The following is a 57,671-nucleotide window of genomic DNA, read 5'->3' as shown; positions in this document are numbered from 1 at the left end:
ATTTAATAATTTATAAAACTCATTACCTATTTCATCGTTTCTTGAAATATAAGTTTTTTCTATTATTCCGGGTTTATAATAATGTTCTTCACCAGTTTTTTTTCCAAAGCCAACACCTTTACCAATAGCCATCACTTCTTTATTAGTAGCCATTTCAAGGGCTAATATGACATTATTATTAACAACTTTTATTACTTTAAAAAATCCATGATTCATTTAAAGCCCCCCCTTATAATAGAAAAAAACCTATATAAAGGAACTCTCTTATGATTCCCTTATATAGGTTTATGCCTGCCAAACAGTTACACGCCCTATAGTATTATGTTAATAATAACAAAGATATAAAATTAAGTCAAAATCGATTATAATTAATTACAAGTAATTTAAAACTATTAAGTTTTGTTAAATACAATTTTCTTGAATATATTGTACTTATCTTAAAAAAACAATCTCATACAAATGTATGAGATTGTTTTATGAGAATAATTTTTTTGAATAATTTAAAATATATGAAAATATAAACATCGTAAAAAGAGTTACAACTATTGAAGGCCCAGATGGTATATTTAAATAATAAGATATTATTATTCCCAATGAAGAACTGAAAAATCCTATAAATGAGGATATAATGAACATTTGATTTAATGTTTTAGCCCACATTTTTGATATTACACCAGGCGTTATCAATAATGATGTTACAAGTATTATTCCAACTATTTTAACAGATGTCACAACTACTATGGACACTGTCAATAAAAATATAAAATTTATAATACTGACTGGAACTCCATATATTTTAGCCATTCTTTGATTAAATGTAAAATATTTTATTTCTTTATTAAAAAGTATGATTGAAAAAATAATTATCATAAGTATTGTACTGAGTAATATAACATCTTGTTTATTCACCATGAGTATATCCCCAAATAAATAACTTGAAATTTCTGGTGTATAACCAGGTTTGATGTACAAAAATATTACTCCTAAAGCCATAGATAATGATAAAAGCATTCCTATAATAGAATTTTCATGTATTTTTTGTTTTTTGCTTATTAAATAAATAATAGAGGCAAATATAGAAGCGGTAATTATACCAACAATATTTAAATTCCATCCCATCAAAATTGCAAAAGCAATTCCACCAAATGAAGCGTGAGCAGCTCCATCTCCAATGAATTCCATCTTTTTCAAAACTATAAGATTTGATAATAATGCACAACTTATTCCAGAAAGTATACCAGTTAAAAGAGAATAGATTATAAAATCATATTGAAATATCTCAATCATTTCTATCTACCACCTTAACTGATTCATCAACATGTACAAGTAATTCAAGATCTTCTGAATATATTTTTTTCAATTCCTCAGCTGTCATTTCTTTTGTATCTTTATGACAATGTAAATTTTTGTTTAAGCACATTATTTTAGTTGTTTCTTTAAAAACCATAGACAAATCATGACTTACCATTATTATGGTTATATTTTTTTCATTATTTAATTTTTTTAATAATGAATAAAACAAATTTTGTCCTTGTTTATCCACACCTGCTTCAGGTTCATCTAATATGAGGATACTTGGTTCGGAAGCTAAAGCACGTGCAAGTGCAAGTCTTTGATATTCTCCTCCAGATAATTTGCCAACTTTTCTATCATATAAATAGTCTATTTCAAGTATTTTCATAAGTTTTTTTACTTTTTCATAATCTTCTTTTTTATACCTTTTAAAAATACCTCTTTTTTTATACATTCCCAACAATACAATTTCGTATGCCTTTATTGGAAAATCCCTTTCAAATTCATCATGTTGGGCAACATAACCTATTTTTCCAGATATTTTTATATCTCCCTCATAATCTTCTATTTCATTCAATAATATTTTTATAAGAGTTGATTTACCAGCTCCATTTGGTCCTATAATCCCTACAAAATCACCTTTATATATATTAAAATTAATGTCTTTTAATATTTCTGTGTTTTCAACTTTATAGTTAAGATTATTCACATTTATCATAATATCTTTCATGTATAATTCTCCTATCAATTTCTACAATCTTGACATATTCCTTCAAAATAAAGCGTATGATTTAATATCTCAAATTTTAAATTTTCTTTAATATATTGAGAAATCTTATCTTCATAACATAAATCAAATTTTTCAAATTTTTTACATTTTACACAATATATAAAATGAAAATGTCCTTCTCCAGAATAAAAATACTTTACTTTATCAGAAAAAACTATAGATTTCAATGCACTATTTTTTTCAAAAAAATTTAAATTTCTGTATATCGTTGATAAATCATATTCTTTTTTCAATAGTTCAAATAATTGTTCAGCACTCAATGGATAATTTGAATTTTTAAATATTTCTAAAATATCTCTTCTCGCTTTTGTTAGCTTCATAGAATCACCTTCTTTTTTAAATGAGAAAAAGGGGGCTTAAAAAAAAGGCCCCAAAATCCATTCCAAATTACTAAAATATCCTATTATTTATTTAAGAATTTATATATGGCATCAAAATTATATTCATATAAATCCATTATACTATTATAAGAAGTATTTCCTAATGGATCTAAAATACCAATATCAATTCCAAGCATGGCAGCTATTTTTTTTGCTGCAACATCACTTAGTTGAGGCTCTATGAATATCACTTTTACATTATTTTCTTTTGCTTGTTTTATCGTATCTTTCATTTGAGATAATGATGGATCTATACCTGGTGATGTTTGTATGACTCCGCCTGTTTTTATGTTATATCTTTTTGTAAAATATGGATAAGCATTATGAAAAACCATTATCGAACTTTCAGTATTTTTCATTTTATAAATAAACTCTTTATCCATTTTATCAAATTTCTCTACAAAATTTCTAGCATTTTCTTCATATATTTCTTCATTATCTGGATTAATTTCTGATAATGTTTCAACTATTTGTGGTAAAACATAATCTCTTATTATCAAAGTATCAAGCCAAACATGAGGGTTAACTCCGTGATGATGGTGTTCATGTTCATCTTCTTCATCATGATCATGTGATGCTTTGGATGAATTTATTAAAAGATAATGTGGTATTTTTTTCCCAAATTCAATAGTTTCTATACCTTTATTTTTTAAATTGTCCAAAAGTTTGTCTATAAAAACTTCAGCACCAAGGCCATTATAAAATACAACATCTGAATCATATATATTTTTTAAATCATTTGGACTTAAAGAATATGTATGCGGACTTTTTCCAACAGGAATTATAAGATTTACAGTATCCTCTTCAGCAACTATATCTTTTAACAACAGATAATAAGGATTCATAGATACTGATATTTTTACCGCATATCCAGAACTAAATATAAATACAAATAATAAAATTGATAATATAAATTTTTTCATTTTAACCTCCTAAAATTTAAATGCAAATAATTTGCATTTAAGAATCATTTGCATATATAATAACATCTATTTTTTAATTTAATGTTAAATTTTATATACTTTTTTGTTGTATACTATATAGAGGTCTAATTTTTATAAATAAACCTATTTAATAACTTCTATTAAGATATATTAAGGACTATTCAGAGATATTCAGATTTGACATGTTGTATCAAATGATAATATAATTGAACTCGAATAGTTCACTGAGGGTGATAATGTGAACGAATATAAAATAAAAAAAGTATTCAACAATAATGTTGTACTTGTTGAAAAAAATGATGAAGATTTTATTTTGATAGGTAAAGGTATAGGTTTTGCAAGACAAAAAGGTTCTTATGTAAAAAACGTCGATACTGTTGAGCATATATTTATATCTACTGAGAAATCTGATTTGATTAAAAACAAAGATATTTTATCTGATATAGATCCAAAAATTGCTTTAATAACAGAAAAAATACTTAACTTGGCGTCAAAAAAACTCGATATGAAATTTAAAGTTGACACTCATCTCGGAATGATAGATCATATAAACTTTGCAATTAGAAGACTTAAAGAAGGCATATCATTAAGAAATCCTTTTTTAGAAGAAACAAAATTTTTATTTCCAATTGAGTTTGAGATAGCAAAAGAATGTTTGAATATTTTGAAAAGAGAAACAGGTATAAATATTCCAGATGATGAAGCAGGTTTTATAGCTTTGCATTTGAATTCTGCCAAAGAATCTAAATCAAAAAAAGATTTGATAAAACTAAATCAAATAGTTAATAAGATTGAAAAACTCTTATCCAATAAAAATATAGATGTTTTGAACCATCCTTTTGATTTCAAAAGATTTATAGACCATATAAAAGATTGCATAAAAAGAAATAATGATAAAAAAAATATTTCTAATCCTCTGCTCAAAGATATTTTAAATAAAATGAGTGAAGAGTATGAAATATCAAAAGAAATAAACAATATAATATTTGAAGAGTTAAACATAAGTTTATCCGATGATGAATTAGGTTTTATAGCTGTTCATGTATATAAACTAAAAAATTTATAATATAAATATTTTGCGTGTTACTGATGAGATCAGGCACCAGCTAAATAAAAGCACTTATTAGTGTTTTATTTGGTTGATGCCTGATTTTTTATTTAGGGGGAGTGATTATGTTATTTTCAGAAAATATACAAAAAATAATATCTTCTTTAGGTGGAAAATCTAATATTCTTGATTTAGATTCATGTTATACAAGACTTAGAGTCAAACTATTGAATAATGATATTGTAAATAGAGAAACTCTTTTAAAAAATGGTGCAAAAGAAGTATTTTTTAAAAATGATGGTGTTCAAATAGTTTTTGGTATAAATTCAAAGATAATAAAAGATGAAATATTAATAACAAATGAAAATAAAAGTATCATAAAAGATAACTTGAATGAAATTCTTTCATTAAAATCACCTTGCAGAGGTAGATTGATTAATATTTGCGATGTAGATGATGATGTTTTTTCAAGGAAACTTGCCGGTGATGGATTTGCAATATTTCCAGATTCAAATAATGTATATTCTCCTGTAAATGGAAGAGTTAAGAGTATATTTGATTCAAAGCATGCTATTGTAATAGAAACTGATTTCGGAAAAGACATTTTGGTTCATATTGGCATAAATACAGTACATTTAAAAGGAGAAGGCTTAGATCTTTATATTTCAGAAAATGATGTTATAAAAGAAGGAGATCTAATGGCTAAACTCGATTTAAATTTTTTTAAATCTAAGGGTATTTCTCCAGTAACTATGGTTTTAATAACAGATACTGAGTGTATTGAGGATATGGATTATACTGAAAAATTGATTGTTAATAAAAATGATTTAGTCATAAAAATTAAATTTAAGGAGGAGTTTTTAAATGGAAAAAACTTTAAAAATTAAAAACAAGACAGGATTACATGCAAGACCAGCAGCATTATTCTCACAAAAGGCAGCTTCTTTTAATTGTGATATCAAATTAGAGGCTAATGGAAAATCTATAAATGCAAAATCAATTCTTTCAGTTTTATCTTTAGGTGTAACTCAAGGAACTGAAATAAAATTAATCGCTAATGGAGCAGATGAAAATGAAGCTATTTCAGCTTTAACTGATTTAATTAATTCTTTTGAAGATTGAGGTGTTTTTTATGTTAAATTTAAAAGGACTTGGTGTTTCTGAAGGAATAGCTATTTCAAAGTCTTTTATATATAAAAAAACAGAAATTATTATAGAAAAAAAGAATATATCGAATACTGATGAAGAAATTAAAAGATTTGAAAAGTCTGTAGATATTTCTAAAAAACAATTGGATGAATTATACGAAAAAACAAAAAAAGATATTGGTGAAGATGAAGCTGAAATATTTTCAGCTCATAAGATGTTCTTAAATGATCCAGAATTCATTTCAAATATAAAAGAACAAATTAATACTGGTATTAATTCAGAATTTGCAATAAAAACAGTTAGAGATATTTTAATACAAAATTTTAGTCTTATAGATGATGAATATATTAAAGAAAGAATAGTAGATATTCAAGATGTATCAGATAGAATGTTAAGAAATCTTCTTGGTATAAAAGATCCTAATCTTTCTAATATTTCAGAAGATTGTATAATAATTGCTTATGATTTAACTCCTTCTGATACTGCATCTATGAATAAAGACAAGGTAAAAGGTTTTGTCACTCAAGTAGGCGGTAAAACTTCACATACATCAATAATTGCAAAAACAATGGGTATTCCGGCAGTTGTTGGAATAGATTCTATATTTGAAAAAATAGATGATAATGTAGAAATAATTGTTGACGGAGATTCTGGAGATGTTTTTGTTAATCCTGATGACAGAACAATTTCAGAATATAGTTTGATTTTAAAAGATTTTTTAAGAGAAAAAGAAGAATTAAAAAAATATATAAATAAAAAAACAATTACTAAAGATGGTGAATCTTTTAAAGTATTTGCAAATATAGCAAATCATAAAGATGTTGAATTTGTACTCGAAAATGATGCCGAAGGTGTAGGATTATTCAGAACAGAGTTTATTTATATGGATAGAAACTCTTTACCTGAAGAAGATGAACAATTCAAAATATATAAAAAAGTACTCGAAAGTATGCAAAATAAACCTGTAATTATAAGAACTTTAGATATAGGTGGAGATAAAGAAGTTAATTATCTTAATCTTCCAAAAGAAATGAATCCTTTCATGGGATACAGAGCAATAAGGATTTGTCTTGATAGAAAAGATATTTTTAAAACTCAATTGAGAGCTTTATTAAGAGCAAGTATATATGGAAAACTTGAAATAATGTTCCCTATGATCTCAAGTGTTGAAGAATTATTCGAGGCTAAAAAAATACTTGAAGAAGTTAAAAACGAATTAAAAGATGAACAAATAAAGTTTTCTGAAGATATTAAAGTTGGTATGATGATCGAAGTTCCATCAGCTGCAATTTTAAGCGATATCTTTGCAAAGCATGTTGATTTCTTTAGTATAGGTACTAATGACTTGATTCAATACTTTACAGCGGTTGATAGAACTAATGACAAAGTTCAATCACTTTATGATCCTTACAATCCAGCAATAATAAGAATTTTAAATACAATAATAAGTAATGCTCATAAAAATAATATCTCTGTAGGAATGTGTGGGGAATTAGCATCAGATCCAAGTTTCACAAGATTATTATGTGGATTTGGACTTAATGAATTTTCCGTTAATCCTGCAAGTGTATTAAAAACAAGAAAGAATATTTGTGAAAGTAATAATTCAGAAAATATAAAACTTGCAAAAGATATACTAAATTATGAAAGTTCCGATCCAATTCAAAGACTTCTTAGTTAATCAATAAAACCATCTTAGATTTTTCTAAGATGGTTTTATACGAGTATGGAATTTTTTAAAGTATTATAAAATTATGGCTTCTTAATTATACTTCTCTTAAAATCTCCCAAAATATATAATCATCAAATATACTCTTTAAACTTTAAAGGAGTTAAAAAAATGATAAGAAAAGCAATCAAAGATGATATCTCTAAAATAGTTAATATAATGAAAGATGTTGTCAATAAAATGATCTCTGAAGGAAATCCACAATGGGATAGTTCTTATCCCACCAAAGATATTTATTTAAAAGATATAGAAAATGAAGATTTATATGTATTTATAAAGGGAGATCAGATTGTTGCTGCTGCATGTATAAATCAAATACAAGCTGAAGAATATAAAAATATTAAATGGAAAATATCCTCTGATAATTCTTTTGTAATTCATAGAATAATTATAGATCCAAATTTTCAAAATCAAGGAATAGCTGTTGATTTCATGAAATTTGCCGAAAAATTAGCTATAAAATCAAATGTATTTTCTATAAGGATTGATACATTTTCAATGAATAAAAAAGCACAGAATTTATTTAAAAAACTTGGATACTTTGAAGTTGGAAAAGTTTATTTTAGAAATAAAAAAGAACCTTTTATTTGTTTTGAAAAGAATATCATTTAGTTTCAGTATTTATAAAATATATCAATAATTAATATTATTAATATTTTCCTTAAACAGATTAATTGGTATACTTTAATTGTATAGTTTAAGGAGGTTATTTATATGAAAAGTGCTATTCTTATCGGTGCCGGACAAAGGGGTATACATGCTTATGGTGCTTATGCTATTGAAAAAAAAGAAAAATTAAAATTTATTGCAGTTGCTGAACCTGATGAATTTAAAAGAGAATATTTTAAAAAATTACATAATATAGATGAAAATTATAGTGTAAAAGATTGGAAAAATTTGATTAAATTTGGTAAAATAGCCGATTTTGTAGTAATTTCTACTATGGATAAACTTCACAAAGAACCTGCTTTAGAATTTTTAAAACTTGGTTATGATATTCTAATAGAAAAGCCCGTTTCTACAAATATAGAAGATTCTGTAGAAATTATAAAAAAAGCTAAAGAATTAAAACGTTTTATAATGCCATGTTATGTTTTAAGATTCTCAGAGTTTTATTCTGAAATAAAAAATCTTATAAAAAATAATAAAATAGGAAAAATAATCTCAATTGAACAAAATGAAAATATTGGATATTTTCATATGGCTCATAGTTATGTTAGAGGAAGATGGAATAATTCTATTGAAACGGCATCTATAATTTTAACAAAAAGTTGTCATGATTTAGATATAATTCAATGGTTAATTGATAAACCATGTAAGTCTATATTTTCTTATGGAAATTTAAGTCTTTTTAATTCTATTAATAAACCTAACAACTCTTCTGATAAATGCTTAGAATGTTCAGTAGAAGAAGAATGTCCTTATTCGGCAAAGAAATTATATCTAAATATGGAATTAAAAGGATGGCCTGTTGATACAATAACTAATGATTTATCTTATGAAGGAAGGTTAAATGCATTAAAGAACACACAATATGGAACATGTGTTTATACATGTGATAACAATGTTTTAGATAATCAAACAGTTTTTATGGAATTTGAAGATGGTATAAATGTTGTATTTAAATTAAATGCATTTACTCATGATAAGACAAGAATAATAAAAATAAGTGGTTCACATGGAGAAATAATTGGAAATTTTGAAAAGAATATAATAGAAATATTTGATTTCATAAATGATACTAAAGAGATTATAAACATAAAACCAGAATATGTTTCTGCTCATAATGGTTCTGATTTTAAATTGATGGATTTTTTTATAAACTTCATTGATTCAAATAAAAATATAGATTATTTTAATTTGATTGAAAGTCATTTTATGGCTGAAGCAGCTGAAATTTCAAGAATTAATAAAAGTAATATAGACTATTTAAAATTTAAAAATTCTTTTATAAAATAGCTCCTTAAAGGAGCTATTTTTTATTTTTTTATATTTAAAAAATTATTTTTTTCTGAACTTTTATACGCCCAAACAGCTACTCTTAAAGCTTCAAGGCCATCTTTACCAGAAGTTAAAGGATTTTTATTGTTTGTTTTAACATTATTTATAAAATCTTTTATCAAAAGATAATCAAAATTATCTGCATAATTTTCATATTTTGTTCCAGAATTAAGATACTTTGTCACCTTGGGATCAAACACATCTAAATTTATTGTTCCTTTTGTTCCTACAATTCTTATTCTTACATCTCCCCAATAAGGATGATTATTTGGATATGACCAACTTGAATCTAATGTCATGAATGCTCCATTTTCAAGTTCCATCATCAAAAGGCCTGAATCTTCAACGTTTATATCATGATTTAATGTATTTTTTTTGCATGAAACACCTTTTATTTCTGTATTTAATACCCATCTTATAACATCAACGACATGAACTGTATGATCTATTACAGAACCTCCACCACTCAATTCTTTTTGTATAAACCATCCACCAGGCATTCTTCCATGATTAGTTGAACTTATTGATACTATTTCTCCAATTTCATCATTTTCAATTATTTTTTTTAGTTCAAATACTGATGGAGCATATCTTACAGGAAAAGCTATTTGTAATATTACATCATTTTCTTCACATACTTTTATCATCTCTTCAGCATCTTCTATATTTGTAGCTATTGGCTTTTCACATAATATATTTTTTTTCTGTTTTGCTGAAGCTATTGTATATTCTTTATGATATGAATTTTCTGAAGCTATTATAATAGAGTCTGATTCTTCTATTAATTTATTATAATCATCATATTTTTTTATATTTAATGTCTCTGATGCCTTCATAGCTTTTTCTTCATCTCTGTCAAAGACTCCAACAATTTCTACATCATTTAATTGTTTTAACTGATTTACATAAGAATATCCATGCATATGTGCTATTCCGAGTATACCTACTTTAATCATATTAATTCATCTCCTCAAAACAAATGGTTCTTTTTTCTTTGGCAGATTTATTTGCTGCTAAGGCTATTTTTAATGATTTTAATGCTTCTTCTCCACTTACTGGCGGTTCTTCATTGTTAATAACACTCAATAAAAATGCTTTTATTTCTTCCATATATGGATTTATATTTGAAGGGTTCATTCTTGTATATTGTTTGTTTTTTTGTATTCTAAATGTTAAACTCTTTTCAGAATCATAGTTTAACATTCCATCATCACCAAATATTTCATAATCAGTTTTGAAATTAATAGGCATATTTTCTGGTTCTGCCCAACTTCCTTCTACATGAGCTATTTTTCCATTTTTGAATTTTAATATTGCAGTTCCATGATCAAAATTTTTTATATTTCCATAAGATATTTTTGCACTTCTTGCTTCTATTGATTCTATTTCTCCAAATATTGTTCTTAGAAAATCAAAATCATGTATTGAAAGATCTACAAATACTCCTCCACTTTTTTCTAAATCATTAAACCAATTATCTATTCCATGAGATGGATATACACCACCTCTATAAAATCTCGCTATAGTAGCTTTTCCTATTTCATTGTTTTCTATTAACATTTTTGCTTTTTTATATTCAGGAAAAAATCTAACTACATGTCCTATCATGAGTTTTACATTATTTTCTTTACAAACATCTATTATTTCTTGTGCATCTTTTTCATTTAATGCTATTGGTTTTTCACAAAATATATTTTTACCTTTTTTTGCAGCTTTTATAGCTAAATCTTTATGTGTATAAGTAGGTGTACATAGATCTATAACATCTATTTCTTCATCATTTATTATTTCTTCAAATGTTGCTGTTGAAGTATTTAATTCTTTTTCACAAAAATCAGATTTTTCTTTTATAAAATCTGAAACATATTTTACATTAAAATCTACATCTTTTAGATTTTTATATGCGTTGGTATGAACTTTTCCCATCATACCACAACCTATTAATCCTATATTTAACATTTTTATTTCCTCCTAACTGCCTCTATGTCTAAAAAGTTTTCATCATTTAATTCTAATTCATTGAGAACTTTTTTAAAATAATCTCTTTTAGCCAATTGATAATTTGCATGAGAATCTGTTCCGTATGTTAGTTTTACACCATTTTCAATCATCAAATTTATGACTTCTAATCGTGGTGATTCTGACATTTCATGTATTTCAAGTGCAATTTCATTTTTGTTCATTTCTTTTGCCAAATCTTTATACCATTCTAATGAAAAATATTTTTTTGCAATTATTTTTTCATATTTTCTTCTATCTTCAAAATTACTTCCAGATTTCATAAATTTATTGACTGGAAGATATCCTTCAGCATGACCAAGTATTTGGAAATCATATTTTGTAACTGCATTTTCTAAATATTTTCTATATAAATTCCAATATTCTTTTTCTTCGAGTTCTTGAGGCATTTGATGTACACTACCTATTATATAATCAATCTCTGGAAGATTTTTTGGTTTAAGAAGTTCTAAATCATTGAATCCTATTTCGGCTCCTATTAAAGCTGTTATTCCAAATTTTTCTGCTTCTTCTTTTATTTTTAAAAAATGTGCATAATACTTTTCAGGATTTTCTTTTACTGTATAATTATGTCCTACTTCATAATGGTCGGTAACTCCAAAACATTTAAGACCTATTTCTTTTACTTTTTTCAATATGTCTTCAAAGCTTTGTGAACCATCTGAATAGAATGTGTGCATGTGTAAGTCGTATTTAGGGTTCATTTTATAAAATCATCTCCTCAATTAATACTCAATTCAAGATGTTCAAGTGTTTTATTAAGTATTATAGTTAAATCATAACCCTTAAGATTTTCTTTTTTTATTCCATTTTCATAAAAACTTATTATTGCATTGTTTTCTTCGAATGTTCCATGATATCCAAACTTTCTTATCTTTAACAAAATATTACTTATATTATTAGTGTAGCCTCTTTTTAAAGTGTAAGCAATATCACATAAGTGTTCATTTTTTAATTCTTTTAATTTTATTTGATCATATACTTCTGCAATATCTTCTATTTCATTTAAATCTTTTATTATATTCTTTTTTAATATTTTAGCTTTCTTACTTATTAAATATATCTGTACAGTAGGTTGTCTAATAATTATATAATCTAAGTTTTCAGGTATTTCATTTCCTGGTTCATAGAAATCTCCTTTAAATCCAAATTTTTCCATAAATTCTATTATAGAAAAATCGCTATGATTTTCAAATGAACTCATAGAATGGTCTGAATTTATTACTAATAAAAAATCTCCCCATTTTTTATTGAGATATTCATATAATCTTTCAAGTTCTGAATCTACTTTTTCTAATTCATTTATTCTTTTTTTACTCATGGCACCATATTTATGTCCAATAGAATCAACACTTTGATATATAGTGAATATTGCATCATAATTTTTTTGATCTAATTCTTTTATTATTGAATTTGTATTATTTTCTGGTTTTGATCCATCTATTTGTATGTATTTATCACATCTATTTTCAAGCATAAAATGTTGTACAGATAATGTTTTATATCCTTTTTCCATCAATATTTCTGATATTGTTGGAACTTTTATATCTCTCAATTTTCCTATAACTTTATTTTTTTCAAAATCATATACAGAATTTGAATATATGCCATGTTCAAATGGATACTTTCCAGTCAATATGGTTGTCATCATAGGTGTTGTTAGAGAAGGAAATGCTGTTTTTACATTTTTTATTGTATTTCCATTTTTTAATATTTCTTTTATAAATTTTGCATTAGATTTTTCAATTAAATCATTTCCAAGAGAATCTATAGTAACAAATAAAAGTTTTTTCAATTTTTTTTAACCCCCAATATGCTTATAATAGGGATATGATCTGATGCTTGAGAGGATATTGTCTTACAGTCATATATATTAAAATCTTTTTTTGTCGCAAGTATATAATCTATCTGCCTATTAGGATTTGTAGATGGTATTGTTTTTAATCGTTTATTTATTTCATGGTTTACAGATCCAAAATCATAAAACATCGCAGAAAGATTAGATTTTATTTCTTCATATTCAAGATTAAAATCTCCCGCTATTAAAACTGGCATATTTGAATTTATAGATCTTTTATATATTTCATTTAACTCTGATTTTACCTCTTTAATTCCTAAAAGACCTAAATGAGTACTTATAACCATTATTTCAACACCATTAACATCTATAATTAATCCAACAGCTCCTCTTTGCCAAGCTTTTTTTTGTTCTTCTGAGGTCAAATTAGTTGGTAAAGGAAGATCATATCCAAATTTTTCTTTTATTGGATATTTTGATAATATTGCATTTCCAAAATAATCTGTATTTTCTGTTAAATAAAAATAATAATCCATTCCAAATTTTTCAGCTATTATTTTTGTTTGTTCTTGCCCTTTTTGCTCTTTATATTCAAACCAATTTATTCTTTCTCTATAACCGACTTCTTGAAGCATTAATATATCTGGTGAATCTTTCTCTATAGTTTTTATTATATTTTCTAAATTTTGTACATTATCTGGATAACTTTTTCCACCTCTTATGTTATAAGTCATAACTTTTATTTTTATATCTTCTTTAAAAAATGTTATATCTTGAGCATTCATATAAAATCCTCCAAAAAGTATTATAAATAATATAAATACTTTATCTTTGATTTTCATTTCAATTCTACCTCAGCTATAACTGGAAGATGATCCGATGCATAAGAAGATACTGTGTATACATCTTTTATTTTAAAATCATCGTTTGAATAAAAAATAAAATCTATTTGAGGGCCTGGATTATCTGCTGGAATTGTGTTTAATTGTTTATCTATTGTATGATTTACAGATTTAAAATCTTTCATAAATTCAATAACTCCTGTTTGTAGATTAAAATATTCCACATTGAAATCTCCAGCTATTAATGTTGGAATATTATATTTTTTTGAAACTTCATAAGCTTCCATCAATTCTGTTTGAATTTCTTGTATTCCTCCAAGGCCTAAATGTAAGCTTACTATCATTACTTCTTGACCATTTACATCTATTATCATAGAAGCCGCTCCCCTTTGAACAGCTTTCATCCATTTTGGTTGTGGTAAATCATATCCAAATTTTTCTATTGGTTTAAATTTGCTTAAAACTGCTATTCCATAGTCTCTCTTACCTTCTGTAGCATAAAAATAATAGTCCATTCCAGTTTCTTTAGAAATTATCTTTGCTTGCCTTAAACCGTAGCTTCTTGCTCTTCCTTCATCTACTTCTTGAATCATTAATATATCTGGATCTTGATCTTTTATTACATCAATAACTCTTTGAAAATCTAATTTATCATCTACGCCAAGTCCATGTCTTATATTGTATGTCATCACTTTTAATGGAGTTGCAAAACTAATTGTAAATAAAGTTATTAAACTTATTAAAAATAATATTTTTTTCATTATTCCACCTCTAATGTTTTGAGAAGTACATCCTTGACATTTTCAAGATGCATTTGTTTTGGGAATATATCTTTAGAATTTCCATAGGTTAAAAATGGAACATATGTGCCTGTATGATCTGTATGATTCCATTTTATTGTTATATCACTTCCATCAACAGTAGAACTAAAAATAGACAATCCTCCTGTTTCATGATCGGCAAATATTATAAACAATGTTTCTTCAGGATTAAATTCTTTTGTTAAATAATTTACAATTTTTTGGAACATTAATAATTCACTTTTAACAGCTTCTGTATTATTTATATGAGAAGCATCATCTATTCTCCCAGCTTCAACAAACATAAAAAGAGGTTGATCGTCTTTTATTTTTTCTACTGTTTTCTCGACAACATCTATAAAAGGTAATTCTCCTGTTATTAATTCATTTTCAAAATTTTTATCTCCAGGGGCTACAAAAGCCATAAACCTTTCTTGATTTGAATCAAACAATAATTCATAATTATTACCATATACTTTATAACCATTTTCATTTATTTTTTTTAATTCAGAATCTTTTTTTGGTTTCATAGTAAAAGGATTTACTCCTAATTTTTCAAATCCTCCTGCTACAAAAAAATCCATAAAATTAGAAGAAACAAGATCTTTAGTAATTTTTTCTGTATCTCTTCTATGTGCATGTGCATAAATACCCGCTGGCGTTGCATCATAATATCTTGTATTTGTAATTAAACCAACCTTATAACCTTCTCTTTTTAATATTCTTCCAAGAGAATCTAAAGATTTTTGTTCTTTATCCATTCCAACATACTGTAATTTTGTTTTTTCTCCACAAAAAAAAGCTGTTGCAGCCGCACCAGAATCTGTTACCACATTATCAAGAGTATCATTTCTTACGAGAGAAGCAACTTGAAAGTTTTTTGTTGCTATCTCCAGATTATTTGCTTGACATAAAAGTTCAGATAATAACACATGATTATATCCCATGCCATCTCCCATTATTACAATAACATTTTTAGGTTTTGCATAAGATACTATCATTAAGCTTAATATTATTATTAAAGATAAAAATTTTTTCATTTAAAACACTATCCTTTCAAACCCGTCATTGTTATTCCTTTTATAAATTGTTTTTGTAAAAATAAATATAATATTATTATTGGTAATACAGCCATTGCAGCTGCAGTTATTTGAAGATGTACGAGATCTCCATATTGTTGGGTAAAATATTGTACCCCAAGTTGAACTGTTCTATGTTTATCTCCATTAACAACTAATAATGGCCATAGAAAAGCATTCCAAACACCCATGAATGAAAATATAGCTAATGCAGATAATACAGGTTTTATATTTGGAAGTATTATTTTTCTATATACCATCCATTCATTACATCCATCTATACGAGCTGCATCTAATAAATCATTCGGAATTCCTAATATGAATTGTCTCATTAAAAATGTTCCAAATATACTAACTATACCAGTTATTATTAAGGCTATATATGAATCTACCAATCCTAATGTATATATCATTATATATAATGGAATTATAGTTACAGGAAAAGGTATCATCATAGCACTAACCAATAATTTAAATATTTGATTTTTTCCTTTAAACTGATATTTTGCAAATGCAAATCCAGCTGTTGATGAAGTAAATAATACTAAAATAACTGATACAGTTGTTACTAAAAGTGAATTTAAATAATATTTAAAAAAGGGTACTGTTGTTAATACCTCTTTATAATTGTCTAAGGTAAAATGTTTTGGAAAAAATTTGGGTGGAAATGTCATTAATTCATTCTGTGGTTTAAATGTTGAGAGTATCATCCATATAAATGGCATTATCATAACAACAGCAAATAATGATAAAACTACATAACATATGATATAAAATAATCTTTCACTTTTTTTCTTGGATCTCATAATCAATCCTCCTTGAGAAGCTTGGTGACTCTCATTTGAATGAGTGTTATAGTTAATATAATAGCAAAAAGTATCAATGACATTGCACTTGCATATCCCATTTGAAGTCTGCTAAAACCATATTCCCATATATAATAAACTGCTGTTTTTGTATCAGCATTACCACCAGTCATCATATATATTTCAGAGAATACTTGTATAGCACCTATAGTAGATGTTATAAATATTAATATTAAAGATGGTTTTACTTGAGGAATTATTATTTTCCAAAATTTTTGCCATCTCGTTGCTCCATCTATTTCTGATGCTTCAAGAATAGCTTCTGGTATATCATTTAATCCAGAAAGGAATATTATAATATCATAACCAAGTCCTCTCCAAATAGAAACAGCTGCAACAGCCCATATAGCTATTGATGGATCTCCAAGCCAATCTACAGGTTTCATTCCAAATAATCCTATAATATAATTTGCAAGTCCATAGTATGGATGATATATCCAATTCCATATAACACTTACTGCAACTACGGATGTAACTGTAGGTAAAAAATACACTACTCTAAAAAAACCTTTGAATTTAGGTAAAGAATATATAAGATATGCAAATAAAAATGATATTATTATTTTTGTTGGTATAACTGCCAATGCATACTTAAAACTTATCCATAAGGAATTTAAAAAATATTCATCTGTAAAAGCTTTTACAAAGTTATCTAATCCTATAAAAGGTTTATTTGGAATTAATATATTCCATTTTCTAAAACTTATTATCACAGCAAATATTGCTGGGAAAAATGTTAAGAAACTTACTCCAAATACCATAGGTGTTATGAACATATATGGTATTGTTTGTTTTTTAGAAAATAATTTAAAAGAATATATTATTAAAAATATACTTCCAATCAATAAAAAATACCAACCAAAATTTGCTTTTTCAAAAAAGTTCAAAACAAATTTCGCTCTATATGCATATTTCCATTGTTTTACAAGAAATGGTAAATACATTACAAAAAACAATTGTAAAAAAGATACTATCATTATTAATTTTCTTTTTTTTGTAAAATTAATAATGATATTTGCTATTATTAAAGCTAAAAACACATAGATAAAAGAAAGTCCCAAGAAATTAAAATCTTTTAGAAACATTATTTTTTTATCTGCAATAATTGGTAAAAACATACCTATAAAAGTTATAAGAATACCTGGGATATATAATATATTAAGATTTTTATTGAATAATTTCATTGTATACCTCCATATAATAGCCCCTTATGGGGCCATTATTTAAAATTGTGAGAATGTTTCATCTAAATAAATATTTATTTGTTCTACAACTTTTTCTGCTGCTTCTTTAACAGGTACTCCCTTATTTAATATTTCATTATAGCCTACTTCTCTCATCATGCCAGCAGGGTTTGCCCAACCTTTTGAGAATGTTGGTTCTGCATAACTCAAAGAATCGAGTATAGGTCCAAATAATTCATCATTTTTATATTTAGGATCATTTATAACTGATTTTAATGAAGGTAATTCTCCTGTTTGTTCAAGCCATAATTTTTGAGAATCTTCTGAAGTTATAAATTTCAACCATTTTGCCGCTGCTTCTGATTCTTGACAATCATCCATTATAACTAATGACCAACTTGTTAATGAAGTTATTCTTTTTCCTGTTGTTGGATTTTTAGGTATTGGAGCTGTTTTAAAAATGAGATCTGGATGTCCTCCAACTTTAAAAGAACCTACCATAGCACCATGTCCAAAAACCATAGCTTCTTTTATTTGTCTAAATCCTGTCCATCTTGAACCAAATTTTGGTGTATATACTTTGTCTTCTTCTATCGCTTTTCTAAAAAATTCGTATGTATCTATCTGAGCTTGTTCAAGTTTTATTTGTTTTTTATCTCCATCTGCCCAAAATGTTGCTCCTGCTGAACGCATAAAACTTTCTAAAACCGGATGATAACCTGCAATTCCCCATCCACTTTCTATCATCTTATCATTTTCCCAAACTGTTGTTTTTTTTGCAAAATCTATCAATTCATTCCAATCTTCTGGAGCTTTATCAGGATCTAATCCTGCTTTTTCAAAAAGATATGGATTATAAAATAAAACTATTGTTTGAATATCTGTAGGTAAGCCATATACTTCATCATCAATTATCAAATTTTTTACAGCTGGCTCTATATTTTTTTCTAACATTTCTTTAGATGAAACTATATCTTCTGGAAATGGTTGAATTATTTGATAATTATAAAATTCCTCTATTGCTTCTGCTGGTATTTGTGCCACATCAGGTCCACTACCAGCTGCAATAGCTGCGAGTAATTTTGTTTTATATTCCGAATATGGAATAGATTGTATAACTATTTCTACATCTGGATTTTCTTTCATAAATTCTTCAGACATTTCATATATTATTTCTGCTCTCTTAGGTGAATGATGCATCCAATGAACTAATGTAGTTTTTGAAAAGGCTATACTCATTAAAGTTATAGCTAAAAATACTGTCAATATTTTTTTCATGCTACTACCCCCTTGTCTATATTTCGCCTATAAGGCTTGTTAAAGATACTGCCAATGGTATTTGTTTTATTTCATTTTCTGTAAAAATCATAGGTAATATTTTATTATTTCTAGATGAATATTCATTTATTTTGTCTTTTAAAAATTTATATGAGTTACCTCTAAAAAATGGATTTATAGTATTTAAAATAATATTATCTATGCATAATAAATCAGTCACATTTGTTATAGCATTTGCTAATTTTTCAAGAAGTTCTTCATACATTGTCACATATATTTCAGTAAATCTTTCATTATATAAATCACTTAGAGTATCTAAAAAAACATTTTTTTCAAGATTCAAATAAGTTTTTGGTAATATATTTTTATAATATTCTTTTAAATATCCCTCACTAAAAAAAGCTGAAATACATCCATTCTTTCCACACCAACATTTTGGTCCTTTTGGATCTACCTGAAAATGGCCAAATTCTCCTTCTCCGCCTTTTTCTCCTCTTATTAACTTATTGTTTATTATAAAAGAAGCACCAAATCCTTTATCTATATAAAAAGTGCTTTTGAAAGTAGCTGAATCGAATAATATTTTCGTTATTAAAGAAGCATTTACATCATTTTCGATTTGAAATAATATAGGCCAATCATTTATAAAATTTTTAAAAGAAATTTCTTGTTTTTTTGCAAAAAAACTTTTTCTTATCGTATAATCTTTTTTATTTACATATCCAGGAGTTACTATACTAAAAGCCATTATATTTTCAAATTTTTCTCCAAGTTTTTCTTTTAAATGGTTTGGAATATTATTTATTGATTTTATTATGTCTATACTTTTTATATCTATTTTTTCTGAATATTTGATCTCTCCATTCAAATTTCCAACAACAAGATTATAATGATTAGATCTAATCATTATTCCAGATACAAGTATTTTTTTGTCATTAACTAAAAGGAGCTTTTGAGGTCTTCCTTTAGAATTAGTTGGAATTAATTCGCCTTCTTTTACAAACTTATAATCAAGAAGTTTGTTAACAGCTCTTGATATAGTAGCTTTACTTATTTTCAAACTATCTTTTATATCTGTTTGAGAAATTCCAAATTTTTTATTCCAAATTGTATGTAAAACTAATTTTTCTTTTTCACTTAACTCTATCAATTAAAAACCTCCTGACAAATCTCCTTCATAAATATCATAAAATCCAGGACCATTAGATCTATCTTTTGTTGTGAAATAAATTTTATTTTCATATACAGACATAGCTCTATCATCATAAAATGAATTTATATCTCTTGATAAATGTTTTATTTCATCTTTTTGTTTCAAATAAACATATATATCATAACCACCTAATGCATCACTTCTTGCAGAATCAAAATAAATATTTTCAGATTCATCAACAAATACCGACCATTGATTTCCTTCATCATTTAATTTTGATACATTAACTGGTGTACACCATTTCCCATTTTTCTTTTCAGATTTCCATATATCTCTTCCACCTTTTGATTTTGAACCTTCATATTCTCCGGCAGATGTAAAATAAGCTAAAGTTTCATCTTGATTTACCCAAATATCCCATTCTTGAGCTTTAGTATTAAGTTCATTTACTGTTTGAACATTTTTCCAAATATTTTTATTTTCATCAAATTCAGCTCTATAAAAGTCATAATTTGTATCAGAATCTGTATATCTTGCGAAATACATTATTTTTTTACCATTATTAATTATTACATGTGGATTTATTTCATTAGCTGATGTATTAACTTCACCATTCACTTTTTTAGGATTATTCCATTTTCCATTTTCAAATTGACTTTCGTATATATCATAATTATTTGCAACAAAATATAAAGTATTTCCAATTCTTTGGGGCATTCTCTCAAGTTTTGTAGTACATATGTTTAAAGGTTTAACATTTACTTTTGAAAAAATTGTGATTGTTGATAATAAAAGCATTAAAAAAATTAAATTTTTCTTCATAAAATCTCTCCTATTATTTTATATTTTGTTTCTTTATGAAAATATTTGTTTAATTGTAAAGCCCGTTTAAACGGGCCTACAATTAAAATGACCACTTAAATTTAACTTGGATCATAGGTTCTTTGTCTTCAGCATTTTTATTTTCAAAGGTGAGTTTAGCTTGTAAATTGATATTATTAGTTATATCATATTCAACCCAATAAGCAGTTTTCCAATGTTTATCAAGCTCATCTAAAAATCCATCTTTATTAGTATCTCCACTTTTATATATAATATTTGCAACAGCTTTTAGACTATTATCATTTTTATATTCTATTTCTCCGAGATACACCGGATTTTTCATATCTGTAATATCTGTTTCTAATATAAATCCAAAATCCATAAAATTTATTCTTCCTGAAAATAATACAGAAGTTATAGTTCCCTCTTTTGTCGTTTTATTGTATAGATTGTATCCAAAAGCATTCGAAATCTGTATATCTCCAAATTTTACTCTATTTCTTGTTGAAATTTTTCCTTGTATTTTATCTTCATCATTTTTTTTGATATTTTCTAAATAAAGACTTGATTTTATATCTTTATATTCTGCATTAAATAAAAATGATGCTATCAAAGGTGATGAAGGATTTGTAACTGTATAAAATGTTCCATATTTTGTATTTAATCCCATTCCAAGATCTTTTTGAATACTTACAAAAGTATCTCCACCATGTTTCATTTCTTCAGAAAGCGAATAATTTCCAAGTTGAAATGTAAAATCTCTATATCTTTTTCTACCAAAAAATATGTCGAGATCTTTTATAGAATAAATTCCATAAAGTTGATCAAAATAAAATTGATTTGGTCCTATAGATCCACCTTTATCTTGATTTGTTAAATAAAATCTCGCATAATAATCATCACTTTGTGCTGTTAAACCAACTCTATCAAGCCAAAGTCCCACATCTGAACTCAAACCTGAAGATGGTCTAAAATTATAGAATATCTCTGTAGTCCCTGATATGTCTACATTTGAAAAACTCATTATAGATATCAATAGTATCAATATTAGCATTATTTTTTTCATTTATTTTTCAACTCCTGATTTAAAATTGTACACTATAAATGGAATAAGCTCCCGATGCAGATGATACAAAGTATAATTTATCATTCATATAAAATGATTCTCTTTCATTTTTATCTGTTATATTTAAAGGTATTTTATATGCACTAAATACTTCATTAGTTTTATAAACCACAAAAATATCTGAATCATCCATTATGAATTTATTATCATTTATTTTAAATATATTTCTTATAGTTTTTGTATATGCTGTATTTAATTCTTCATTTAAGGAAACTTTCCAATTGTTATTTTCTTTAATACCTTTCCAAACACTTCTTCTATTTCCAGAATCAACACCAGAAAATGGTCCATAAGAAGTTAAATAAACTTCATCTTCATTTTCATTAACCCAAATATCCCATTCCTCATTTGAAGAAGATAAAGAATCTATTTTTTCAATACTTAAAACTTTATTGTTTTCAAAGTTATATTCTGCAATATATACATCATATTTTGTGCTTTCATTGTTTTTTAAAAAATAAATATTATAATTTTCACCATTTTTAATAACAGCTGGAGATATAATATTTTTACCATCTTCATTTATTTCAGAAGGTAATTTTAAAGGAGATGTCCATGATTCATCAGAATTTTTTTGAATTACATAAAGATTATATCCTCCGCTTGTATGAATAAAAAACATTTTATCTTCTAAAAACCATGGCATTCTAACATAACCAGAACTAAATTTAGAATTAATAGATTTCATTATGTTTGTTTCTTCAAGAGCTGTAAAAGTACCTTCTGTAAAAAATTCTACTGTATCTGTTTCAACCTTTTTATCATCTTTTAAAGCTATTATTTTTAATTGATATTTTGTAGCTTCTTTTAATTCCAAAGCATATGTTTTTGCTTTAGTTTCTTCAATTATTTTAAAAGTTTCATTTCCTTCTTTAAGCATAACTTGATATTTATCAACTTCTGTTGAATTCCATGAAATCTCTCTATTTACTGGAACTCCCATCTCTCCATCAGAAATAAAATCATTCGAAACTTGTATTCTCAATCCCGACATATCTTGACCATTTGTTGGTGTCTTTGTACAACCAACCAGTAAAATCAAGAGAACTATTAAAGGTATAAGTAATTTTTTCATTAAGAAAATCCCCCTTTTATTTATATAATATTTTTGAGTATTAGGTATAAACTTAATCCTGCAAATATAAAATATTCATAATTTATATTTGATGAAATTTTTTCTTCTGTTTTTTCTATATGAATTTCTTCAGGGTTTATATTATGAATAAATAAATCATATCCCCCTTGTCCATCATCTCTTGATTTTCCTGTAAATATCATTAAATCTTTATTTCTGAAAAAACTTCTTTCATCTTTATCTGAATTAATATTTCTATCTAAATGATTTATTTTTTTTGTATTCAATGAATATGAATATATATCATACCCTCCAAAAGAATCATCTCTTTTAGAAGAAAAATATAATTCATTTTTATCTAAATAATAGAAAACATCCCATTCATCAAAAGATGTATTTATTTCTTTTAAATTTATAGGGTTTATCCATTTTCCATTTTTAAATTCAAACATCCAAATATCTCTTCCACCAACATTCGATAAATTATTATAAATACCTTTAGTTGTTACAAAAGCTTTTTTATGATCTGGACTAACACTAATTCCCCATTCTTGTTCTGATGTTGAAAGCTCTTCAACTTTAGATACATTTATCCATTCTTCTGTATTTTCATTGTATTCTGCTTTATAAACATCATAATCTGTTACAGGAGTATACCTTGTAAAATACATTATTTTTTTTCCTTCTAATAATAAAACATTTGGATATAATTCATTTTGTTCTGTATTTATATCTCCTTTTATTTTTCTTGGCATTGAAAACTGTCCATTTATATATTTGCTCACTCTTATATCATGATTTTGATCAACAAAATATAGTTCATCTTCAAACATAAAAGGCATTCTTTCTGCACCCTTTGTAGAAATATTAATAGATCTAACCTCTAACTGTGAAAATCCTATTAACCCTATTAATATCAATAAGAATATGCTAAATAATTTCTTCAAGATTTATCCCTCCAAAAATTTTTTTCACCATTTCAGCTTAAGTTTAACATTATTTTATATCAAGTGAAATATTAATTATAGACAATTATAGACATGTATTAATGTTTAGACTTAAATTACTATGATATAAAATATTCTCAAATAGCGTAACAATAATTTTATTTTGTTTCATGATAAAACTTCTTTAAAATACTTTATAATAAAGGATTTTAGTTTTTATGTTTTTTTAATAAGTTTTATTAAGAAGGATTAATTTTTTTTATTTTTCCTTAACAATTCTAAAGATATCTATAATAAAGATTAAAATAAAAATGTATTTTCATTCTTTTTTTCTTTATGAAACTTATTAGAAAATTTAAAACAAAAAGCTGGAGCAAATTCTCCAGCTTTTCGTTTGTTTCTTAATTTATTTCTATTATATTGGTAGCTATTTTTTCCATAAAATATTTATCATGTTCTATAATGATCATGGTTGGATTTGATTCTAAGATTGCTTCTTCTATTTTTTCTCTTATTATTATATCTAAATAATTCATGGGCTCATCCCAAATATAAAGTCCACTTGGTTCTACTATACTTCTTGCAATTTCTATTTTCTTTTTTTCTCCATCAGAAAATGTTTCTAAATTTTTATTCCATATATTTCCTCTTAAATTAAAACAAGCTATTATATCTCTATACCTTTGTTCATCTAATTTTTCTTTTTCTAAATTTTCTTTTATTGTTCCGTTTTTCCATTTTGGTATTTGCGATGCATAGTTTATTTTTATATGAGCCGGAATTATTATCTGACCTTCATAATCAATTTTATTTAATATAGCATTTATTATAGATGTTTTTCCACTTCCATTTTCACCTTTTATAAATAATCTTTGACCTTTATAAAGATTTAAATTAAAGTCTCGAATTATATATTTTTCACCATATTTTATTTTTAAATCTCTTATTTCTAATATATTATTTGGAACTTTTTCATCCACAAATATTTTTAAATCATAATCTTTTTCTTCATTTTTTAATAATTTATTTTTTTCTTCTATACTTTTTTCTATTTTTTGCTCAAAAACCATAGCTTGCTTCATAAGCCTTTTAGATTGTGCTCCTATATAACCTTTATCCGTATGAGCAGCTTTTTCTTTTTCTTTTTTAGATGACCATTTTCTACTTCTTTTAGAAGCTTCATCTAAAAGATTTATTTGTTTTTTCAATTTTTCATTCGTTTTTCTTTCATAATTTTTTTGAAGTTCAAAATTATATTCCCATTCAGTATAATTAGTTTTATATACTTTTATATCTGATTTATTTATGGCTATTATATGATCTATACATTTATCTAAAAAATATCTATCATGAGACACTATAATAAATCCTTTTTTTCTATTCAAATACTCAGCTAATATTTCCCTTCCTTTTAAATCTAAATGATTCGTTGGTTCATCAATAAGTGGAAAATATCCATTTTTCAAAAAAAGTATTATTATCATTACCCTCGTAAGCTCACCACCACTCAATGTAGCTTTCTTTCTATAAAGAATATCTGAATTCATATTCATATCATATAATTCTTTTTCTATTAATCCATCTATTTCATATCCATTATTATGCATATACATATTATGAATTTCATCATATCTTTCAATATTATTTATAGTTGGATTTTTTAAAAGTTCATCCATTAAATTTTCCCATTTTTGAAATGGTGCTATATTATTTTTTATAAAGTCTTTTACATTTTTATATTCTTCAGTTTTAAATGGAAAATATGATATTTTTTCATCTAAACTTATGCTTCCCATTAAAGGTTTTAACTTTTTTTGTATCAAATTTAATAATGTACTTTTTCCTCTTCCATTTCTACCAATCAATCCTGTTTTCCATGAAGTATCTATATTAAGATTGAGATTTTCAAATACTTCTTTATATGGGTTATTATAATAGAAAGTCATATTTTTAATACTTATTATTGATATAAATATCACTCCTTCATATTTAATATTTTAATTAATTTTTTCAATATTTATATGAATATTCATTTTTTCACCTCCTAAAAAAATAAGGAGAGTCTTTTAAAGACTCTCCTTATTTTAAAATTAATAATAATTTAATTAACAAAGCCATGGTATTAACCATGGCTCAATTTTTTATTGGTATACTCGTATTATTTGAATTTTAAATAAACAACAAAAAGCTATAGAGCCTGGTATTCTTAGTTATATTAAAATGATTGATTTTAAAATTTATTTTTTTCATCTTAATGAATACCTCCCTTTAACAGCTTTTATATCTAAATATTATAATAATTTTCTTTCATTTTGTTTTCTTAAGAGTTAATTAAAAGTTAACCATAAAATACATTAAATTAATAATCGTTATTTTTTTAATAATTTTTAAATGTTATAATTTTAATAACATGATATTTTTTGGAGGATTTTATGAATTTTTCTAATATTTTTAACCAAATCTTTGTATTATTTTTTCTAATCCTTATAGGATATGTTTCAAGAAAAATCAATGTTTTTAATGATAGTGGAACAAAAGGACTTTCCGATTTAGTTTTAAAAATCACTTTACCCGCTATGATCATTCAAAGCATGCAAAAAGAATTTTCTCCTGAACTTTTAGGAAAAGTTTTTCAAATTGTTATAATTTCAACTGTTGTATATTTAGTTTCTTTTATAATATCATTATTTTTTCCAAAACTAATCGGTTCTTCAAAAGACGAACTCGGAGCATATAAGTTTGCACTCGTCTTTTCAAATGTAGGTTTTATGGGATTTCCAGTTATTAAAGCAGCATTTGGTAATGATGCACTTTTTTATACAGCAATATATAATCTTCCTTTTAACTTTTTGGTCTTCACTTTGGGAATTGTACTTTTAGCTAATAATAAAGAAAAAAATAAATTTGATTTGAAAATGTTTTTAAATCCCGGTATTATATCGGTATTAATAGGTATGATAATATTCATATTCTCTATAAAATTACCTACGGCAGTCGACGAAACTTTATCATTACTTGGTTCCGTAACTACTCCTTTATCAATGCTTGTAATAGGTTCTTTACTCGCTAAAAGTTCTATCAAAAATATTTTCTCTAATCCTAAAGTTTATATAATAAGTTTTGCAAGATTATTTTTAATGCCAATAATTGTTTATTTTATTTTAAAACCTTTTGTAAATGACTATTTAATGATAGGTATTCCACTTTTAATAACAGCTATGCCTGTTGCTGCCAATAGTGCTATTCTTGCAGAAGAATATGGAGGAAATGCCGAATTGTCATCTCAAACTGTATTTATTTCAACCTTATTGTCAATTATATCAATACCCCTGATATTAAAGTGGTTTGTTGCTTAAAGGTCTGAATCAAAATTGATTCAGACTTTTTTTAATCATAATTCATTATATTTTTTATTTGAACCTTTACATTTATTTACGGGATATTTTATACCATTTTTTACAATTTTTTTATCAATTGCTTCATATAAATCTATACCTAAATAATTACAAAATTCCATCAAATAAATAGCAACATCAGCAACTTCTTCTTCAATATGTTCTCTTTCATCACTCAACACTTGTTTCACTTCTTTTTCATCTTTCCATTGAAATATCTCAAGTAATTCAGCAGCTTCAAGATTAAGGGATATTATAAGATCTTTAGGATTATGATATTGATTCCAGTCTCTTTCTTCAACAAATTTCATTATTTTCTTTATTAATATTTCATATTCTTGACTCAAAATTATACCGCTATATAAAACAAAATCACATAATATTTGTTTTATAATAACGTCTACCCTCCTTATTTATTTTTAATTTACAGAATTGGATATAAATCTAAGTTTTTATCATCTTGTATTATACTTTTTATTATATTCATTCCTTTCTCTATTTTTTGTTCATCTGCATCGGCAAAACTAAGTCTATAGAAATTTTTAATATTTCCTTCTGGAGAAAATACTTTTCCAGGTAATATTGATACACCTCTTTTGGAAGCTTTTAAAAATAAATTTTCAAAATTATCATTTATCTTTATCCAAAAATATAATCCTCCCATAGGAACTTCAAATATCTCAAACTCTTTTATTTCTTTTATTTTATTATACATTTTCTCAAATCTTTTTTTATATAATACTCTCATTTTTTCAATATGTTTATCCCAATATCCTTCTTTTAAATACATTTCAAAGGCTCTCTGATTTAATCCTGGACTTGAAATATCACTCGAATATTTAAAAGATACAAAAGGATTAAAAAGATCTTCGGGTAAAATTATAAATCCAAGTCTAAGTCCAGGCATAAATATTTTCGAATAACTTTTTATATATATAATTTTTCCATTTTTGTCCATAGATTTTAAAGATTTTAATTTAATTTTGTCATAATAAAGTTCAGAAAGGCAATCATCTTCTAAAATATAAAAATCATATTTATATGAAAGTTCTAAGAGTTTTTGTTTTTTTTCTTCACTCCATAAAATACCTGTAGGATTCTGAAATGTTGGCATAGTATAAAATAATTTTATATTATTTTTGTTTAAAAATTTTTCGAATTCTGAAAGATCTATCCCATCTTTTTGAATTGGAAATGATTTTATATTTGTATTTCTATTATTAAACGAAGCTATAGCTCCAGAGTATGTTGGTTCTTCAACTACAACTGTATCTTTTTCATTCAAAAGTATTCTACTTATCAAATCAATTGCTTGTTGTGCTCCAGATACAATTTGTATTTTTTCCGGATTTGTAGCGATACAATCTTCTTTAAGTTTTTCAGATATACATTTTCTCAATGGATAATAACCTTGAGTTTGTTGATAAGTAAAAGCATCTCCACCATCTCTATCTAAAACCTTTATCAAAACACTTTTAAAATCTTCTACTGGAAATAAATTAGCCGATGGAGTGGCTGAAGCGAAATTTATGTTATTCTCTATATTTATTTGTCCAGAATTCAATCTCTCATTTATTTTTAAATCATTATAATCTTCCGAATCATTCATTTCATCATCTAAATAAGCTACATAGCTACCACTACCAAGCTTTTTGTATACAAGTTTTTCTTCTTCAAGTAAATTATATGCTTTTACGATTGTAGAAGGATTTAATTTTAAATCTGAAGCTATTTTTCTTATAGGTGGCAATTTAGTATTTGCAACTATTTTCCTTGTTAAAATGTCCTTTTTTATAGATTCATAAACTTGTAAATAAAGTTTTTTATCAATATTTTTATTTATCTTATAATCAAACATTCAAACCCCCCTCATCCGTCATGATACAATTATTAATTTTACCGCAATTGACAATACAATTTTTATATGCAATAATAAAGTGTATTGTGTATATATAACAATACTATTATATCAAAAAGGGGGAGATTTTTAAATGGAAAATATCAAAAATAGATATAATTTAAACAAAAACCTTGCACAAATGTTAAAAGGTGGCGTAATAATGGATGTAACTAATGTTGAACAAGCAAAGATTGCTGAAAATTCAGGAGCAATAGCCGTTATGGCACTTGAAAGAGTTCCAGCTGATATAAGAAAAGAAGGCGGAGTTGCAAGAATGTCTGATCCAAAGATGATAAAAGAAATAGCGAGTTCTGTTTCAATACCAGTAATGGCTAAAGTGAGAATTGGTCATTTTGTAGAAGCACAAATATTAGAATCACTTGGTATAGATTTCATAGATGAAAGTGAAGTTTTAACTCCCGCAGATGAAGAATTTCATATAAATAAAAAAGCATTTAAAATACCATTCGTTTGTGGTGCCAGAAATTTAGGAGAGGCTTTGAGAAGAATCAGTGAAGGTGCAAGTATGATAAGAACAAAAGGTGAAGCTGGTACTGGTAATGTTGTTGAAGCCGTTAGACATATTAGAAAAATAAATTCTGAAATTAAAGAATTAAATAAATTAAGTTCTGAACAATTGATAGCTAAATTAAAAGACATCAAAGCTCCACTTGATTTAATCGAGTATGTTTCAATAAATCAAAAACTTCCAGTTGTAAATTTTGCTGCTGGTGGAATAGCAACTCCAGCTGATGCAGCTTTAATGATGCAATTAGGTTGTGATGGTGTCTTTGTTGGTTCTGGAATATTTAAATCAAATAATCCAGAAAAAAGAGCAAAAGCAATAGTTGAAGCAACTATGAATTTTAATAATCCAGACATTATTGCAAAAGTGTCAGAAAATCTCGGTGAACCAATGTATGGAATTGATATAAGAGATTTAGAAGATAAGGATATGATGGCTGAAAGAGGCTGGTGAAATGATAAAAATTGGTGTACTTGATATTCAAGGTGGCGTTGAAGAGCATGTTAATATATTAAAAAAAATAGAAAATATTGAAGTTTTAAAAGTAAAATATCCAAAAGACTTGAATAATATTGATGGACTTATAATTCCCGGTGGTGAAAGTACTACTATAAGTAAATTGATGAAAAAATATGGTTTTATAGAAGCGATCAAAAATTTTTCAAAAAATGGAAAAAGTATATGGGGAACTTGTGCAGGACTTATTTTACTTTCAAATAAAGTAGATGATGAAGATGGAACTTTAAAACTTATAGATATAGATGTCTCAAGAAATGCTTTTGGAAGTCAAATTAATTCTTTTTCTTGTAATAAAATTGTCGAAAAAATTTCATCAATACCTTTAGAATTAATTTTTATAAGAGCTCCAATAATAAAGAATGTGGGTGAAAATGTTAAAGTTTTGATTCGTTTAGAAGATAAAATAGTTGCTGCAAAACAAAATAATATTCTCGTGACTTCTTTTCATCCTGAATTGACAAATCAAACGTTATTTCACGAATACTTTATAAATAATTTCATAAAAGCGAAAAGATCTTAAGATCTTTTCGCTTTTATTTTTTACATTTTTTTAATATTTTTAATTTTTTTTAATCATATTATCATGATAAAATTAGCTATATAATATTTATGTAGCTTAAACTACATAAAAATATTTTAAAAGGTGATTAATTTGATAAATTATAAAAATGTTGGATTTAAATATTCAGATAGCAAAACAAATAACTTAAAAGATATTTCCTTTTCAATAAAAAAGGGGGAATTAGTTCTTTTGACTGGATTGAGTGGTAGTGGTAAATCTACAATTTCAAAATGTTTAAATGGTTTGATTCCAAATTTAATAGAAGGCGATTTAGAAGGATGTGTTTATATCGATAATAAATCTCTAAATGATAAAAAAATACATGAAATAAGTAAAAATGTTGGTTCTGTTTTTCAAGATCCGAGAGGTCAATTTTTTACAACTAATACTACTTCTGAACTTGCTTTCACTATGGAAAATTATGGTCTTTCAAAAGATAAAATTCAAAAGAGAATAGAAAATGTCTGTAAAATTTTAAATTTAAATAGTATCTTAGACAAAAATATACTCAATATATCGAGTGGAGAAAGACAAAAATTAAGCATAGCTTGTGCTTTGACTATGAATCCTAATATTCTTTTATTTGATGAACCTTCTTCAAATCTTGATTATAAAAATACGTTAAATTTAAGAGATATTTTATTAGATCTAAAATCAAAGGGTTATACTATAATCATTGCCGAACATAGGCTTTTTTATTTAAAAAATATCATAGATAAAATGATTTACATTGAAGACGGAAAAATTAAAAATATTTTCTTAAAAGAAGATTTAAATCATATTGAAGATAAGAATTTAAGAGTTTTTGATATTTTCAAAAGCAAATTCAAAAATATTGGGAAAAACAATACTGAAGAAATTCTTTCTTTAAAAAGAATTTATTTTAAAAATATTTTAAAAGATATATCTTTTAAAACTTATAAAGGTGATATCACAGCTATTATAGGGAAAAATGGTGTTGGAAAAACAACACTTGCCAAATTGATTTCCAAAATAGAAAAACCAAATTCCGGTGAAATTAAACTTAAAGGAAAATCAATTTTTATAATGCAAGATACAGATTATCAATTATTTGGTAGTTCAGTTTATCAAGAATTAAAAATAGGAAATCCTAAAATAACTGATAAAAAAATTGATGAGGCTTTAAAAAAAGTGGGTTTGAGTTCTGTAAAAAATAAACACCCTTTTTCTTTATCTGGTGGACAAAAACAAAGGCTTACAATAGCTTTAGCTTATGTTTCTGAATCAGATTTGATAATTTTAGATGAACCAACAAGTGGATTGGATGCAATTAATATGCAAAAAATCTCTGATCTTATTAAAGATTTGTCTAATAATCATGCTATTTTAATAATTTCACATGATTTTGAATTTATAACTAATGTATGCAATAGTGCAATTTATTTAGAAGATGGAAAAGTTTCAAAAGAATTTAATTTTAAAAAAGATGAAGAAGAACAATTAATTAATATTTTTAAAGAACTTAATTTATAGGAGGGATTATTGTGAAGTTTAAAACTAAGGATTATGTATTTTTAGGTATTACAGGTGCTTTATATACCGCTTTATATTTTGTAATTATTATGTCTTTTTATGCCATTGGACTTGGAGCCTTTTTCCATATCATATCTCCTGGAATTTTTGCTTTAATAGGTGGTACTATTATAACTTTTATAGTTTCTAAATGTTCTAAATTTGGTACATTTACAATATTGAGTATCATAATAATGATTCTCATGTCATTATTTGGTGGAGGTTATCTTCCTTGGATTTTAACTTCTTTAACAACGGCAATATTAGCTGATATAATAAGTTTTAAATTTGGTTATAAAAAAACATTGACTTTAGGTATTTCTTATGGTATTTTATCTGTTGGCCAAGCAATGGGAAGTATAATACCTGTTTGGTTTTTTGTGGATTCTTATAAAGAAACATTTGAAAGAAGAGGGATGACTCCTGAGGGAATGAATGAAATGATAAATGCCGCTAAGGGTATTATGGGTTTTTATGCTCTTATTTTAGTATTTATACTCGCCTTTATAGGTATTTTAATAGGAAAAGCTATATTAAAAAAACATTTTGAAAATCAATAATTATAATTCTTAAAATGTCAATAAAAGACGTCCAATTATAAAATAATTGGACGTCTTTTTATATTAAAACACCTATTGTCATTATTGTGGATAAAATCATTATAAAAATATCAAATTTTTTTATTTTAACATCGTATATAGAACTTCTTTTAACATCACATTCTATACCTTTTGTCAATCCAGCGGAAGTCAATTCATCTGCAAGTAATGAGCATCTAAAAAGCATAGGAACTAAGAAATATTCTAAACTTTTAAATGGTTTTAAAATGCTCATAGATATATTTCTCATTTTCATAGTTTGTTTGATAAATTTAAATTCATGACCAAAAGTCGGAAAAAATCTAAAAGCTACGGTAATACCAATTATAAGATTTTTTGGAAGTTTCAAATTATTTAAAGCTGAAAGTAATTCACTCGTTTGAATATTATAAAATAAAATTGAAGCTATCATAAGTACTGGTATTATCTTTAAAGCTATATAATTAATAAGTTCAAAAAACATTTTAAATTTTCCAGAATCTAAATAATCTTGAAATTGAAATATGAGAAGAAATATTAAAAATATTATTGAAAATTTTAATAATCTCTTTTTTTCATTAAAAAATAATAAAAAACCCGAAGATATTAAAAAACATATTATGATTGCAGTTAAAGAAGAAGTAAACATCAAAACAAAAGGAAAAAGCATATTAACATATAAAAGTGTTAAAGGATTTACTTTGTATTTTTTCATTTTTTCCCCCTCATATAATAGATTTTATTTTTATTATATATTATGTTTCTGGAGGATTTATTAAAATTAAAATAAAATTAGGTTAATCTACATTATGTAGATTAACCTAAAATATTTTCTAAAAATCTATTTCATCTGGATGGGGACCCATTCTTTCATCTTTATTTAAAGAGTCTATAATTTTAATATCTTCTTGATTTAATTCAAAATCAAATATATTAAAATTACTTTCTATTCTTTCTTTTGTGGTTGATTTTGGAATAGTTATTATATTTTTTTGAATTTGCCATCTTAAAACAACCTGAACAGGAGTTTTATTGTATTTATTAGAAATTTCAATTATTTGAGGTATTTCATTTACTTGTCCTTTCATTATAGGTCTCCATGCTTCAAGAATAATATCATTTTCTTTACAGTAATTCAATAGATCTTCTTGATTTAAATATGGATGAAATTCTACTTGATTTATAACTGGTTTTATCTCAGAATTAATCAATAATTCTTCTAAATGATGTTGCATAAAATTACAAACACCTATAGCTCTAACCTTTTTTTCTTTATATAATTTTTCAAGTGCTTTCCAAGTATCTATAAATTTTCCTTTTACAGGCCAATGTACAAGATATAAATCTAAATAATCAGTCTGTAATTTTGAAAGACTCTCTTCAAAAGCTTTTAAGGTATTTTCATATCCTTGTTGTGTATTCCAAACTTTAGAAGTTAAAAATATTTCTTTTCTGGATATTCCAGACTTTATGATTGCATCTCCAATTTCAGTTTCATTTCCATAGAAGGATGCAGTATCTATACTTCTATATCCTGTTTCTAAAGCCCATAAAACTCCTTGAAAAACTTTATTTCCTTCAGCTTTATAAGTTCCATACCCAATAGATGGTATTTTAATTCCATTATTAAGTTCAAAGTATATCATATAAAACCCTCCTTCAAAAATTTTATTATTATAAATATCAGTTATAATTGTTACTTCTGATTATTTGTAAAAAATCAAAAACATCAAAAGGTTTTTCAAGATATCCATTAACTCCAAGTTTATAACTTTCTATTCTTGTTTTATCAGTATTTTTAGCTGTAAGAACTATAATTTTTATATTTTTTAAAAGTTTTTCTTCTTTTGCACTTTTTAAAAATTCAAATCCATCCATTTCTGGCATATATAGGTCTAATAATATTGCTACAGGTTTTTCAAAATTTTCATCTTTTAAATAATTCATTATTTCTAAACCATTTTTAAATCTTATTAGAGGATTATTTATTCCAGATTCTTCTATCGTTTCTTTTATTATTTCATAATCAATATCATAATCTTCTACTACAATTAAAGGTTTTATTTTCATATTTCTTCCCCTCCAATACTGTTATTTTTCATTCTTAAATCTATTTGTCTTTTAAATATTGCCCTATATATGGCACTTGTATGTTTTTCACCCATATCTAAATATTCTAGAAAATAATTATTAAAACTTTTTTCATAGGTTATACTTTTTATTATTCCTATAATATTTACATTTTCACCTTTATACTCAAAGTTCAAAAGTAAAATTTGTCCAGCCCTAAATTCATTTTCAGAAGAAAAATTCAAAGAGCTTCCTCCGATTACCCTCATAACACCTGTATATGATTTTTCTGGATTTATTTTTAGATTTTTTAGATCAACCTTTGAATCTATTTTAAATATATTTACATTTTTATACCAAACTATTCTAACAAGCTTTGAATTTTTTGAAGATTTACTTTCTATCAAAATTGTATAATTTTCTTTAGATTTAGATATTATTTTTGCATTATAATCCTCTACTATTCCACCAATGTCTAAAACGAATTCAATCTCAGTTCCAGTCTTTAAATCTAAATCTTTTTCAACAAATTTAATATTTAATATATTACCCATAGAACTATTTATAAGAGCTTTATGAAGTTTTTCTTTTTCATACTTATCTTGAATATATACTTCTCTTCCATAACCCATTGAAGAAAATATATCAAGATTTCTTATTCCACCATAAAATGTAGGTAATATTTTAGTCGCAACTTCAACAACTCTTTCTGATAATAAATTACTTTCTACCATATATTTTAAATTGCTTAAAGAATACTGTAAAGGGTTTGGTTTATCAATCTTTGACATTGTAGAATCAAATGCATTAGAAACAGAAAGAATTTTAGCCTCTATAGGTATTTCAGGTCCTCTTAGTCCATATGGTCCGGTTCCATTTTCTCTTTCATATATTAATTTTGCAATTTTCACTATATTATTCATAAAATTATTTCCTAAAAATATTTCTTCTAATTTCTCAAGATACATTTTATTGGTTTCATTTTCCGTTTTTTCTATATTATTTTCAAGCATTCCTGTTTTTTGCCATAATTTTCCAATATCATGAATTATGGCAGCATTTCTTATTAAATTTGTTTGTTCTTGGTTTAATGGCATAGCTTTAGAAATTATGGTGGCAATATCTGCAACCCTCAATGAATGATTATATATATCAGAATCTGAAATTTTTGTAAGTCTTATAAAATTATTTAGAAATTTTTCTATCAAATCTTTTTTTGTGAATGTTTTATGATATTGATATATATAGTCTGTAAGTTCTATGAAAACTCTCTCTATACTTTGATTCATAATATCTGATATATCTTCAAAAAACAAATAAACCATTATAGCCATTTCTTCTCTTTCATTTATAAGAGGTTTATATATTTTTTTTATGTATATATAAACTTTTTCAGCTTTTATGTCATGAAACGCCCACCAATATTGATATTTAAACTTTTCAACATCTATTTCTTTTATATAAAAATCATCATATTCTTCAAAGTTTTTTTCTAAAGTACTTATTTCAAAAGAAATTCCAGATAATTCATAATTTATAGAATTTTTTATACCATCATAGCTTTTTATTTCAACATATTCATCTTCATTTTTTAAGGCTATCATTCCTTTTATAACATTGGGCACTAATTCAGAAGAAAGTTCAAAAAAAAGTTTTTCCAATTCATTACTCAATTTTATTCCCCCTCAAATCATAATTTCTCTTTATAATCTTCTATCTTTTTTAAAAAAGGACTTAAATCATTAAGTTCTTTGTTTCTTGCAAGATCTTCAAGTTTTTTACATGTATCACTTGCTTGATTAAATTTTAAATATTTAAAAGGATTTTTTATTTGATGTGCAATATCTGCAATTTTTAAATAATCTTTTTTTGGATCTAAAGTTTTTAAAATTTCAATTTTTTCTTCAAGATCTTTTATAAACATTTTTTTTATTTTCTGATTATTAATATCTCTTTTCTTTTTCTTGACATTTATTCCAACTTTTTCTATTAAATCTTCTTCATTTAAAGGTTTAGGTATATAATCATCCATTCCCATTTCTATACACTTTTTAAAATTATTGCTATTAGAAAAAGCTGTTAATGCTATTATTGGTAGATGTTTATCTGTACCTTTTTCGATTTCTCTTATTTTAACAGTAGTCTCATATCCATCTAATTCAGGCATAGAAATATCCATTAATATTATATCAAAATTATGTTTTTTTATTCTATCTAAAACTTCTACCCCATTTTTAACTGTATCTACCTTAAATCCAAGACTTTCAAGTTGCATTTTTTGAATCTCTCTGTTCACAGAATTATCTTCAGCTAATAAAACTTTAATTCCTTCTACATTTTCCTTATTTTTTGGACTTTTAAGTATTTCTTCATTCACATTATTTTTTAATAATACAGAAAATTTAAATATACTTCCCCTATCTTCTTTTGAAATATATATAATTTCTCCTCCCATAAGATTTATTATTTCTTTTGAAATGGCTAATCCTAAACCTGTTCCACCGCTTTCATTATGTGATTTTCTTTTACCTTGATAAAAAGGTTCAAAAACTTTACTTTGTTCATTTTCATCTATACCAATTCCAGTATCTTCGATTATAAAAATTATTCTTTGAAAGTTCTTCAATGTATTAAATCTATCGAGTTTTATACTCAACTTTACAAATCCTTCTTCTGTAAATTTAAAAGCATTATTTAAAATATTTTGAATGATTTGGCTTAATTTTGTGTAATCACCTATAACCTTTATATCAAAATCTTCAATTTTAACATCTGGAATAAATTTTACATATCTATTTTGTTTTATTTTATATTCTTTTATTATATTTTCTATTATTTCTTTTAATAAAAATGGCTTTTCTATAAGCTTTATAGTACCTTGTTCTATTTTTGAAAAATCAAGCATTTTATCTATTATATTTAAAAGATTTTTAGATGCATTTCTAGACATATTGACAAGTCTTTCTATTTCATCATTAATATTCATCTTTCTTAAAAGATCATTGACTATAAATATTGTATTTACTGGTGTTCTTATCTCATGATTCATATTCGCAACAAATAAAGATTTTGTTTGATTGGCAAGTTCAGCTTTTAATTTTGATTTTCTAAGATTTTCTTCATATTTTTTTCGCATTTCATTATTATCTATAATATAATAAAACATTTTTATTATATTATAAAAAGATTTTAATACTTTCATATATTCTTCATTAAATATATCTGGAATGTTGTTTTTTATATTTAATACTATCAAAGTTATATTTTCTTCATTTATATGAAATTTTAATACCATAGTTTTTTCAATATTTTCGAATAATTTATATACATCTTTTTTATCATTTTTATCAAAAATATCCTCTATTATAATTCTATAAAAATATCCAAAAATAGCTATATCTTCAAGTATTTTTATAAACATTTTATTTTTTATTTTCATTTTTTTATTTTTTATCTTGTCAATATTAAAATTTCCACTTTCAATAAAATTGATTTCTTCATCATTAATTTTTATAGCTATTGCAGACTCTATTTCTGGAAAAACTCCTATCATAGCTTTTATTATTTCTTTTAAATATAGAGATTCATCATTTAAAATATTCATATCTCCAAGTTTAGAAGTTATTTTATTTATACTTTCAAGCTGTTTATTCATCTTATATAATTCTATATATGATTTTTCAAGTTCAAGATTTGTATTGGAAATTTTTTCTGAGTATTCATTAAGAGTTTTATTAGTTGACTCAATTTCTTTAGTTTTATTTTTTACGACATTTTCAAGAGTATTTCTATAATTTTCGAGTTTTTCTTTATTCTCTTTTAATTTATAATTATTTATAAAAAAATCTTTAAAATAATTTTTAAAAAGACTGTTTAAAATAAAAGAAATAATTCCGACTATAAAGATGATTATCAATATTTCATTTCTTTCCCGATTAAAATTTATATTATAATTATTAAAAAATAAAAACAAAAGGAAATTTAAGATATTTGAAGATATTATCAAAGATCCACTTAGCAGCATATAAGAAGATATATATAATACACTTATAATATAATTTGCAAGATAAAAATTATGATTTAAATTCATTATTGGAAAAACTGCCCATATAAAATAGCATAATGTATACCAATTTATTATTTTAAAATTTTTTTTATTTTTTATGAATAATATCAAAAATAAATTTAAAAATAAGAATATCAAATTTGCATACAAAATTTTGATAGTACTTTCATATAAAAAGTAAATAATTATTTGTATAAAACTTGAAAAAATTCCTAAATAAAGAAGATTTTTAAATCTGATATTTCTTTGCTTTAATATAGAAGTATTAAATTTTTTCAAATCAGGTATTATTTTTTCATTCATTCAAACTCCTCCAAAAAATAACTTATACTAAATTATACAAAAAAATTAATAAAATAAAAAGCAATCTTTAAAGATTGCTTTTTATTAATCAAATTCTCTCCCAAAAAAACCATAATTTACAGGATAAGAAATACTTTCACATTTATTTTTATATATACTCGAATAATACCATTTATTTTTAATTTTTATAATATTCGTTTTTCCTTTAACTTTAATCCAGCCACAACTTTCTTTAAACAACTCATAACTTAAATAAGCTTCTGCTTCCAAATCTATAAAGTTTGGGCTGAATAAACCTTTTTCTTTTATTTTTATATTTGATATATTAACATTTTTTATTTTTGGATTTCCTCTAAACCTATCTGAAGAAAACCATTTTATAAAATCTTTGAGTTCATAATCATTTATTTCTATGTAAAAATATTTTTTTATAATATCAATTACAGATATGTCTGGATTATGAACATCTTTTTGATAACCCAAAATGCAATCATTGATTTCTTTTAAAAGCTCCATTTTAATCCCCCCAATTCAGTAAATACAACAAATTAATTTTACTCTTTTTTTTTGATACTTTAAAACTTTTTTATAGCTAAATAAGTTTATATATAGTCAAATAATGAAAAAAATTTCTTATATATGAAATTTTTTTCATTATTTGTATTTATTTTTTTTTGATATAATTAATGGGATAAGAAAAGGGGGGAATAAAATGTGTGATAAATATAAAAAATTAACTCCAGAAGAGTTCAAAGTAATAATAAATAAACATACAGAAAGACCTTATACTGGAAAATATGACGATTTTTTTGAAGAAGGAACTTATATATGTAAACAATGTGGTATTCCTTTATACAGATCTAATTCAAAATTCAAATCTAATTGTGGCTGGCCAAGTTTTGATGATGAAATTCCCGGCTCTATAAGAAAAAATACCGATGCTGATGGAATCAGAACAGAAATATTATGTTCACACTGTGGAGGACATTTAGGACATGTTTTTGAAGGAGAAAATTTTACAGAAAAAAATATACGCCATTGTGTAAACTCTATTTCTATGGACTTTATACCTCAAACATCTTCTTTAGAAAAAATGACAGCATACTTTGCAGCTGGTTGTTTTTGGGGTGTAGAATATATGTTTTCAAAATTATCTGGAGTAATAGATGCCATCTCTGGTTATAGTGGTGGTTTTTTAAAAAATCCTTCTTATGAACAGGTATGTTCTAATAAAACAGGCCATGTTGAAACTGTTCAAATAGTTTATAATCCAAATATAATAAGCTATGAAAAACTTTTAAAATATTTTTTCGAAATACATGACTTTTCACAAAAAGATGGTCAAGGACCTGATATTGGTGATCAATATAAAAGTTTTATATTTTTTGTAAATGAAGAACAAAAAAAGACCGCTGAAAAAATAGTTAAGGAACTAAAAGATAGAAATTTAGAAGTGTCTACACAAATAGAAAAAGTTAAAAATTTTTATAGCGCAGAAGATTATCATCAAAAATATTATGAAAAAACGGGTAAAGCACCTTATTGTCATAGTAGAAGAACTATATTTAAAGAAGATTATCTAAATTTTAAAATATAAAAGCCGGATTTAAATCCGGCTTTTTTATAAAGTTTTATCATTTATTTTATTTAAATAACTTTCTACAAAATCTATAGTTTCTTTTAAAGAACCATCTTTAAAAGGATTTTTTAAATTCGCAATATTGATAAGACCTGTAAAAGGTTTTGAACCTCCAGCTTTACATAACCTCAAATAATCTTCCCAAGCTATTTTTCTGTCTTCATTAAATTTTTTAAAAAATTGAAATGCACATATCTGTGCCAATGTATAATCTATATAATAAAATGGAGATTCATAAATATGTGACTGTTTTTGCCAAAATCCTCCATTTACAAGATAATCAACCCCATCATAATCTCTTTCAGGCAAATATTTTTTTTCTATTTCTGACCATTTTTTCCTTCTACTTTCTGGAGTTGCCTCTGGATTTTCATAAACCCAATGCTGAAATTCATCAACAGATACTCCATATGGAATAAACAACAAAGCTTCTGAAAGATGCATAAATTTAGCTTTTTCTGTTTGTTCACCATAAAAAAGATCCCACCATGGATAAGTTATAAATTCCATACTCATAGAATGTATTTCTGCTGATTCAAGTGTAGGAAAAAGAAGTTCTGGTAATTCTATATGTCTTGATTGATAAGATTGAAAAGCATGTCCAGCTTCATGAGTTAATACATCGACATCTCCTGAAGTTCCATTAAAATTAGAAAATATGAATGGTGAATCATAGTCAAATATAAAGGTACAGTATCCACCAGGAGTTTTACCTTTTTTTGAATCAAGATCCATTAATTCATTTTCTACCATGAAATTAAAAAATTCTTCTGTCTCTTTTGAAAGTTCCTTATACATCTTTTGAGCTTTATTTACTTTTTCTTCGGTACTACCTTCTGGTTTTGGATTCCCACCTTCAAAACTATAGTCTTCATCATAATAATATAATTTATCTAAATTTATTCTTTCTTTTTGTCTTTTTCTTAATTCACTTGCAACTGGAACAACAAATTCTTCAACTTGTTTTCTATAATTTGCAACATCTTCGGCATTATAATCTGTTCTGGATAATCTATAATAAGCAAGTTCAATGAAATTATCATAACCAAGTTTTTTAGCCATTTTATCTCTAACTTTTACAAGTTGATCATATATATCATCAAATTCATTTTGATGTTCATCAAACCATCCAAAAATAGTTTTCATGGCTTCTTTTCTTTTACTTCTATCTGGTACGAGCATGAAAGGTCTCATTTGAGATAAATTTCTTTCTTGACCTTCAAAATTAACTTTAACTGATCCAAGAAGTTTAACATATTTACTGTTTAATTTATTTTCTTCTTTTAATTCTTCGATTATATCTTCATTAAAAGTTTTCAAACCAACTTCTGCAAGATTTAAAACATGTTCTCCATATTTTTCTTTAAATTCTTCTTTAAAATTTGAATTTAAAATTATTTTTTGGAGTTCATTCTCTATTTGTTGAATTTTAGGAGAATTTTCATCAAAATAATCTTTTTCTGAATTATAAAATTCATCTTCAGTATCTATAGTATATCTTATACTTGCAATACTTTCCATAGTTAATAAATTTTTTTCTTTTTTTATAAAATTTCTATAATAATCATCAAATTCTTCAAAACTCTTAGCTTTTTTTAGTTTTTCAAATAAATCTACAGAATATTCTTTTATACTATCTATATCTGGTCTTTCGTACTTAAAATCTTTAAATTTCAATTTATTTTCCCCCTTTAGTAAAGTTTGTATTATAATTATAACAGAATGATTTCAAAAATATATAATCATAAGGAGGAAAAATATGATAGTTTATTTCGTTATAATGATAGTTGGTTTAATCATAGCATTGTATGGATACATGATGAAATATACTTTAAGAGACAAATTTATAAATAAATTCGATCCAAATGCCATGGTAGATGCCGAAGGATTAGTAAATTATTTAGGTGGAAATATGTTTACTATAGGTATAACTCTTGTAGTATTTAGTATTATGTTTATGATATTCAAAGGATTTGTAATTATCTCAATAGCTTTTTTTGCAATTATTTTATTTTTACTTTTAAAAACTTTAGTTGGATTCCAAAAATTTTTTAAATATTAAAATAATCCCTACAAAGATATATACTCTTTGTAGGGATCTTCTTATTTATTCAAAAAATCATTTAAATATTCTGATGCCAAAGATACAACTTTTGGATCTGTTGTTTTTGCTCCTTTAAATTTTCTCATTTTCTCATCAGAATATTTCCCAAAACCATCTAAATCATACGCAACCATCATAGATTTTCCCATTTTTTTATCTATTACGAGAAACCATTCTTTATAAAGTTCATCATCTTTAGATATATTTATAAATTCTATATTAGAATGATTTTTTAATTCTAAATCAGGCTCTCCAAAAAGATAGATTTTTTTTACATTATCTGCTATTTTTAAATATCTTTCCCAAATAGCTTTAGCTCTTGATCTCTTTTGAAATCCCGCATAAACAACAGCATCAGACTTATTTTTCATCAATACTTCTTCCATTATATAACACATTCTTTCTAATGAAGGTATATCTGTTTCATATTTCAAACTCAAAGCTCTTAAAGCACTTTCTTTAGCATTATACATCTCATTTATTTCACCTTCAACCTTATCAAAAATCTTCTTATATAACGAAAAATTCATAAAACCACTCTCCCTAATTTATTTTTTGATAATATAAATATTAAAGAAACAAAAGTAAATTTTATTAAATTAAAAGGAAATATAAACATCAAAAAATAATTGAATAAATTATCTATATTTGGATTAAACATTTTGGCATAATATAATAAATCATTTTTACTTATATTTAAAATCAAATCATACATTGGAAGCATAATATAATAATTAATAATAATAGCAAAAAAAGAAGATAATAATATGGAAAATATAAAAATAAAATTTGTTTTATATTTTTTGAATAAATATCCACTAAATGTTATAAAAAAACCAGAAATCAAAAAATTCAAAAATTCTCCTACACCAAAATTAGAACTAAAAAAAACATGTATTATATTCCTTATAAATATAGAAAATAAGCCATATAGAGGCATGTTTATACTCAAAAATAAAACTGGTAAATCACTAAAATCAAACTTTAAAAAATTCGGAAAAATAGGTATATTAAACTCTAAAAACATCATCAAAAATGATAATGAAGATATTACTCCTATTACAGAAATTTTTTTTGACAAAATACCCCTCCAAATTAAAAAAAGCCATTCGCTATTTAAATAGCGAATGGCCCCATTATTTAATTCAAATATATTATACCATATCAATTAAAATTTAAAACTTTTTACTTCAGTTTTTAAGTTTTCTGCAAGAGCTGAAAGTTCCTCTGAACTTGCACTTATCATTTGTGCTCCTTCAGCTTGATTTCTAACAGCATCATCACCATTTTCAACTTGTTGTGTAATATCTTCCATCATATTCAATATATCTGACATAGATGTTTTTATAGAATCGGTAGAATGAGTTTGCTCTGTAGAACTTGAATTTAAATTCGCTATTCCAGCACTTATCATCTGTATTTTTTCTTTTATATCTATTATCTCTTGAGATACAACTTCTATTTCATTTGTAATTTCCTTTATTCCAACGGCAGATTTAACAGTTTGATCATTAACTCTTCCAGAATTTTTCTTTATTTCATCCAGTATTTTTTCTATCTTATCTGTAGATTTTTTAGATTCTTCCGCTAATTTTCTTATTTCATCGGCAACTACTGCAAATCCTCTTCCTGCTTCTCCTGCTCTTGCTGCTTCTATCGATGCATTTAAAGATAATAAATTAGTTTGCTCAGTTATTGAATTTATTGTAGTAAGTATATCTTTAATATTATTAGTTTTTTCATTTAAATTTTTAACTTCTTCAAGATTTTTATCTGAAATATTCTTTGTCTCTATTACTTTTTCTTTTATTTTTTCAATCGATTTGTATCCACTTTCTGTTGCATCATAAACTATAGTAGATGTATTTGTAAGTTCCATAGTTGAACCAGAAATTAATCCAGCACTTTCAGATATTAAATTAACTTTTTCATTGACATCTTCGACATTTTGTAAAACATTTTTTACATTATCTGAAATAGTATTGATCTGTGCACTCAATTCTTCACTCGTAGCACTTGATTCTTCAGCAGTAGCTGCAAGATTTCCAGCTGCATCATTAACTTGTGTAGATGATTCTTCTAATGATGAAAATACACTTTTTAAATTATAAGTTAAAGAATTAAATTCTTTTGCTAATACTCCGATTTCATCTTTTCTTTTTTCAAATTTTTCAGGAATTTTATGTGTTAAATCTCTTTTAAGCATAGCATCAGCAACATATTCAATAGGTTTTGTTATACTTTTAGATATAAATATTGCTACTATCAATATAATCACAAACCCTAATCCAAGAATTGTATATGTAATAAAATTTATAGTATTTATAGATTTAAAAGCTTCTTGAGTATCAATTTCAGCTATTATGGCCCAATTAAGTCCTAATACATTAACAGACGAATAAGAAGATAAAACTTCATTTCCGAGATAATCCATTATAATTTTTGTTTCATTTTGTCCATTCAATGCATTTTTAGAAGCATCTGTTTTAATATTTATCTTATCTGGGTTTTCAAATGAATTTTTAACATTATAAGTATCTGGTTTTAAATATGAATCAGATCTTAAAAGATTATCAGAACCAACTAAATAAGTCTCACCTGTTTCACCCATTCCCGTTCTTTCTTGCATAATATGGTTTATAGCTTTTAAACTTATTTGAAATACCACAGACCCTTCAAAATTACCATCGATTTTAATAGGGACAGCAATAAACATAGCTGGTTCATTTGAAATATCATACCATTCAAAATCAATAATTGAAAAGCCATTAAAAGAACCATAAAAAACTTTGTTTAATCCAGTATTTTTTATAATATAATCTTCAACATTTTTACCGAAATCAGTTTCTTTTGTTACTGTATAAACTATATCTCCATTTTCAGATATCAAAAAGATATCATAATAATTATATTCTTCAAGATATTTACTAAAATATTCTCCAAATTTCTTTTCTGAGTCTTTCCACTCTTGCGAATCTATACCATAATTTTTAAAATTTTCTTTAAACTCTAAAAGGGCATTAATAACAAAATCATTCTCTGAAAATACTTTCAAATCTCCTTCTCTTTCTTCAAAATATGTTTCTATTTGATTTTTCTTTATAGTTTTTATAGCTTCAAGATTAGATATCGTATTTTGCTGTATTTGATCATTAGAAATATTAGAAAGTATAAATGAATTTGTTATAAAAGGTATCAACCCAACCAATAAGAATATTATACTCAAAGTATAAACTAACTTTTTCATACACATCACCCACTTTTTTATATCAGTTGATATATTATACCTTTGTTGTTTTAATATTGGTTTAATGAAGTTACATTTTCAAACCATTTATTAAAATTTTTTATTCATTATTTTCAATATATTCTTTCATAAGTTCTGTATAACTCATCTTAATTGGTTCTTCAATATTATAAGGTTTTTCAAATTCTTGCGGTTTAAACATTTCAAGTGGATTATTATATTTAATTTTAAAAAGTTCTTTTAACAATTTTTCAAGTTCATTTGGTTTTCTAAAAGAAAATTTTATTTTTTCATTATCTATGAACATGGAATTCTTTTGTTCATAATTTTCATGTTTTTTCAAAAAATCTGTTATTAATTGTGTCCTTCTGTAAAAATAAGGATTTTCAAACTCTAAATACTCATATCTTTCTATATTTTGAAATTCATCTTCATTTATGAATGGATCTTTATTTTTCATTATGCATATAATCTTATTTTCAAGACTTCCCACAATTTCATCATTTAAATATATTTTTCCAAATTTTCCAATTTTTATGTTTTCTAATTTATTATTTCTAAATATTTTTCCAGCACGACTTATATATCCGACTGAATATCCTTGAATATTTATTATATTCATCTTATCATCCATAACATAAATATTGTACATATATAACACCTCCAACACGTTTTAATATATTATACTATATTTTATTAATATTTGGTGTATAATTTTAATTTATATTTACTTTTATCTTAAAATTATGTATAATATACTATGAGGGGGGTGATTTTGTGATTCCTTTTAAAAAAAGTAGTTTTGAAATGGCTGAAAATTATATATATAATAATGCAAGAGATATAGATATATGTTTATTTGAATTGATATTTAAAAACAAATGTTCACATGATTTTTTAAAGGTATTAAAAAATTATCAAAATGAAGACGGTGGTTTTGGCCATGGAATAGAACCTGATTTCTGGTTAAAAGAATCTTCTCCTATTGCAACTACATTTGCTTTTCAATATTTAGATTACTTAAATGAAAATTCTGATGATGTTCAAGAAATTAAAAAAAATGGATTAAATTATTTTATATATTCTATGGATAAAGAGAATTTAAGATGGATAAGTGTTCCTAAAACTATTAATAATTTTCCGCATGCACCTTGGTGGCATTATAATGAAGATGATGATAATGAAGATGATTGGGGTAATCCTTCCGCCGAAATAACTGGTTATTTAAATAATTCATTTGAAATCATCGATTATAAAATATTAAATCAATTAAATGACAAGGCTATTAAAAATTTAATTTATAAAACAGAAATTGAAATGCATGAATTGAGTTGTTATATAAGAATGTATGAAAATTTTCAAGACGAATTAAAAGCTTTATTATATCCAAAACTAAAAGTGTTGATAAAAAACACTTTAAAATATACTGAAGAAGGATGGAAAACTTATTCAGCAGTTCCTTCAATGTTTATATTCAATAAAAATTCTGACTTTGCAGATGATTTTTCTTCAGTTATAAATGATTATTTAAATTATTTAATAAAAAGCCAAAATAACAATGGAAGTTGGACACCCATCTGGCAATGGGGTTGGGATGAAACAAATTGGAATATTTCAAAAAAAATATGGAGCGGACTTCTCACAGTAAAAAACCTCTTTTATTTGAAAGATTTTGGAAGGATTTAAAAAATCCTTCCCTTTTTTTATGAAATTTTTTTCAATGAAATATCTATTTTCAAAATACCTAAAGATTTTTAGTTATATTTACTATTATTTACATGTAATTATCCATGAAATCCCTTATTTAATTTTTTTTAAAATGTTATAATTTGTTTGAATATACAGAATAGTATAAACATAATTATAATTAAAACAAAAAAGGAGGGGTTTTATGGATATTAATTATGATATTTCTAAAGCTATGACCATTAAATTGGACAACGAATTGCCAGAATATCCAAAGTTTAAAAAAGATATAAGAAGAGCTCCAAAGAGAGAACTAACTTTAAACAAAAATGAAATAAAGCTCGCATTAAAAAATGCTTTAAGGTATATACCTAAGGAACATCATGAAATGATGGCAAAAGAATTTTTAAATGAACTGATGGAAAAAGGTAGGATTTATGGCTATAGATTTAGACCCGAAGGTAATATTAAAGGTAAACCAATAAACGAATATAGGGGTAATATAATAGAAGCCAAAGCTTTTCAAGTTATGATAGATAACAATCTTGATTTCGATGTTGCATTATATCCTTATGAACTCGTTACATATGGCGAAACAGGACAAGTTTGTCAAAATTGGATGCAATATAGATTGATAAAAAAATATCTCGAAGTGATGACAGATGAACAAACTTTAGTTGTAGAATCTGGTCACCCTTTAGGACTTTTTAAATCTCATAAAATGGCTCCAAGAGTTATAATAACAAATGCTTTGATGATTGGTCTTTTTGATGATCAAGAAAATTGGATAAAAGCTCAAGCACTTGGTGTTGCCAATTATGGCCAGATGACTGCAGGAGGTTGGATGTATATAGGTCCTCAAGGTATTGTTCATGGAACATTCAACACACTTTTAAATGCCGGTAGATTAAAACTTGGTATAGATTCAGATAAAGATTTAAAAGGAAAATTATTTGTTTCATCTGGACTCGGCGGAATGAGTGGTGCTCAACCAAAGGCTGCTGAAATTGCAAATGGTGTTGCCATAGTTGCAGAAGTAGATTATTCAAGAATAGAAACAAGACATGATCAAGGATGGGTCGGCAAAATAGCTGAATCACCTGAAGAAGCCTTCAAAATTGCGAAAGAAGCTCAAAAAAACAATGAAACTTTATCTATAGCTTTTCATGGAAATATAGTTGATTTACTCGAATATGCCGTTGAAAATAATATTCATATAGATTTATTATCTGATCAAACATCTTGTCATGCTCCATATGATGGTGGTTATTGTCCTATTGGAATAACATTTGAAGAAAGGACAAGTTTATTATCCTCAAATAAAAATAAATTTAAAACTCTTGTAAATGAAACTCTTATAAGACATTTTAATGCTATAAAAAAACTTGTAGAAAAAGGAACTTATTTCTTTGATTATGGAAATAGTTTTATGAAAGCAGTGTTTGATGCAGGTGCTAAAGAAATTTCAAAAAATGGTAAAGATACTTCAGAAGGTTTTATATTCCCTTCTTATGTCGAAGATATAATGGGCCCTATGCTTTTTGACTATGGATATGGTCCATTTAGATGGGTATGTCTGTCTGGAAGTAAAGAAGATCTTATAAAAACAGATAAAGCAGCTATGAACTGTATAAATCCGGACAGAAGAGGCCAAGATAGAGATAATTGGGTTTGGATAAGAGACGCAGAAAAAAACAACCTTGTTGTAGGCACTCAAGCAAGAATACTTTATCAAGATGCCCTCGGGAGAATGACTATAGCTTTAAAATTTAATGAAATGGTCAAAAACGGAGAAATAGGACCTGTTATGATAGGAAGAGACCATCATGATACAGGTGGTACAGACTCACCTTATAGAGAAACTGCAAATATAAAAGATGGTTCTAATATAATGGCCGATATGGCAACTCAATGTTATGCAGGAAATGCAGCTCGTGGTATGAGTTTGATCGCATTGCATAATGGTGGTGGAGTAGGAATTGGAAAATCTATCAATGGAGGTTTTGGCCTTGTATTAGATGGCTCAGAAAGAGTTGACAATATAATAAAAATGGCAATTCCATGGGATGTAATGGGTGGAGTTGCAAGACGTGCTTGGGCAAGAAATGAAAATTCAATAAATACTTCAATAGAATACAATATAAATTACACAGAAAATCACATAACCATACCGTATATAAGTGATGATGAAATGATAGATACATTAATAAATGATATAAAATAAAATAAAAAGTGAGGGAATTCAAAATGGCTTTTAGCAAAATTATAGAATGTGTACCTAATTTTTCTGAAGGAAGAAATATAAATGTTATTGAAAAAATAGTTGAAAACTTTAGAGCTAAAGATGGTGTAAAACTCTTAGATTATTCTTGGGATGAAGATCACAATAGATGTGTTGTAACAGTCGTAGGAGAACCTACACCTTTAAAAGATGCTGTTGTTGCCGCAATAGGTACAGCAATAAAAGAAATAAACATGAATGAACATAAGGGACAACATCCAAGAATGGGTGCTGTAGATGTAGTGCCTTTTATACCAATAAAAAACTCAACAGTCGAAGAATGTGTTTCTCTTTCAAAAGATGTGGCTAAAGAAATATGGGAAAAATATGAAATGCCTTCATTTTTATACGAAAACTCAGCATCTTCTTCAAAAAGAAAAAATCTTGCAAAAATAAGAAAAGGTGAATATGAAGGTATGTTTGAAAAAATGCAGGAAGAAGATTGGCATCCTGATTTTGGAAACAATGCTCCTCATCCAACGGCAGGTGTTTGTGCTATAGGTGCAAGAGCTCCTTTAGTTGCATATAATATAAATCTCGATACTTCAAATGTTGATATAGCTAATAAAATTGCAAAAAATATAAGACATTTAAGTGGCGGTTATAGGTTTGTAAAAGCTATGGGAGTTGAATTAAAAGACAGAAATATTTCTCAAGTTTCTATAAATATGACAGATTATACAAAAACTTCTTTGTATAGAGTATTTGAAACAGTAAAATTTGAAGCTAAAAGATGGGGAGTTAATGTAATAGGAAGCGAAATAGTTGGCCTTGTCCCTATGATGGCTTTAATAGAAAGTGCTGAATATTATTTAGGTCTTGAAGAATTTAAACCTGAACAAATACTCGAAACAAGAATTATGGAGTGATTCGAAAATTGAAAAATAATTTAATAATAAAAAATATAACTCAATTGGTTACTTGTTCTGGATTTGAAGCAAAAAAAGGAAAATCCATGAATGATTTAAACATAATAAACGATGGTTGTGTAATAATAAAAAATGGAATAATAGAAAAAGTTGGAAAAACAAAAGACATATTATCTCATATAGATGTATCAGAATATATAGTTATGGATTTAACGGGAAAAACTATGCTCCCAGGTTTCGTAGATTCTCATACTCATTTTATATTCGGAGGATATCGTGAAGATGAATTTGGAATGAGGCTACGTGGTAAATCTTATATGGAAATAATGGAAAAAGGCGGAGGAATAATAAGAAGTGTAAATGCAACTAAAAATGCCTCTAAAGAAGAATTATATGAAATGGGTAAAAAAAGATTGGATGAAATGCTTGAATTTGGTATAACAACAGTGGAAGGAAAAAGTGGTTATGGTCTTGATCATGAAACAGAAATAAAACAATTAGAGGTCATGAAAGATCTAAACTCCACACACCCTATAGACATTGTAAGTACTTTTTTAGGTGCTCATGCCGTACCATCTGAATATAAAAATCGTGAAAATGAATTCATTGATTTCTTGATAGATGAAGTACTCCCTGAAATTTCTAAAAGAAATCTCGCAGAATTTTGTGATATTTTTTGTGAAAAAAATGTATTTGATTTAAAACAATCAGAAAAAATGTTAAAAGCTGGCAGAAAATATAATTTAAAGCCAAAAATCCATGCTGATGAAATCTATCCACTCGGTGGAGCTGGATTGGCTGCAGATATAAATGCAATTTCAGCTGATCATCTTTTGAATGCCAGCGACGAAGATATTAAAAAAATGGCTAAAAATAATGTTATTGCAACTTTATTGCCTTTAACAGCTTTCAGTTTAAAGGAAAATTATGCAAGAGCAAGATATATGATAGATAATAACTGTGCTGTTGCACTTGCAACAGATTTAAATCCTGGTTCATGTTTTTCAAATTCAATACCTTTAATGATAGCTATATCTTCAATATATATGAAAATGACTCCAGAAGAAACAATAACTGCTTTAACAATAAATGGTGCAGCCGCTCTTGATAGAGCTAATATAATAGGTAGTATAGATCCTGGTAAAAAAGCTGATTTTGTAATTTTAAAATATCCTTCATATGAATTTTTAACTTATAATTTTGGTGTAAATATAGTTGAAACAGTTATTAAAAATGGAAAAATTGTATTTCAAAAGGGGGAAATTTAAAATATGTTTAAAGATATGACTTTAAATGAATTTACAGAAAAAATAGCTTCTTCTGATCCAGTACCTGGTGGGGGAAGTGTATCAGCAGCGGCTTCTGCAATTGCCGCTTCTCTTTCAAAAATGGTAGCCAGTTTAACTATAGGAAAAAAGAAATATATAGATCAAGAAGCTACCATGAAAGAAATTTTTGAAAAATCTGAAAATTTAAGAAATATTCTCTTAGATTATATAGATAAAGATTCACAAGCTTTTAATGAAGTTATGAATGCTTTTAAAGCTCCAAAAGAGACTGATGAAGAAAAATCTAAAAGAACTACTTTAATTCAAAATGCAACTAAAAAAGCTGCTGAAGTACCTTTAAACATAGCAAAAATCTCTTTTGAAATTATGCAATTAGCCGAAGTAGTAGTTGAAAAAGGAAATAAAAATGCTATTACAGATGGTGCTGTTGCTGCAATGATGGCAAGAACAGGCATATTAGGTGCTCTATATAATGTAAAAATAAATCTTGGTTCTATAAAAGACGAAGAATATGTTCAAAGATTAAAAAAAGAAGTTGAAACTATCGAAACTCAGACTAAATTACTTGAACAAAAGATATTGACTAAAATAGATTTTTAAGTAATTTATAAGGGATTTCTAAGGTATTTTTAAGTCTAAAAAAGCATAATATAAGTGTAATTAAATAACAGCAATAATCCCTTTCAAATAAAAGTTAGAAAATCCCTATTTAATGTTCAGGCCAGAAAGTATGCCAAGAAAACAAAGCATTTCCCGAAATATCGGGAAATGCTTTTTTAATATCGTAATTCTTCTTCTAATGCATGAACAAACTTTTCAACAAGTCTATGTTTTTCCAATGCAAGTTCATAACCTTTTTGAGTATTCATACCATCTTTTAATTTTAAAATCTTATCATAAAAATGTTCAATTCTTTTATTAAGTGTTTCTCCATTGTTATGCATTAAAACTCTTGAAATACCTATAGCACCTAAAGCATCTAATCTATCGGCATCTTGAAGTATTTTCGCTTCAATTGTCTTGGGAATTTTACCTTTTGAATATCTATGAACCATTATATTATAATAAACTTCTTCATGCTTAGGATAATTTATATTTATCAAAAAATTTTTAGCTATTTCAGCTCCCTTTTCAGCATGATCTATTTTAGGATTTTTTAATTCTTCATCTCTCGCAATATCATGTAATAAAGCTGATATTGCAATTTCTTCCATATCTCCCCCTTCAAAAGTAGAAATAAAAATAGAATTCTTTAAAACTCTAAATATGTGATCAATAGAATGCGTAATATGATACTCTTGGCTTAAAATATAATCTCTTGTTTTTTCAACAAAAATAGAATTCATTTATATCACTCCAATCTCAATCTAATAATATGATATCATTTTTAAGGTATAATTTAAATGGGAGGTGATTAATTTGAAAATATTCAATATAATATTGATTCTTCTTTTTGCAATTCCTTTCTCATATAAATATGATGATGGTATGTATACATATAAGAGTTTAGCTGATAAAGACAGTCAATTTGTAAAAATAGATGGTATAGATATACATTATAAAAAATATGGATCAAAAGATAAATATATAATACTATTACATGGATTTGGATCTGGCACTTATACATGGGATAAGACAATTAAAGAATTATCAGAAAAATTTACAGTAATATCTTTTGATAGACCTGGCTTTGGAATAACAGAAAGAGTTTTCAATGAAGATTTAAATCCTTATAACACAGATTATCATGTAGAATTAATAAAAAAAATTATGGATGAATTCAAAATAAAGAAAACAACTTTAATAGGAAATTCTGCTGGTGGTTCTTTAGCAACATTGTTCACAAATAAATATCCGAATCTTGTTGAAAATTTAATTCTTGTTGATGCGGCAATATATACTGGCGGCGGTTCTCCAGATTTTATAAAACCTTTTTTAAATATTCCTCAAATAAACTATCTCGGACCAGAAATAAGTTCAAATTTACTTTTAAATGCTTCAGAAGATCTTTTAAAATTATCTTTTTATGATGAAAATAAAATAGATGAAAATACTTTAGAAAAATATAAAAAACCTTTAAAAGTTAAAGGTTATAAAAAAGCTTTTTGGGAATTTACAAAAGGAAGCAAAATGTATAATTTCGAATCAATCATTTCAAACATAAAAAATAAAACCATAATAATACATGGCAAAAAAGATGAAATAATACCTTATACAGATAGCATAAGATTATTTGAAAATATAGAAAATTCAGAATTATTTTTGATAGATAATTGTGGCCATGTTCCACAAGAAGAATGTCCTGAAGTATTTATAAATATTATAAAAAAAGCTATAAAATAAGCATGGTTAAAAAACCATGCTTATTTTTTATTCTGCACAATTCAAAGATGCTGAATATAGGGCTATTAAAGTTACTAATTGAGCTTTCATTATCTCATCTAAATTCAATTTTATCTTTGGTTTAAGTTTATCTTTTTCATTAAAATCAAAGTTCAATACAAAAGCCAATACAGTGTTTATAGTTTTACCGAACTTAAAACCTTTTGTATTTTTTATTATTTCATAAGTGTTCATAGTTTTTTTAAAATAAGAGTCAAGATCTTCATCATTTATAACTGCCAACCCTATCACAGGATAAATCATTTTCTCTTTAGACATATTTGAAGACTTTAAAAATTCAAATAATGTTCTACACTTATCCATATATAATCCTTTTTGATCGATTTCAAAAACCCCTAATAGTTGAGACAAGAATTGTAATTCTTTACCTTTTTTGAATTTTCTTTTCATCAAACTTTTGTAATAACTCTCTATATCTTCAAAGAGTTCTATCTCATTCTTTTCAGTGACCGAAAGTAAAACTGCAAGAGGATAATCATCTTCTGAACTTATAAAAAAATTTTTATTCTTCATGGTTAAATATATCTCAGAAGATTTACTTATAATATCATCTTTATCCGCCATTTCAATAAGAAAAAAAGAAACTATGGACAAATAAGAGCTATTTTCAAATCTCAACTTATTAAATTCCATATCTATTCTTTTTAATTCATCAAATTTTTCAGAAGAATTTTCATATTTTGAACAAAGCATAGCCGCAAGTTGATAAATTAAATATCCTTTATAATGAACAAATAATTTAGAATTTTCTTTTATTAATTTAACAGTTTCTTTAAATCTAAATTCATCAAATTCAGAATCAAAAATATAATAAATTAAAGCAATCAACTTGATAATCTCAGGATTTAAACGCCATTTTAAAAAGTTTTTTATCTTTTCATACTCTGTAAAATACTTGTTAAATGATTTCATAAAAATCTCTCCTATCCGATAATATAATAAACAATCGTAAAATATAAGGGGGATATACGTGAAAAATATAATATCTATAAAGCATAATAAATTAGAAGATTCATCAAATATAATGAATATTCATAAATATATTGTAGAATCTACAGAAAAATTAAAACCGAGAGTATCCTATATTTCAGCTGCTTCATACGATTCTTTTAAAGAAATAGAAGAATTCTATAAAATATACTCTGAAATACTCGGATGTAGTATAATCCCTATAACGCTTACAAATAAAGAATATGACTTTGAAGAACTTGAAAATATAATATATAACTCGGATATTTTATTTTTAGGAGACGGAGATATACTTCTTCTATATAACTACCTAATAAGTAATGGAATGGATATAATATTAAAAAATGCATATTTAAAAGGTATAAAAATAGTTGGAATTGGAGCAGGATCAAGTATATTATACAAAAACATACTGATAAAAAATAGGTCCAGTGCCCCAATTAAAATAAATGGATTGAATTTTTTAGATATATGCATAAATAACTTAGACTCAGAAGATTTGAAAGACGATCTCTTAAAATTAATAATAAGACAAAATTTAAGATGTTTACATTTAAGAAATGAAAGTGCTTTAGAATGGATCGATAACAAAATAAATAAAATAATCTCTTCTTCAAAGAAAAAATCTTATATGATAGAAAGAGACACTAATAACAATATTCAATACACAGAATTAATTTAATTAATAATAAGATACTATTATAGTATATAAAAATTAAATTAAAATTAAATTAAGAAAAAGATATGAAAACTTTATATCTTTTGATTTTAAATTTTAATATTTTATTATTTAATATTTTAAAAAAAATAAAAACTATTAAGCTTATTTTCAGTTTCATCTGTTTTAATATATTTGAATCGCTAAATACATTCACCTGTTCATGCGAATCCCTTAAATTAAAGCGGGCTTTTAAAAAGTCCGCATTTTTTATAAATAAAAAGTTTAAAAACGCCAAAATATAGCAATTAAAAGCAAATATTTTAATTTATTTGACATAATTTTCATCTTATGCTATAATCTTTTTAATTACTATAAGAGGTGTTTTTTATGAAATGTATTAAATTATTAAAAGCTAAAATATATATTTTGAACACATACATGTGTATGACATGGCGTAATCGTTCTTTAAGCCATGTCTATTTTGTTATGTAAAAATAGATATTGACTATATAAAAAGAGGTCGATTACATATTTGTTGTAATCGACCTCTTTTTTTAATTATTATTAGGAGCATTCCTGAAATAAAAAAAGAAAGAGGTTGAAAAAAAAGGAACCTCCCCGTAAAATAAAAGTGTAACAAGAATCCATCAAATATTTTACAAAGGAGGAACCTAAATGAATTATACACAAAATAATAAAATAAAACAAGTGGATGAAAAAACATTAGTAGTGGGAGTAGATATAGCAA

General features: G+C 25.5%; 56 protein-coding genes (1 of these 56 running past the window's edge). 20 read left to right on the top strand and 36 right to left on the bottom strand.

Features of this window, described 5'->3' with window-relative positions; translation table 11 throughout:
• From C7380_RS03905 to C7380_RS03885, 5 genes are all read right to left on the bottom strand, one after another.
• Positions 1-216, bottom strand: partial view of a PRD domain-containing protein gene (locus C7380_RS03905; protein ID WP_109604180.1) — the start only. The gene continues 633 nt to the left of window position 1, outside the view; 216 of the gene's 849 nt are visible here — the first part of the coding sequence; the start codon lies at positions 214-216; the stop codon falls past the left edge of the window.
• 258 nt (positions 217-474) lie between these two features.
• Positions 475-1,287, bottom strand: a complete 813-nt coding sequence (locus C7380_RS03900; RefSeq protein ID WP_109604179.1) for a metal ABC transporter permease — start codon at positions 1,285-1,287, stop codon at positions 475-477.
• Positions 1,280-2,023, bottom strand: a complete 744-nt coding sequence (locus tag C7380_RS03895; protein ID WP_109604178.1) for a metal ABC transporter ATP-binding protein — start codon at positions 2,021-2,023, stop codon at positions 1,280-1,282. Before C7380_RS03895 ends, C7380_RS03900 begins: the two co-directional genes overlap by 8 nt.
• Before the next feature lie 14 nt (positions 2,024-2,037).
• Positions 2,038-2,403 carry a Fur family transcriptional regulator gene (locus tag C7380_RS03890; RefSeq protein ID WP_109604177.1) on the bottom strand — a complete coding sequence of 122 codons (366 nt, stop codon included), beginning with the start codon at positions 2,401-2,403 and terminating at the stop codon, positions 2,038-2,040.
• Between the two features lie 83 nt (positions 2,404-2,486).
• Complete coding sequence (locus C7380_RS03885; RefSeq protein ID WP_109604176.1) at positions 2,487-3,386, bottom strand: metal ABC transporter substrate-binding protein; 900 nt, start codon at positions 3,384-3,386, stop codon at positions 2,487-2,489.
• Positions 3,387-3,645: 259 nt separating this feature from the next.
• On the opposite strand from C7380_RS03885, the gene C7380_RS03880 reads away from it, so the two are divergent.
• The 6 genes from C7380_RS03880 (at position 3,646) to C7380_RS03855 (ending at position 9,292) form a co-directional block, all read left to right on the top strand.
• Positions 3,646-4,473 (top strand): PRD domain-containing protein, encoded by an 828-nt coding sequence (locus C7380_RS03880; RefSeq protein ID WP_109604175.1) that lies wholly within the window; start codon positions 3,646-3,648, stop codon positions 4,471-4,473.
• Between the two features lie 107 nt (positions 4,474-4,580).
• Positions 4,581-5,342, top strand: coding sequence for a PTS sugar transporter subunit IIAB (locus C7380_RS03875; protein WP_109604174.1), 762 nt, complete (start codon positions 4,581-4,583; stop codon positions 5,340-5,342).
• Positions 5,320-5,577: an HPr family phosphocarrier protein gene (locus tag C7380_RS03870; protein WP_109604173.1), complete on the top strand. Its 258-nt coding sequence runs from the start codon at positions 5,320-5,322 to the stop codon at positions 5,575-5,577. Before C7380_RS03875 ends, C7380_RS03870 begins: the two co-directional genes overlap by 23 nt.
• 10 nt (positions 5,578-5,587) lie before the next feature.
• A complete protein-coding gene (ptsP, locus tag C7380_RS03865) occupies positions 5,588-7,285 on the top strand; it encodes a phosphoenolpyruvate--protein phosphotransferase (RefSeq protein WP_109604172.1) in 1,698 nt (565 codons plus the stop codon).
• 159 nt (positions 7,286-7,444) lie between these two features.
• Complete coding sequence (locus C7380_RS03860; RefSeq protein ID WP_109604171.1) at positions 7,445-7,945, top strand: GNAT family N-acetyltransferase; 501 nt, start codon at positions 7,445-7,447, stop codon at positions 7,943-7,945.
• Positions 7,946-8,047: 102 nt separating this feature from the next.
• On the top strand, positions 8,048-9,292 hold the full coding sequence (locus C7380_RS03855) for a Gfo/Idh/MocA family protein (RefSeq protein WP_206050510.1): 1,245 nt from the start codon (positions 8,048-8,050) through the stop codon (positions 9,290-9,292).
• Positions 9,293-9,312: 20 nt separating this feature from the next.
• Here C7380_RS03855 and C7380_RS03850 read toward each other — a convergent pair whose 3' ends face one another.
• From C7380_RS03850 to abc-f, 16 genes are all read right to left on the bottom strand, one after another.
• On the bottom strand, positions 9,313-10,290 hold the full coding sequence (locus C7380_RS03850) for a Gfo/Idh/MocA family protein (protein ID WP_109604169.1): 978 nt from the start codon (positions 10,288-10,290) through the stop codon (positions 9,313-9,315).
• Position 10,291: 1 nt separating this feature from the next.
• Entirely contained in the window at positions 10,292-11,293 is a 1,002-nt protein-coding gene (locus C7380_RS03845; protein ID WP_109604168.1) for a Gfo/Idh/MocA family protein, read from the bottom strand.
• A 2-nt stretch (positions 11,294-11,295) separates the two neighbouring features.
• Positions 11,296-12,057 carry a PHP domain-containing protein gene (locus C7380_RS03840; protein WP_109604167.1) on the bottom strand — a complete coding sequence of 254 codons (762 nt, stop codon included), beginning with the start codon at positions 12,055-12,057 and terminating at the stop codon, positions 11,296-11,298.
• 17 nt (positions 12,058-12,074) lie between these two features.
• A complete protein-coding gene (locus C7380_RS03835) occupies positions 12,075-13,148 on the bottom strand; it encodes an alkaline phosphatase family protein (RefSeq protein ID WP_109604166.1) in 1,074 nt (357 codons plus the stop codon).
• Positions 13,145-13,936, bottom strand: a complete 792-nt coding sequence (locus tag C7380_RS03830) for an endonuclease/exonuclease/phosphatase family protein (protein WP_158274768.1) — start codon at positions 13,934-13,936, stop codon at positions 13,145-13,147. Before C7380_RS03830 ends, C7380_RS03835 begins: the two co-directional genes overlap by 4 nt.
• Positions 13,937-13,989: 53 nt before the next feature.
• Positions 13,990-14,754 carry an endonuclease/exonuclease/phosphatase family protein gene (locus C7380_RS03825; RefSeq protein WP_109604164.1) on the bottom strand — a complete coding sequence of 255 codons (765 nt, stop codon included), beginning with the start codon at positions 14,752-14,754 and terminating at the stop codon, positions 13,990-13,992.
• Entirely contained in the window at positions 14,754-15,833 is a 1,080-nt protein-coding gene (locus C7380_RS03820; RefSeq protein ID WP_109604163.1) for an alkaline phosphatase, read from the bottom strand. The genes C7380_RS03825 and C7380_RS03820 overlap by 1 nt, the downstream gene beginning before the upstream one ends.
• 8 nt (positions 15,834-15,841) lie before the next feature.
• On the bottom strand, positions 15,842-16,678 hold the full coding sequence (locus C7380_RS03815) for a carbohydrate ABC transporter permease (protein WP_206050509.1): 837 nt from the start codon (positions 16,676-16,678) through the stop codon (positions 15,842-15,844).
• Between the two features lie 2 nt (positions 16,679-16,680).
• Entirely contained in the window at positions 16,681-17,922 is a 1,242-nt protein-coding gene (locus C7380_RS03810; protein WP_109604162.1) for a carbohydrate ABC transporter permease, read from the bottom strand.
• A gap of 39 nt (positions 17,923-17,961) precedes the next feature.
• Positions 17,962-19,200: an extracellular solute-binding protein gene (locus C7380_RS03805; RefSeq protein ID WP_109604161.1), complete on the bottom strand. Its 1,239-nt coding sequence runs from the start codon at positions 19,198-19,200 to the stop codon at positions 17,962-17,964.
• A 16-nt stretch (positions 19,201-19,216) separates the two neighbouring features.
• On the bottom strand, positions 19,217-20,350 hold the full coding sequence (locus tag C7380_RS03800; protein WP_109604160.1) for an ROK family protein: 1,134 nt from the start codon (positions 20,348-20,350) through the stop codon (positions 19,217-19,219).
• Complete coding sequence (locus C7380_RS03795) at positions 20,351-21,175, bottom strand: hypothetical protein (RefSeq protein ID WP_109604159.1); 825 nt, start codon at positions 21,173-21,175, stop codon at positions 20,351-20,353.
• 82 nt (positions 21,176-21,257) lie between these two features.
• Positions 21,258-22,241: a hypothetical protein gene (locus tag C7380_RS03790; protein ID WP_109604158.1), complete on the bottom strand. Its 984-nt coding sequence runs from the start codon at positions 22,239-22,241 to the stop codon at positions 21,258-21,260.
• A 19-nt stretch (positions 22,242-22,260) separates the two neighbouring features.
• The gene (locus C7380_RS03785; protein ID WP_109604157.1) at positions 22,261-23,376 is read right to left on the bottom strand and encodes a hypothetical protein; all 1,116 of its coding nucleotides are present in this window, start codon (positions 23,374-23,376) and stop codon (positions 22,261-22,263) included.
• 20 nt (positions 23,377-23,396) lie between these two features.
• Positions 23,397-24,323 (bottom strand): hypothetical protein, encoded by a 927-nt coding sequence (locus tag C7380_RS03780; RefSeq protein WP_109604156.1) that lies wholly within the window; start codon positions 24,321-24,323, stop codon positions 23,397-23,399.
• Between the two features lie 401 nt (positions 24,324-24,724).
• Positions 24,725-26,302, bottom strand: coding sequence for a ribosomal protection-like ABC-F family protein (gene abc-f / locus C7380_RS03775; RefSeq protein WP_146192148.1), 1,578 nt, complete (start codon positions 26,300-26,302; stop codon positions 24,725-24,727).
• A 453-nt stretch (positions 26,303-26,755) separates the two neighbouring features.
• Here abc-f and C7380_RS03770 point away from each other — a divergent pair, with 453 nt between their 5' ends.
• A complete protein-coding gene (locus C7380_RS03770; protein ID WP_109604154.1) occupies positions 26,756-27,679 on the top strand; it encodes an AEC family transporter in 924 nt (307 codons plus the stop codon).
• A gap of 35 nt (positions 27,680-27,714) precedes the next feature.
• Here the strand turns inward: C7380_RS03770 and C7380_RS03765 are convergent, their stop codons facing one another.
• Both C7380_RS03765 and pdxR read right to left on the bottom strand, forming a co-directional pair.
• Positions 27,715-28,029: a nucleotide pyrophosphohydrolase gene (locus C7380_RS03765; RefSeq protein WP_109604280.1), complete on the bottom strand. Its 315-nt coding sequence runs from the start codon at positions 28,027-28,029 to the stop codon at positions 27,715-27,717.
• A 113-nt stretch (positions 28,030-28,142) separates the two neighbouring features.
• On the bottom strand, positions 28,143-29,576 hold the full coding sequence (pdxR, locus tag C7380_RS03760; RefSeq protein WP_109604153.1) for a MocR-like pyridoxine biosynthesis transcription factor PdxR: 1,434 nt from the start codon (positions 29,574-29,576) through the stop codon (positions 28,143-28,145).
• A gap of 142 nt (positions 29,577-29,718) precedes the next feature.
• Between pdxR and pdxS the strand changes: the two genes are divergently transcribed.
• The 4 genes from pdxS to C7380_RS03740 all read left to right on the top strand — a co-directional run bounded on the left by pdxS (position 29,719) and on the right by C7380_RS03740 (position 33,318).
• Complete coding sequence (pdxS, locus tag C7380_RS03755; protein WP_109604279.1) at positions 29,719-30,597, top strand: pyridoxal 5'-phosphate synthase lyase subunit PdxS; 879 nt, start codon at positions 29,719-29,721, stop codon at positions 30,595-30,597.
• A 4-nt stretch (positions 30,598-30,601) separates the two neighbouring features.
• On the top strand, positions 30,602-31,183 hold the full coding sequence (pdxT, locus tag C7380_RS03750; protein WP_109604278.1) for a pyridoxal 5'-phosphate synthase glutaminase subunit PdxT: 582 nt from the start codon (positions 30,602-30,604) through the stop codon (positions 31,181-31,183).
• A gap of 132 nt (positions 31,184-31,315) precedes the next feature.
• Entirely contained in the window at positions 31,316-32,719 is a 1,404-nt protein-coding gene (locus C7380_RS03745) for an ABC transporter ATP-binding protein (protein ID WP_206050506.1), read from the top strand.
• 11 nt (positions 32,720-32,730) lie between these two features.
• Positions 32,731-33,318, top strand: a complete 588-nt coding sequence (locus C7380_RS03740) for an MptD family putative ECF transporter S component (protein WP_158274767.1) — start codon at positions 32,731-32,733, stop codon at positions 33,316-33,318.
• A gap of 58 nt (positions 33,319-33,376) precedes the next feature.
• On the opposite strand, the gene C7380_RS03735 is transcribed toward C7380_RS03740, so the two are convergent.
• The 6 genes from C7380_RS03735 to C7380_RS03710 all read right to left on the bottom strand — a co-directional run bounded on the left by C7380_RS03735 (position 33,377) and on the right by C7380_RS03710 (position 40,291).
• Positions 33,377-34,051 (bottom strand): energy-coupling factor transporter transmembrane component T, encoded by a 675-nt coding sequence (locus C7380_RS03735; protein WP_109604150.1) that lies wholly within the window; start codon positions 34,049-34,051, stop codon positions 33,377-33,379.
• A 118-nt stretch (positions 34,052-34,169) separates the two neighbouring features.
• Complete coding sequence (locus C7380_RS03730; protein WP_109604149.1) at positions 34,170-34,982, bottom strand: aldo/keto reductase; 813 nt, start codon at positions 34,980-34,982, stop codon at positions 34,170-34,172.
• Positions 34,983-35,019: 37 nt separating this feature from the next.
• Entirely contained in the window at positions 35,020-35,406 is a 387-nt protein-coding gene (locus C7380_RS03725) for a response regulator (protein WP_109604148.1), read from the bottom strand.
• Positions 35,403-37,079 (bottom strand): HD-GYP domain-containing protein, encoded by a 1,677-nt coding sequence (locus tag C7380_RS03720; protein WP_109604147.1) that lies wholly within the window; start codon positions 37,077-37,079, stop codon positions 35,403-35,405. Before C7380_RS03720 ends, C7380_RS03725 begins: the two co-directional genes overlap by 4 nt.
• 17 nt (positions 37,080-37,096) lie before the next feature.
• Complete coding sequence (locus C7380_RS03715; RefSeq protein WP_109604146.1) at positions 37,097-39,775, bottom strand: sensor histidine kinase; 2,679 nt, start codon at positions 39,773-39,775, stop codon at positions 37,097-37,099.
• Positions 39,776-39,859: 84 nt separating this feature from the next.
• Positions 39,860-40,291 carry a hypothetical protein gene (locus tag C7380_RS03710; protein ID WP_109604145.1) on the bottom strand — a complete coding sequence of 144 codons (432 nt, stop codon included), beginning with the start codon at positions 40,289-40,291 and terminating at the stop codon, positions 39,860-39,862.
• A 196-nt stretch (positions 40,292-40,487) separates the two neighbouring features.
• Between C7380_RS03710 and C7380_RS03705 the strand changes: the two genes are divergently transcribed.
• Positions 40,488-41,372, top strand: coding sequence for a bifunctional methionine sulfoxide reductase B/A protein (locus C7380_RS03705; protein WP_109604144.1), 885 nt, complete (start codon positions 40,488-40,490; stop codon positions 41,370-41,372).
• A gap of 24 nt (positions 41,373-41,396) precedes the next feature.
• Here C7380_RS03705 and C7380_RS03700 read toward each other — a convergent pair whose 3' ends face one another.
• Complete coding sequence (locus tag C7380_RS03700) at positions 41,397-43,091, bottom strand: M3 family oligoendopeptidase (protein WP_109604143.1); 1,695 nt, start codon at positions 43,089-43,091, stop codon at positions 41,397-41,399.
• A gap of 82 nt (positions 43,092-43,173) precedes the next feature.
• Here C7380_RS03700 and C7380_RS03695 point away from each other — a divergent pair, with 82 nt between their 5' ends.
• Positions 43,174-43,476, top strand: coding sequence for a hypothetical protein (locus tag C7380_RS03695; RefSeq protein ID WP_109604142.1), 303 nt, complete (start codon positions 43,174-43,176; stop codon positions 43,474-43,476).
• 41 nt (positions 43,477-43,517) lie between these two features.
• Here the strand turns inward: C7380_RS03695 and C7380_RS03690 are convergent, their stop codons facing one another.
• From C7380_RS03690 to C7380_RS03675, 4 genes are all read right to left on the bottom strand, one after another.
• A complete protein-coding gene (locus tag C7380_RS03690; protein ID WP_109604141.1) occupies positions 43,518-44,048 on the bottom strand; it encodes a DICT sensory domain-containing protein in 531 nt (176 codons plus the stop codon).
• Positions 44,045-44,599 (bottom strand): ECF transporter S component, encoded by a 555-nt coding sequence (locus C7380_RS03685; RefSeq protein ID WP_109604140.1) that lies wholly within the window; start codon positions 44,597-44,599, stop codon positions 44,045-44,047. Before C7380_RS03685 ends, C7380_RS03690 begins: the two co-directional genes overlap by 4 nt.
• 87 nt (positions 44,600-44,686) lie before the next feature.
• Positions 44,687-46,765, bottom strand: a complete 2,079-nt coding sequence (locus C7380_RS03680) for a methyl-accepting chemotaxis protein (RefSeq protein WP_158274766.1) — start codon at positions 46,763-46,765, stop codon at positions 44,687-44,689.
• 100 nt (positions 46,766-46,865) lie between these two features.
• Positions 46,866-47,417 carry a hypothetical protein gene (locus C7380_RS03675; protein WP_109604138.1) on the bottom strand — a complete coding sequence of 184 codons (552 nt, stop codon included), beginning with the start codon at positions 47,415-47,417 and terminating at the stop codon, positions 46,866-46,868.
• A 125-nt stretch (positions 47,418-47,542) separates the two neighbouring features.
• Between C7380_RS03675 and C7380_RS03670 the strand changes: the two genes are divergently transcribed.
• The 5 genes from C7380_RS03670 to C7380_RS03650 all read left to right on the top strand — a co-directional run bounded on the left by C7380_RS03670 (position 47,543) and on the right by C7380_RS03650 (position 53,490).
• The gene (locus C7380_RS03670) at positions 47,543-48,451 is read left to right on the top strand and encodes a hypothetical protein (RefSeq protein WP_109604137.1); all 909 of its coding nucleotides are present in this window, start codon (positions 47,543-47,545) and stop codon (positions 48,449-48,451) included.
• 205 nt (positions 48,452-48,656) lie between these two features.
• Complete coding sequence (hutU, locus tag C7380_RS03665; RefSeq protein WP_109604136.1) at positions 48,657-50,675, top strand: urocanate hydratase; 2,019 nt, start codon at positions 48,657-48,659, stop codon at positions 50,673-50,675.
• Positions 50,676-50,698: 23 nt separating this feature from the next.
• Positions 50,699-51,601 (top strand): glutamate formimidoyltransferase, encoded by a 903-nt coding sequence (gene ftcD / locus C7380_RS03660; RefSeq protein ID WP_109604135.1) that lies wholly within the window; start codon positions 50,699-50,701, stop codon positions 51,599-51,601.
• A gap of 8 nt (positions 51,602-51,609) precedes the next feature.
• Positions 51,610-52,869, top strand: coding sequence for an imidazolonepropionase (gene hutI / locus C7380_RS03655; RefSeq protein ID WP_109604134.1), 1,260 nt, complete (start codon positions 51,610-51,612; stop codon positions 52,867-52,869).
• A gap of 3 nt (positions 52,870-52,872) precedes the next feature.
• Positions 52,873-53,490 (top strand): cyclodeaminase/cyclohydrolase family protein, encoded by a 618-nt coding sequence (locus tag C7380_RS03650; RefSeq protein ID WP_109604133.1) that lies wholly within the window; start codon positions 52,873-52,875, stop codon positions 53,488-53,490.
• 176 nt (positions 53,491-53,666) lie between these two features.
• Here the strand turns inward: C7380_RS03650 and C7380_RS03645 are convergent, their stop codons facing one another.
• Positions 53,667-54,236 carry an HD domain-containing protein gene (locus C7380_RS03645; protein ID WP_109604132.1) on the bottom strand — a complete coding sequence of 190 codons (570 nt, stop codon included), beginning with the start codon at positions 54,234-54,236 and terminating at the stop codon, positions 53,667-53,669.
• Between the two features lie 73 nt (positions 54,237-54,309).
• On the opposite strand from C7380_RS03645, the gene C7380_RS03640 reads away from it, so the two are divergent.
• Positions 54,310-55,233, top strand: a complete 924-nt coding sequence (locus C7380_RS03640) for an alpha/beta fold hydrolase (protein WP_109604131.1) — start codon at positions 54,310-54,312, stop codon at positions 55,231-55,233.
• A 27-nt stretch (positions 55,234-55,260) separates the two neighbouring features.
• Here C7380_RS03640 and C7380_RS03635 read toward each other — a convergent pair whose 3' ends face one another.
• On the bottom strand, positions 55,261-56,205 hold the full coding sequence (locus C7380_RS03635; RefSeq protein ID WP_109604130.1) for a DUF4003 family protein: 945 nt from the start codon (positions 56,203-56,205) through the stop codon (positions 55,261-55,263).
• A 58-nt stretch (positions 56,206-56,263) separates the two neighbouring features.
• Here C7380_RS03635 and C7380_RS03630 point away from each other — a divergent pair, with 58 nt between their 5' ends.
• Positions 56,264-56,944 carry a Type 1 glutamine amidotransferase-like domain-containing protein gene (locus tag C7380_RS03630; RefSeq protein WP_109604129.1) on the top strand — a complete coding sequence of 227 codons (681 nt, stop codon included), beginning with the start codon at positions 56,264-56,266 and terminating at the stop codon, positions 56,942-56,944.
• The last annotated feature ends 727 nt before the right edge of the window (positions 56,945-57,671 follow it).

Source organism: Oceanotoga teriensis, from assembly GCF_003148465.1.
GTDB lineage: Bacteria > Thermotogota > Thermotogae > Petrotogales > Petrotogaceae > Oceanotoga > Oceanotoga teriensis.
This window is presented reverse-complemented; position numbering and strand designations above follow the sequence as displayed.

Coding starts and splice junctions, on each gene's coding strand:
- C7380_RS03900 (WP_109604179.1), bottom strand. CDS start 1,287: ATGATTGAGATATTTCAATATGATTTTATAATCTATTCTCTTTTAACT.
- C7380_RS03895 (WP_109604178.1), bottom strand. CDS start 2,023: ATGAAAGATATTATGATAAATGTGAATAATCTTAACTATAAAGTTGAA.
- C7380_RS03890 (WP_109604177.1), bottom strand. CDS start 2,403: ATGAAGCTAACAAAAGCGAGAAGAGATATTTTAGAAATATTTAAAAAT.
- C7380_RS03885 (WP_109604176.1), bottom strand. CDS start 3,386: ATGAAAAAATTTATATTATCAATTTTATTATTTGTATTTATATTTAGT.
- C7380_RS03875 (WP_109604174.1), top strand. CDS start 4,581: ATGTTATTTTCAGAAAATATACAAAAAATAATATCTTCTTTAGGTGGA.
- C7380_RS03870 (WP_109604173.1), top strand. CDS start 5,320: ATGGAAAAAACTTTAAAAATTAAAAACAAGACAGGATTACATGCAAGA.
- ptsP (WP_109604172.1), top strand. CDS start 5,588: ATGTTAAATTTAAAAGGACTTGGTGTTTCTGAAGGAATAGCTATTTCA.
- C7380_RS03860 (WP_109604171.1), top strand. CDS start 7,445: ATGATAAGAAAAGCAATCAAAGATGATATCTCTAAAATAGTTAATATA.
- C7380_RS03855 (WP_206050510.1), top strand. CDS start 8,048: ATGAAAAGTGCTATTCTTATCGGTGCCGGACAAAGGGGTATACATGCT.
- C7380_RS03850 (WP_109604169.1), bottom strand. CDS start 10,290: ATGATTAAAGTAGGTATACTCGGAATAGCACATATGCATGGATATTCT.
- C7380_RS03845 (WP_109604168.1), bottom strand. CDS start 11,293: ATGTTAAATATAGGATTAATAGGTTGTGGTATGATGGGAAAAGTTCAT.
- C7380_RS03840 (WP_109604167.1), bottom strand. CDS start 12,057: ATGAACCCTAAATACGACTTACACATGCACACATTCTATTCAGATGGT.
- C7380_RS03830 (WP_158274768.1), bottom strand. CDS start 13,936: ATGAATGCTCAAGATATAACATTTTTTAAAGAAGATATAAAAATAAAA.
- C7380_RS03825 (WP_109604164.1), bottom strand. CDS start 14,754: ATGAAAAAAATATTATTTTTAATAAGTTTAATAACTTTATTTACAATT.
- C7380_RS03820 (WP_109604163.1), bottom strand. CDS start 15,833: ATGAAAAAATTTTTATCTTTAATAATAATATTAAGCTTAATGATAGTA.
- C7380_RS03815 (WP_206050509.1), bottom strand. CDS start 16,678: ATGAGATCCAAGAAAAAAAGTGAAAGATTATTTTATATCATATGTTAT.
- C7380_RS03810 (WP_109604162.1), bottom strand. CDS start 17,922: ATGAAATTATTCAATAAAAATCTTAATATATTATATATCCCAGGTATT.
- C7380_RS03805 (WP_109604161.1), bottom strand. CDS start 19,200: ATGAAAAAAATATTGACAGTATTTTTAGCTATAACTTTAATGAGTATA.
- C7380_RS03795 (WP_109604159.1), bottom strand. CDS start 21,175: ATGAAGAAAAATTTAATTTTTTTAATGCTTTTATTATCAACAATCACA.
- C7380_RS03790 (WP_109604158.1), bottom strand. CDS start 22,241: ATGAAAAAAATAATGCTAATATTGATACTATTGATATCTATAATGAGT.
- C7380_RS03785 (WP_109604157.1), bottom strand. CDS start 23,376: ATGAAAAAATTACTTATACCTTTAATAGTTCTCTTGATTTTACTGGTT.
- C7380_RS03770 (WP_109604154.1), top strand. CDS start 26,756: ATGAATTTTTCTAATATTTTTAACCAAATCTTTGTATTATTTTTTCTA.
- C7380_RS03765 (WP_109604280.1), bottom strand. CDS start 28,029: ATGAAATTTGTTGAAGAAAGAGACTGGAATCAATATCATAATCCTAAA.
- pdxR (WP_109604153.1), bottom strand. CDS start 29,576: ATGTTTGATTATAAGATAAATAAAAATATTGATAAAAAACTTTATTTA.
- C7380_RS03735 (WP_109604150.1), bottom strand. CDS start 34,051: ATGAAAAAATACAAAGTAAATCCTTTAACACTTTTATATGTTAATATG.
- C7380_RS03730 (WP_109604149.1), bottom strand. CDS start 34,982: ATGATATACTTTGAACTTAATAATGGAATTAAAATACCATCTATTGGG.
- C7380_RS03725 (WP_109604148.1), bottom strand. CDS start 35,406: ATGAAAATAAAACCTTTAATTGTAGTAGAAGATTATGATATTGATTAT.
- C7380_RS03715 (WP_109604146.1), bottom strand. CDS start 39,775: ATGAATGAAAAAATAATACCTGATTTGAAAAAATTTAATACTTCTATA.
- C7380_RS03710 (WP_109604145.1), bottom strand. CDS start 40,291: ATGGAGCTTTTAAAAGAAATCAATGATTGCATTTTGGGTTATCAAAAA.
- C7380_RS03705 (WP_109604144.1), top strand. CDS start 40,488: ATGTGTGATAAATATAAAAAATTAACTCCAGAAGAGTTCAAAGTAATA.
- C7380_RS03695 (WP_109604142.1), top strand. CDS start 43,174: ATGATAGTTTATTTCGTTATAATGATAGTTGGTTTAATCATAGCATTG.
- C7380_RS03690 (WP_109604141.1), bottom strand. CDS start 44,048: ATGAATTTTTCGTTATATAAGAAGATTTTTGATAAGGTTGAAGGTGAA.
- C7380_RS03680 (WP_158274766.1), bottom strand. CDS start 46,765: ATGAAAAAGTTAGTTTATACTTTGAGTATAATATTCTTATTGGTTGGG.
- C7380_RS03675 (WP_109604138.1), bottom strand. CDS start 47,417: ATGTACAATATTTATGTTATGGATGATAAGATGAATATAATAAATATT.
- hutU (WP_109604136.1), top strand. CDS start 48,657: ATGGATATTAATTATGATATTTCTAAAGCTATGACCATTAAATTGGAC.
- ftcD (WP_109604135.1), top strand. CDS start 50,699: ATGGCTTTTAGCAAAATTATAGAATGTGTACCTAATTTTTCTGAAGGA.
- C7380_RS03650 (WP_109604133.1), top strand. CDS start 52,873: ATGTTTAAAGATATGACTTTAAATGAATTTACAGAAAAAATAGCTTCT.
- C7380_RS03645 (WP_109604132.1), bottom strand. CDS start 54,236: ATGAATTCTATTTTTGTTGAAAAAACAAGAGATTATATTTTAAGCCAA.
- C7380_RS03635 (WP_109604130.1), bottom strand. CDS start 56,205: ATGAAATCATTTAACAAGTATTTTACAGAGTATGAAAAGATAAAAAAC.